The organism is Mycolicibacter kumamotonensis (genome assembly GCF_002086285.1).
In the GTDB taxonomy this organism is placed as follows: Bacteria; Actinomycetota; Actinomycetes; order Mycobacteriales; family Mycobacteriaceae; genus Mycobacterium; species Mycobacterium kumamotonense.
The window spans coordinates 1-57,671 of record NZ_MVHU01000021.1 but is presented as its reverse complement, the minus strand read 5'-3'; the positions used below and the strand labels follow the sequence as shown (position 1 = coordinate 57,671).

The 57,671-nt window shown below is 70.2% G+C and carries 42 protein-coding genes and 1 pseudogene (1 of these 43 running past the window's edge); 31 read left to right on the top strand and 12 right to left on the bottom strand.

The features are described 5' to 3' along the window. On the bottom strand, positions 1-476 hold the beginning of the coding sequence (locus BST28_RS14530) for a hypothetical protein (RefSeq protein WP_065288334.1). The gene continues 493 nt to the left of window position 1, outside the view; 476 of the gene's 969 nt are visible here — the first part of the coding sequence; it begins with the start codon at positions 474-476; its stop codon lies off the left edge, out of view. Positions 477-642: 166 nt separating this feature from the next. Here BST28_RS14530 and BST28_RS14525 point away from each other — a divergent pair. The 3 genes and pseudogenes from BST28_RS14525 to mbtN form a co-directional block, all read left to right on the top strand. Then, positions 643-909: pseudogene (locus tag BST28_RS14525) on the top strand (acyl carrier protein); the annotation flags it as partial. Further along, complete coding sequence (gene mbtM / locus BST28_RS14520; protein WP_083081602.1) at positions 906-2,489, top strand: long-chain-fatty acid--ACP ligase MbtM; 1,584 nt, start codon at positions 906-908, stop codon at positions 2,487-2,489. The pseudogene BST28_RS14525 and the gene mbtM, both read left to right, overlap by 4 nt. Next, complete coding sequence (gene mbtN, locus BST28_RS14515; protein WP_019737687.1) at positions 2,486-3,655, top strand: mycobactin biosynthesis acyl-ACP dehydrogenase MbtN; 1,170 nt, start codon at positions 2,486-2,488, stop codon at positions 3,653-3,655. Before mbtM ends, mbtN begins: the two co-directional genes overlap by 4 nt. On the opposite strand, the gene BST28_RS14510 is transcribed toward mbtN, so the two are convergent. Beyond that, positions 3,616-4,242 carry a GNAT family N-acetyltransferase gene (locus BST28_RS14510; RefSeq protein WP_019737686.1) on the bottom strand — a complete coding sequence of 209 codons (627 nt, stop codon included), beginning with the start codon at positions 4,240-4,242 and terminating at the stop codon, positions 3,616-3,618. The genes mbtN and BST28_RS14510 overlap by 40 nt on opposite strands. A gap of 128 nt (positions 4,243-4,370) precedes the next feature. On the opposite strand from BST28_RS14510, the gene BST28_RS14505 reads away from it, so the two are divergent. The 3 genes from BST28_RS14505 to BST28_RS14495 all read left to right on the top strand — a co-directional run bounded on the left by BST28_RS14505 (position 4,371) and on the right by BST28_RS14495 (position 9,384). After that, positions 4,371-6,959 (top strand): ABC transporter ATP-binding protein/permease, encoded by a 2,589-nt coding sequence (locus BST28_RS14505; protein WP_019737685.1) that lies wholly within the window; start codon positions 4,371-4,373, stop codon positions 6,957-6,959. Continuing rightward, the gene (locus tag BST28_RS14500; protein ID WP_029249310.1) at positions 6,956-8,692 is read left to right on the top strand and encodes an ABC transporter ATP-binding protein; all 1,737 of its coding nucleotides are present in this window, start codon (positions 6,956-6,958) and stop codon (positions 8,690-8,692) included. Before BST28_RS14505 ends, BST28_RS14500 begins: the two co-directional genes overlap by 4 nt. 74 nt (positions 8,693-8,766) lie before the next feature. Then, complete coding sequence (locus tag BST28_RS14495; protein WP_065288332.1) at positions 8,767-9,384, top strand: DUF3060 domain-containing protein; 618 nt, start codon at positions 8,767-8,769, stop codon at positions 9,382-9,384. Here the strand turns inward: BST28_RS14495 and BST28_RS14490 are convergent. After that, positions 9,381-10,925: a (2,3-dihydroxybenzoyl)adenylate synthase gene (locus BST28_RS14490; RefSeq protein ID WP_019735582.1), complete on the bottom strand. Its 1,545-nt coding sequence runs from the start codon at positions 10,923-10,925 to the stop codon at positions 9,381-9,383. The two genes, BST28_RS14495 and BST28_RS14490, sit on opposite strands and share 4 nt — an antisense overlap. A gap of 71 nt (positions 10,926-10,996) precedes the next feature. Here BST28_RS14490 and BST28_RS14485 point away from each other — a divergent pair, with 71 nt between their 5' ends. Continuing rightward, positions 10,997-14,434: a non-ribosomal peptide synthetase gene (locus BST28_RS14485; RefSeq protein ID WP_065288331.1), complete on the top strand. Its 3,438-nt coding sequence runs from the start codon at positions 10,997-10,999 to the stop codon at positions 14,432-14,434. Between the two features lie 111 nt (positions 14,435-14,545). Here the strand turns inward: BST28_RS14485 and BST28_RS14480 are convergent, their stop codons facing one another. Next, entirely contained in the window at positions 14,546-15,787 is a 1,242-nt protein-coding gene (locus BST28_RS14480; RefSeq protein ID WP_083081600.1) for an HNH endonuclease signature motif containing protein, read from the bottom strand. A 156-nt stretch (positions 15,788-15,943) separates the two neighbouring features. Here BST28_RS14480 and BST28_RS14475 point away from each other — a divergent pair, with 156 nt between their 5' ends. Further along, a complete protein-coding gene (locus tag BST28_RS14475) occupies positions 15,944-16,633 on the top strand; it encodes a cutinase family protein (RefSeq protein ID WP_083081598.1) in 690 nt (229 codons plus the stop codon). A gap of 7 nt (positions 16,634-16,640) precedes the next feature. On the opposite strand, the gene BST28_RS14470 is transcribed toward BST28_RS14475, so the two are convergent. After that, a complete protein-coding gene (locus BST28_RS14470) occupies positions 16,641-17,012 on the bottom strand; it encodes a nuclear transport factor 2 family protein (RefSeq protein ID WP_083081596.1) in 372 nt (123 codons plus the stop codon). A 187-nt stretch (positions 17,013-17,199) separates the two neighbouring features. On the opposite strand from BST28_RS14470, the gene BST28_RS14465 reads away from it, so the two are divergent. The 8 genes from BST28_RS14465 to BST28_RS14430 are packed head-to-tail and all read left to right on the top strand — an operon-like array spanning position 17,200 to position 35,169. Next, a complete protein-coding gene (locus BST28_RS14465) occupies positions 17,200-17,946 on the top strand; it encodes a thioesterase II family protein (RefSeq protein WP_083081594.1) in 747 nt (248 codons plus the stop codon). Further along, entirely contained in the window at positions 17,939-19,282 is a 1,344-nt protein-coding gene (locus BST28_RS14460; protein ID WP_083081592.1) for a beta-ketoacyl [acyl carrier protein] synthase domain-containing protein, read from the top strand. The genes BST28_RS14465 and BST28_RS14460 overlap by 8 nt, the downstream gene beginning before the upstream one ends. Beyond that, the gene (locus BST28_RS14455) at positions 19,276-22,203 is read left to right on the top strand and encodes an SDR family NAD(P)-dependent oxidoreductase (protein ID WP_083081589.1); all 2,928 of its coding nucleotides are present in this window, start codon (positions 19,276-19,278) and stop codon (positions 22,201-22,203) included. The genes BST28_RS14460 and BST28_RS14455 overlap by 7 nt, the downstream gene beginning before the upstream one ends. Then, positions 22,196-28,681 carry a non-ribosomal peptide synthetase gene (locus tag BST28_RS14450; RefSeq protein WP_083081587.1) on the top strand — a complete coding sequence of 2,162 codons (6,486 nt, stop codon included), beginning with the start codon at positions 22,196-22,198 and terminating at the stop codon, positions 28,679-28,681. The genes BST28_RS14455 and BST28_RS14450 overlap by 8 nt, the downstream gene beginning before the upstream one ends. Continuing rightward, on the top strand, positions 28,663-33,099 hold the full coding sequence (locus tag BST28_RS14445) for a non-ribosomal peptide synthetase (protein ID WP_083081585.1): 4,437 nt from the start codon (positions 28,663-28,665) through the stop codon (positions 33,097-33,099). Before BST28_RS14450 ends, BST28_RS14445 begins: the two co-directional genes overlap by 19 nt. After that, positions 33,096-34,388 carry an NADPH-dependent L-lysine N(6)-monooxygenase MbtG gene (mbtG, locus tag BST28_RS14440; RefSeq protein ID WP_109560710.1) on the top strand — a complete coding sequence of 431 codons (1,293 nt, stop codon included), beginning with the start codon at positions 33,096-33,098 and terminating at the stop codon, positions 34,386-34,388. Before BST28_RS14445 ends, mbtG begins: the two co-directional genes overlap by 4 nt. Beyond that, positions 34,385-34,615 carry an MbtH family protein gene (locus tag BST28_RS14435; protein WP_019738321.1) on the top strand — a complete coding sequence of 77 codons (231 nt, stop codon included), beginning with the start codon at positions 34,385-34,387 and terminating at the stop codon, positions 34,613-34,615. The genes mbtG and BST28_RS14435 overlap by 4 nt, the downstream gene beginning before the upstream one ends. A gap of 35 nt (positions 34,616-34,650) precedes the next feature. Continuing rightward, positions 34,651-35,169 carry an MTB12 family secreted protein gene (locus tag BST28_RS14430; RefSeq protein ID WP_019738322.1) on the top strand — a complete coding sequence of 173 codons (519 nt, stop codon included), beginning with the start codon at positions 34,651-34,653 and terminating at the stop codon, positions 35,167-35,169. 23 nt (positions 35,170-35,192) lie between these two features. Here the strand turns inward: BST28_RS14430 and BST28_RS14425 are convergent, their stop codons facing one another. Continuing rightward, a complete protein-coding gene (locus BST28_RS14425; RefSeq protein WP_029249455.1) occupies positions 35,193-36,728 on the bottom strand; it encodes a xylulokinase in 1,536 nt (511 codons plus the stop codon). A gap of 52 nt (positions 36,729-36,780) precedes the next feature. Beyond that, positions 36,781-38,190 (bottom strand): pyridoxal phosphate-dependent decarboxylase family protein, encoded by a 1,410-nt coding sequence (locus BST28_RS14420; protein WP_019738324.1) that lies wholly within the window; start codon positions 38,188-38,190, stop codon positions 36,781-36,783. A gap of 112 nt (positions 38,191-38,302) precedes the next feature. Here BST28_RS14420 and hrcA point away from each other — a divergent pair, with 112 nt between their 5' ends. The 4 genes from hrcA to BST28_RS14400 are packed head-to-tail and all read left to right on the top strand — an operon-like array spanning position 38,303 to position 41,980. Beyond that, a complete protein-coding gene (gene hrcA, locus BST28_RS14415) occupies positions 38,303-39,346 on the top strand; it encodes a heat-inducible transcriptional repressor HrcA (RefSeq protein WP_083081583.1) in 1,044 nt (347 codons plus the stop codon). Between the two features lie 33 nt (positions 39,347-39,379). Next, the gene (gene dnaJ, locus BST28_RS14410; RefSeq protein ID WP_019738326.1) at positions 39,380-40,525 is read left to right on the top strand and encodes a molecular chaperone DnaJ; all 1,146 of its coding nucleotides are present in this window, start codon (positions 39,380-39,382) and stop codon (positions 40,523-40,525) included. Positions 40,526-40,528: 3 nt separating this feature from the next. After that, positions 40,529-41,272: a 16S rRNA (uracil(1498)-N(3))-methyltransferase gene (locus BST28_RS14405; protein ID WP_083081581.1), complete on the top strand. Its 744-nt coding sequence runs from the start codon at positions 40,529-40,531 to the stop codon at positions 41,270-41,272. Between the two features lie 6 nt (positions 41,273-41,278). Beyond that, positions 41,279-41,980, top strand: coding sequence for a helix-turn-helix domain-containing protein (locus tag BST28_RS14400; RefSeq protein WP_234808293.1), 702 nt, complete (start codon positions 41,279-41,281; stop codon positions 41,978-41,980). On the opposite strand, the gene BST28_RS14395 is transcribed toward BST28_RS14400, so the two are convergent. Beyond that, the gene (locus tag BST28_RS14395; RefSeq protein ID WP_019738507.1) at positions 41,959-42,606 is read right to left on the bottom strand and encodes a class I SAM-dependent methyltransferase; all 648 of its coding nucleotides are present in this window, start codon (positions 42,604-42,606) and stop codon (positions 41,959-41,961) included. The genes BST28_RS14400 and BST28_RS14395 overlap by 22 nt on opposite strands. A 218-nt stretch (positions 42,607-42,824) precedes the next feature. Here BST28_RS14395 and BST28_RS14390 point away from each other — a divergent pair, with 218 nt between their 5' ends. From BST28_RS14390 to BST28_RS14365, 6 genes are read left to right on the top strand one after another with little or no spacing between them, the layout of a single operon-like run. Beyond that, entirely contained in the window at positions 42,825-43,877 is a 1,053-nt protein-coding gene (locus tag BST28_RS14390; RefSeq protein ID WP_019738506.1) for a PhoH family protein, read from the top strand. After that, positions 43,874-44,410, top strand: a complete 537-nt coding sequence (gene ybeY / locus BST28_RS14385) for an rRNA maturation RNase YbeY (protein WP_019738505.1) — start codon at positions 43,874-43,876, stop codon at positions 44,408-44,410. Before BST28_RS14390 ends, ybeY begins: the two co-directional genes overlap by 4 nt. After that, positions 44,407-45,714 carry a hemolysin family protein gene (locus BST28_RS14380; RefSeq protein WP_019738504.1) on the top strand — a complete coding sequence of 436 codons (1,308 nt, stop codon included), beginning with the start codon at positions 44,407-44,409 and terminating at the stop codon, positions 45,712-45,714. The genes ybeY and BST28_RS14380 overlap by 4 nt, the downstream gene beginning before the upstream one ends. 47 nt (positions 45,715-45,761) lie before the next feature. After that, positions 45,762-46,658, top strand: coding sequence for a GTPase Era (gene era, locus BST28_RS14375; protein WP_065288318.1), 897 nt, complete (start codon positions 45,762-45,764; stop codon positions 46,656-46,658). Positions 46,659-46,706: 48 nt separating this feature from the next. Further along, entirely contained in the window at positions 46,707-47,381 is a 675-nt protein-coding gene (locus BST28_RS14370) for a DUF5642 family protein (protein ID WP_019738663.1), read from the top strand. Between the two features lie 38 nt (positions 47,382-47,419). Beyond that, complete coding sequence (locus BST28_RS14365; protein ID WP_019738662.1) at positions 47,420-48,877, top strand: flavin-containing monooxygenase; 1,458 nt, start codon at positions 47,420-47,422, stop codon at positions 48,875-48,877. 8 nt (positions 48,878-48,885) lie between these two features. On the opposite strand, the gene BST28_RS14360 is transcribed toward BST28_RS14365, so the two are convergent. The 3 genes from BST28_RS14360 to BST28_RS14350 all read right to left on the bottom strand — a co-directional run bounded on the left by BST28_RS14360 (position 48,886) and on the right by BST28_RS14350 (position 51,670). Next, positions 48,886-49,749 carry a sulfurtransferase gene (locus tag BST28_RS14360; protein WP_019738661.1) on the bottom strand — a complete coding sequence of 288 codons (864 nt, stop codon included), beginning with the start codon at positions 49,747-49,749 and terminating at the stop codon, positions 48,886-48,888. Positions 49,750-49,761: 12 nt separating this feature from the next. After that, on the bottom strand, positions 49,762-50,100 hold the full coding sequence (locus tag BST28_RS14355; RefSeq protein ID WP_019738660.1) for a hemophore-related protein: 339 nt from the start codon (positions 50,098-50,100) through the stop codon (positions 49,762-49,764). A 121-nt stretch (positions 50,101-50,221) separates the two neighbouring features. Continuing rightward, on the bottom strand, positions 50,222-51,670 hold the full coding sequence (locus BST28_RS14350; RefSeq protein WP_019738659.1) for an amidase: 1,449 nt from the start codon (positions 51,668-51,670) through the stop codon (positions 50,222-50,224). Positions 51,671-51,746: 76 nt separating this feature from the next. Here BST28_RS14350 and recO point away from each other — a divergent pair, with 76 nt between their 5' ends. Continuing rightward, on the top strand, positions 51,747-52,541 hold the full coding sequence (recO, locus tag BST28_RS14345; RefSeq protein ID WP_019738658.1) for a DNA repair protein RecO: 795 nt from the start codon (positions 51,747-51,749) through the stop codon (positions 52,539-52,541). Between the two features lie 290 nt (positions 52,542-52,831). Here the strand turns inward: recO and BST28_RS25115 are convergent, their stop codons facing one another. Beyond that, entirely contained in the window at positions 52,832-53,143 is a 312-nt protein-coding gene (locus BST28_RS25115; protein ID WP_205634605.1) for a hypothetical protein, read from the bottom strand. Between the two features lie 145 nt (positions 53,144-53,288). Here BST28_RS25115 and BST28_RS14335 point away from each other — a divergent pair, with 145 nt between their 5' ends. From BST28_RS14335 to BST28_RS24105, 4 genes are all read left to right on the top strand, one after another. Further along, entirely contained in the window at positions 53,289-54,512 is a 1,224-nt protein-coding gene (locus BST28_RS14335) for a class I SAM-dependent methyltransferase (RefSeq protein ID WP_083081579.1), read from the top strand. A 91-nt stretch (positions 54,513-54,603) separates the two neighbouring features. Continuing rightward, the gene (locus tag BST28_RS14330) at positions 54,604-55,491 is read left to right on the top strand and encodes a decaprenyl diphosphate synthase (protein WP_019737412.1); all 888 of its coding nucleotides are present in this window, start codon (positions 54,604-54,606) and stop codon (positions 55,489-55,491) included. Then, entirely contained in the window at positions 55,491-55,883 is a 393-nt protein-coding gene (locus BST28_RS14325) for a hypothetical protein (RefSeq protein ID WP_019737413.1), read from the top strand. The genes BST28_RS14330 and BST28_RS14325 overlap by 1 nt, the downstream gene beginning before the upstream one ends. A 95-nt stretch (positions 55,884-55,978) precedes the next feature. After that, a partial coding sequence (locus tag BST28_RS24105; RefSeq protein ID WP_337339091.1) for a PGRS repeat-containing protein occupies positions 55,979-57,671 on the top strand: 1,693 nt, incomplete at its 3' end.

Here is a 57,671-nt window from a genome sequence, read left to right as displayed (position 1 = left end):
AAGATGTTCTGCATGTTGAACAACATGTCCCAGTTGAGCAGGTTGTAAGCGTTCGTGAAGTCGCCCTGCTGGATGTACTCGCTGATCAGCGGGAGGATCGTCTCCAGACCCTTGGCGGCCCCCATACCGGACCAGATGCCCTCGATGCCGGCCATCGACTGCTCGAAGCTGTTGCTGGCGACGCCCCCGTAGTAGGTCGCGAGCTCGCCGACGGCGTGACCGATCGGGTCCGGATTCGCCGCGAACAGCTCCTGCAGGTTCGCCCAGTTGTCAGCCGCGGTGTCCCAGGTGCCGGTGAGTTGCACCGCGGTCTGGTGGGCGTCCAGGGAGAGCACCGGCGCGATCGGGTTCACGGCGATCACACCGGCGCCGGCCAGGGCGATCCCGGCGGCCACTACGATGTTCGCCCGGGGGGTCGAACGAACGGCGGATGCGGGAACGCGATCGAGGGATCCGTCCGCATAGGCGAGCTTCATTGCTTCTCCTTATCGTGACCTCATCTGGTGTGAGGTTCCTGTGTATGTAAAGCGCGGGCCAACCTTAGACAGGTTTATTACGTGGAGGCAAGCCTTACCTAACTATGTGTCCACCATCACAAACTAGGGTAAGGCTAACCTTACTTCCGGGTGTCGTGTAGCGTCCCTCGACATGAGTTCTTCGTCGACCGACGCCATCAGCGCCGCGCTGCGTGAGATCCTCCGCGACGACCTGAATGTCGACCTCGACCGGGTGACACAGCAGGCCCGGCTGGTCGACGACGTGGGCCTGGACTCGGTGGCATTCGCGATCGGCATGGTCGCCATCGAGGATCGGCTCGGCGTGGCGTTGTCCGAGGAAGACCTGCTGAGCTGCGACACCGTCGGCGACCTCGAGGCCGCCATTCGAGCGAAAGTCCCTGCCGAGGCGTGAGCGTGCTGGCTGGCGCCCTTACCCGGGCGATGACCGCGTCGGACCACGACCTGGTCATTCTCGACCAGGCCACCGGAGCCTGGCACCGCCACCCGTGGGCGCAGGTGCACTCCCGCGCGCAGAGTGTGGCGGCCCGCGTCCTCGACGCCGGCGGGACCGGAGCGGTCGGCCTGGTCGGGGAGCCGACGGTGGCATTGGTCGCCGCGATTCAGGGCGCCTGGCTCGCCGGGCGTGCGGTGTCGATCCTGCCCGGTCCGGTGCGCGGCGCCGACCCTCAGCAGTGGGCGCACGCGACGCTGAACCGCTTCGGCGCTATCGGCGTCGACACCGTCTTCAGCCTCGGCGCCTCATTTCAGCTGCTCGCCGGTGCCGATACCGATGCCGGCGTCGCGGTGCACGACGCCACCTCCGCGGCCACCGAGCGTTCGGCCGCGTTCACCCCGGTAGCGGCCGCGCCGGATACGCCGGCCGTGCTGCAGGGGACGGCCGGATCGACCGGAACACCTCGTACCGCGCAACTGTCGCCGGCCGCGGTGCTGAACAATCTGCAAGGGCTGCTGGCCCACGTCGCTATCGACGTGTCCGCCGATGTCGGCTGTTCGTGGCTGCCGCTGTATCACGACATGGGGCTGACGTTCCTGCTCAGCGGCGCGCTGGCCGGGTCGCCGGTGTGGCTGGCACCCACCGCGGCATTCGCGACCTCGCCGTTTCGCTGGCTGACGTGGCTGCACGAGAGCGCCGCGACCCTGACCGCGGCACCGAACTTCGCCTTTCATGTGCTGGGCAAATACGCCCGTCGGATCCCCGACGTCGACCTGGGCCGGGTCCGGGTGGCGATCAACGGCGGTGAACCCGTCGACTGCGCGGCAATGCAGCGCTTCGCCGCCGAGCTGGCCAAGTTCGGTTTCGACCCGGCTGCGGTCACCCCGTCCTACGGTCTGGCGGAGGCCACCTGCGCGGTGACCGCGCCGCGTCCGGGCACCGGCTTGTTGTATGACGAAATCGCCGGTGCCGGAAACGATTCCGCGGTACGTCAGCACGCGATCCTGGGGGTGCCGATTCAGGGCATGCAGGTCCGTATCGCGGCGGCACCCGGCCACGACGCCGACCAGCCTGGTCGCGACGTCGGTGAGATCGAGATTCGCGGCACCTCGATGATGTCGGGTTACATCGGCGAACCGGCCCACGACCCGGACACCTGGTTCGCCACCGGTGACCTCGGCTATCTGACCGATGACGGGCTGGTGGTCTGCGGTCGCGCCAAGGAGATCATCTCGGTGGCCGGCCGCAACGTGTTCCCCACCGAGATCGAACGGGTCGCCGCCGAGATCCGCGGCGTCCGGGAGGGTGCGGTGGTCGCGGTCGGCACCGACGACGTTCGCCCGGCCCTGGTCGTCGTCGCCGAATTCCGGGGGCCCGACGAGGCGGGCGCCCGCAGCGACCTGATCGCCCGGGTCGCATCGCAATGTGGGGTGGTGCCCGCCAAGGTGGTGTTCTTGGCGCCCGGCTCGCTGCCGCGGACGTCGTCGGGCAAGCTCCGGCGGGTCCAGGTCAAACAGGACATGGAGGCGTTGAGGTGACTTCGGACTCCGGGGGGATCGACGCCTACCGGGCACTGCTCGACGAGGCCTTCGACGAGCAGGTCTCCGACTGGACCGCCGAAGCAGAAGCGACCGAACGCTTCCCGCGAGCCTTGATCGAACATCTGGGCCGCACCGGGGTGTTCGCGGGCAAATGGGACAACGGTCAGCATCCCGACGTCGCCAAACTGGTGGCGCTGGCGACGAAGCTGGGACAGCTGCGCTCGGCCGGAATCGGGGTCGGGGTGAGTCTGCACGATTCGGCGATCGCGATCCTGCGCCGCTTCGGGCGATCCGAGTACCTGCAGGGCATCTGCGAGCAGGCCATCGCCGGGCAGGCGGTGGTGTGCATCGGGGCCTCCGAGGAGTCGGGCGGTTCGGACCTACAGATCGTGGAGACCGAAGTTCGTTCCGCGCGCGACGGATTCGAGATCCGCGGTCGAAAGAAGTTCGTCTCGCTGTCGCCGATCGCCGACCACATCATCGTGGTCGCCCGCGGCGTCGACCATGACCCGAACAGCCGGCACGGCAACGTTCTGGTGATCGCGGTGCCGACCGAGCAGGTGCAGGTCGGCCAGCCCTACCGCAAGGTGGGCGCGGGGCCGCTGGACACCGCCGCGGTCGAGATCGACACCTGGGTGCCGGCGGACGCCCTGATCGCACGCCCTGGCACCGGCCTGGCTGCGATCTCCTGGGGGCTGGCCCACGAACGCATGTCGATCGCCGGGCAGGTCGCCTCGTCGTGCCAACTGGTGCTGGGGCTCACCCACGCCCGGATGATGCGCCGGCGGCAGTTCGGGGCCACCTTGTTCGAGCATCAGGCGCTGCGGATGAGGATCGCCGACCTGCAGGCCCGAGTCGATCTCCTGCGCCACGCGCTCAACGGCATCGCCGCCGAGGGGCGCCTGGATCTGCGCACCGCCGCGGCGATCAAGGTCACCGCGGCCCGGCTGGGCGAAGAAGTGTTCTCCGAGTGCATGCACATCTTCGGCGGCTCCGGATACCTGGTCGACGAGACTCCGATCGGGCGCTGGTGGCGCGACATGAAGCTGGCCCGGGTGGGCGGCGGCACCGACGAGGTGCTCTGGGAGCTGGTGGCGGCCGGGATGCGACCGGACTACGAGGGCTACGAGCGGTTGTTCGACAGCGGGTCGTCGTCGGGGTAGCGCAGCACCGCATACAGCGCCATCCGGCGATAACCCATGTCGTGTTCACCGAGGAAGGTGCTGCCCACGTACTCGGCGAGCCGACGCATCGCCGTGTTGCGGTACTCGGGTTCGAACATCATCCGCCGGCACTGCGGTTCGAGGTCGAACACGCTGGCCATGACGCGCGGCAGCAGAATCGCCGCGAACCCCCGATTGACCGCCGCGACGTCAGCGACGGCCCCGTGCATGCCCAGATCGTGCGGGTGGGCGGAGTAGTACTTGGCGATGGAATCCTTTGCGGCCCGGTATAACTCGATATAGCCATTGTCTTGTCCGTGCCGGCTGACGATGAGCGGCCTGGTGTAGGTGCCGGCGACCTGGGCGCTCAGATAGGCGTGCCAGCGCTCGGGTGGCCACGCAGACTCCCACGTCTGGGCCAGGTGCGGCCGGTTCATCCACTCGGAGACCATCTCCGCATCGGTGTCCGGGTCGGCAACCCTGATCGCATAAGGCTCGGCCAGCACCGGGATCGGCGGCGCCGGGACGCGGCGGACCTCGTCGGAAATGTCCTTCAGCTCGCGGTGCAGGATTGCGGCGTCAGTCATAACGAGCAGTGAGCTTACCCCGAGCAGCTACCCCCTTAAGTGAGGGTAGGGTAACCTAGGTCGAGCTTGGCGGCGCGAGCGCCGGGTCCCGCCCCGCGGGGTGGGCGACCGTTGGCGAAAGGACCTAGATGGCGCGCGGTTTGCAGGGCGCGATACTGCGGGGCTTCGGCGCCCGGGACCACATCGCAACGGTGCTCGAGACCAGCTGGATCGCCCCGCACTGCATCAGGGTCTGGATGCATTCACCGACCCTGTTCACCGACGCGACCGTCGAACCCAGTGCGTGGCTGCGGTTCTGGTTCCCGGACCCGGACGGCTCGAGCACCGAGTTCCAGCGTGCGTACACCATCGCCGAGGGGGATGCCGAAACCGGCCGCTTCGCGGTGGACATGGTGCTGCACGAACCGGACGGTCCCGGGAGCCGGTGGGCGCGCACCGTCGAGCCGGGGGCGCGCGTCGCGGCCGTGTCGATGATGGGTTCGTCCCGCTTCGAAGCGCCCGATCCCGACACGCACGTCGCCGGTTACCTGTTGATGGGGGACTCGGCATCGATTCCGGGGATCAACGGGATCATCGGAACCGTCCCGCCCGACATGCCGATCGAGCTCTACCTCGAACAGCACGACGACAGCGACCCGTTGATCCCGCTGCGGGAGCATCCCCGCCTGCGGGTGCACTGGGTGCCTCGCCGTGACGCGAACTCGTTGGCCGCTGCCATCGAATCGCGGGACTGGTCGGACTGGTATGCCTGGGCGACGCCGGAAGCCGCGACACTGAAGGCGTTGCGGGCGCGGCTGCGCGACGAGTTCGGCTTCCCCAAATCCGAGATCCACGCGCAGGCCTACTGGAACGCCGGGCGTGCCATGGGCACCCAGCGCGCCCCGGAAGCCGGCGAAACCGCCGCGTCGACCCCGCGGCCACCGCAGGAAAGTGCGACTACGGCGCCCGGTGAGCGCGTCAACGTCAAGGGGGAGTGGCGCGCCCAGGCCGCGGGCCGGCTGCTGGCCCCCCTGAAGGCGCCGCTGATCGCCTCCGGCGTTCTGCAGGCCGTGATCACGCTGCTGCAGCTGGCCCCGTTCGTACTGCTGGTGGAGCTGGCCCGGCTGCTGGTGTCCGGTGCCGACGAGTCGCGACTGTGGACGCTTGCCATCGCGGCGGTCTCGCTGCTCGGTCTGGGCACGCTGCTGGGGGCCGGGCTGACGCTGTGGCTGCACGTGGTCGACGCCCGTTTCGCCAGCGGGTTGCGCAGCCGGCTGCTGGGCAAGATGGCCCGACTGCCGCTGGGCTGGTTCACCGCCCGCGGATCCGGATCGATCAAGCAGCTCGTCGCCGACGACACCCTGTCCCTGCACTACCTGGTCACCCACGCCATCCCCGATGCCGTGGCCGCGGTGGTCGCACCGGTGGCGGTGCTGGTCTACCTGTTCGTGGTGGACTGGCGGGTGGCGCTGGTGTTGTTCGTGCCGGTGCTGATCTACCTGGTGCTGATGTCGGTGATGATGACCCAGTCCGGGCCCAAGATCAGCCAGGCGCAACGCTGGGCCGAACGGATGAACGGCGAGGCCGGCACCTACCTGGAGGGCCAGCCGGTGATCCGGGTGTTCGGCGGGGCCGCCGCCTCGACCTTCCGCCAGCGGTTGGACGACTACATCAATTTCCTGGTGGACTGGCAGCGCCCGTTCGTCGGCAAGAAGACGCTGATGGATCTGGTCACCCGCCCGTCGACATTCCTGTGGCTGATCGTGCTGACCGGCACCCCGCTGATCGTCGCCGGCCGGATGGACCCGGTGGACCTGTTGCCGTTCCTGTTGCTGGGCACCACCTTCGGCGCCCGGCTGTTGGGTATCGGGTTGGGCGTCGGCGGTATCCGCGGCGGCATGCTGGCGGCCCGGCGGCTGCAGATCGCGCTGGACGAGCCCGAACTCGAGGTGCGGGCGCCGGAATCGGCGTCGGCGCAGACCCAGCCCGGGACGGTGCGCTTCGAGTCCGTCAGTTTCGGCTACCGCCCTGGGGTGCCGGTGATCTCCGATGTGTCGTTGACGCTGCGGCCGGGCACGGTGACCGCGCTGGTCGGTCCGTCGGGATCGGGCAAGTCCACCCTGGCCGCGCTGCTGGCCCGCTTCCATGACGTTCAGCAGGGTTCGATAACCGTTGACGGGCAGGATATTCGCTCGTTGCCCCCCGACGAGCTCTATCGTCGGGTCGGCTTCGTGCTGCAGGAAACCCAGTTGGTGCACGGCAGCGTGCGTGACAACATCGCACTGGCCGTCCCGGACGCGACCGACGAGCAGGTACACAAAGCGGCGCGCGAAGCGCAGATCCACGAGCGCATCCTGCGACTGCCGGACGGTTATGACACCGTGCTGGGTGCGGCCGCGGCCCTCTCCGGCGGCGAGCGCCAACGGCTCACCATCGCCCGCGCCATCCTCGCCGACACGCCGGTGCTCATCCTCGACGAGGCCACCGCCTTCGCCGACCCCGAATCGGAATACCTGGTGCAGCAGGCGCTGAACCGTCTGACCAGGGACCGGACCGTGCTCGTCATCGCCCACCGCCTGCACACGGTCACCGGCGCCGATCAGATCGTGGTGCTCGATCACGGCGCCGTCGCCGAGCGGGGCACCCACGACGAATTGCTCGCCGCGGGGGGACGCTACCTCCAACTGTGGGAAACCGGGCGCCGGGCCGTGGCCGCCGGAGCGGAGGCGGCCCGGTGATCCGCACCCTGATCCAGCTCATCCCGCGCGACCGCCGCGGCCGGCTACTGGGCTACACCGCGCTGACGTTGTTGTCGGTCGCGGTGCGGGCGGCGGGCACCGTGCTGCTGGTCCCGCTGGTGGCCGCGCTGTTCTCCGCGGACCCGAGCCAGGCGCTGACCTGGCTGGGCTGGCTGACCGTGGCGACCGTGGCCGGCTGGTTGATCGACTTCGCCTGCGCGCGCATCGGTTTCGACCTCGGATTCGCCGTGCTCGACCACACCCAGCACGATGTCGCCGACCGGCTGCCGACAATTCGGCTGGACTGGTTCACCCCCGACAACACCGCCATCGCGCGGCAGTCGATCGCCGCCACCGGCCCCGAACTGGTCAGTCTGGTCGTCAACCTGCTGACCCCGCTGATCAGTGCCGTCCTGCTGCCACCGGCGATCGCGGTGGCGCTGCTCGGGGTGTCGTGGCAGCTGGGTCTGGCCGCCCTGGGCGGGGTGCCGCTGCTGATGGGGGCGCTGTGGGCGGCCAACCGGCTCAGCGCCCGCGCCGACGCCGCCGCCGGGGACGCCAACACCGCACTGACCGAGCGCATCATCGAATTCGCCCGCACCCAGCAGGCACTGCGCGCGGCACGGCGGGTCGAACCCGAACGCAGCACCGTCGGCGCGGCCCTGGCCGCCCAGCACGGTGCGGCCATGCGGCTGCTGCTCATGCAGATCCCCGGTCAGCTGTTGTTCAGCCTGGCCAGCCAGGGTGCGCTGATCCTGCTCGCCGGCGCCACGACCGCGCTGACCGTGACCGGCACCTTGAGCGTCCCCGAAGCCATCGCGCTGATCGTCGTGATCGCCCGCTACCTGGAACCCTTCACCACCATCAGCGAGCTGGCGCCGGCGGTGGAATCGACGCGGGCCAGCCTCGAGCGGATCCGGGCCGTGCTCACCGCACCGGCGCTGACGGTCGGGGACGACGCGCTGCCCGACCCTGCCGCGGCGCCCCGCATCGAGTTCGACAACGTCACCTTCGGCTACGCGGCGAGTGCACCGGTGCTCGACCGGGTCAGTTTCACCCTGGAGCCGGGCACCACGACCGCGATCGTCGGGCCGTCCGGCTCGGGCAAGAGCACTGTCTTGGCCCTGATCGCCGGTCTGCACGAACCGACCGGCGGGCGGGTTCTGCTCGACGGTGTCGACGCCACCGGGCTACCCGCCGCGGCGCGCCGCGCGGCGAGCAGCATGGTGTTCCAGCATCCCTACCTCTTGGACGGCACGATCCGCGACAACATCCGGGTCGGAGCCCCGGGCGCGGAGGAGGAGGCGTTCGTTCGGGCCATCGAGCTCGCCCGGGTCGACGAGCTGACCGGCCGGTTGCCCGACGGCGTCGACTCGGCGGTCGGGGAGGCCGGCGCGGCGCTGTCCGGCGGTGAGCGCCAACGGGTCAGCATCGCCCGCGCTCTGCTCAATCCGGCGCCGGTACTGCTGGTCGACGAGGCGACCAGCGCCTTGGACACCGAGAACGAGGCGGCGATCGTCGACGCGCTGACCGCCGAGCTGCGGCCGCGCACCCGGGTCATCGTCGCGCACCGGCTGGCCAGCATCGCACAGGCCGACCGGGTGCTCTTCCTCGACAACGGCCAGATCGTCGAAGACGGCACCATTGAGGAATTACGTTCCGCCGGTGGGCGTTTCGACGAGTTCTGGCGGCAGCAGAACGATGCCGCCGGCTGGCAGATCCACACCGGGTAGCGGCGGTCGCAAACGCAGCGGAGCCGGACGCAACGGCCCATCGCCATCGCGTCGGTTGTGCGATCATCACAGGTGTGAACGCCGACGATGACCCCGAGGCCCGGATTCGGGAATTGGAGCGCCCGCTGTCGGACTTCGCCAGGGCAGCGGAACTGACCGTGCCGTCCGCGGGCACCGAGGGGCACGCGCCACCGGCGCTCGCCATCAGACGAAGAATCGCCGTTGCGGCCGGCGCGCTGGCGGCGGTGTTCGCGGTCGGAACCGCCGCGGCGGTGTTCCTGATCGCCGGCGGCTCGACGAACACCACGCCGGGGCACCCGGCCATGCCCAGCGGCCCCAGCGGCGAGGCGCCGCAGCCGTCGGCCGCGCCGGTCGAGGCCCCGGAGCCGCCCGTCGCGGCGCCGCCGGCCGTCCCGGTGCCTAACAGCGCCGCCACCATCATCATTTCCGGGGCCGGGGAGAACAAGACGCTGGCCTGCGCCGGCCGCAACGTCTCCGTCAGCGGTGTCAGCAACACGGTGGAGCTCACCGGGCCGTGCGGCGACCTGACGGTGTCGGGAATCGGCAACGTCATCACCGTCGATTCGACGCCCAAGGTCGCGGCATCCGGCCTCAACAACCGGGTGACCTACCGCTCCGGGAATCCGGAGGTACAGACCGCCGGGTTCGACAACGTCGTCGAACGAGGTTAAGTCGCGTTTCCCACCTGCCGCACGATCGCCTTCTTGTCGATCTTGCCGACAGCGGTGGTGGGCAGTGCCGGTAGCGGCGCAAGCTGATCGACCCGGACATGGGTGGCCACCCCGCCTTGGGCGAGATGACTGTTCAGCTCTGCCAGCGTCAGCGGCGCACCGTTGAAAACGACGGCAGCGCAGACTTTTTCGCCCAGATATTGATCCGGCAGGCCGACCGCGGCAGCCGATCGGATCGCCGGATGGCTCAGCAGATGCGCCTCCAGCTCGTCGGCCGCGATGTTCTCGCCGCCGCGGACGATCACGTCCTTGATCCGCCCGGTCACCTCCAGGTAGCCGTTGGGCAGGCGGCGCACCCGGTCCCCGCTGCGATAAAAGCCCTCCGGGCTGAAGGATCGCTCGTTCGCCTCTGTCGCGTTGTAGTAGCCGTTGATCGTGTACGGCCCGCGCACCATCAGCTCACCCTCGGACGCCTCGGCGCCGTCCTCGTCCACCACCCGCACCTCGTCGCCGGCGCACAACGGCCGACCCTGGGTGGTGTCCAGCACCTCCGCGGAGTCGCCGGGCCGGGTGTAGCAGAGCAGGCCCTCGGCCATGCCGAACACCTGCTGCAGGCCCGGGGTCAGCACCTCCCGGATCCGGCGGGCGTCGGCTGCAGCCAGCTTGGCGCCGCCCACCTGCAGCAAGCGCAGCGTCGTCGGTTTCTGCGGTTCCCAGTCGCAGGCTTGGGCCCACAGCGTTGCCAACGCCGGAACCAGGGCGGTGACGGTCACCCGGTGGCGGGCGATGGTGGCGAATGCCGCCTCCGGGCTCGGGTCGGTGCCGAACACGGTGGTCGCACCCACCGAGATGGCGCCCAGCAATCCCGGGCAGGCCAGCGGAAAGTTGTGGGCGGCCGGCAACGCCACCAGGTAGACGTCGTCGGCGGTCAGCTCGCACAGCGCGGCGCTGGCGGTGGCGTTGTAGACGTAGTCGTTGTGGGTGCGGGGGATCAGCTTGGGCAGCCCGGTGGTGCCGCCGGAGACCAGCAGCACCGCCGGGGTGGCCGGATCCGGGGTGAATCGCGGTGCGGGGCGGTCGGTGGTCTCATCGATGATGAGCCGCCGCAGCCCCAATTCGGCGACCATCGCCGGATAGTCGAAACCCGCAGTGGCATCAGGGATCACGATTCCCACCGCGTCGCTGACCGCGGCCAGATGCCCGATCTCGGCGGCGCGGTGCCCGGGCAGGCACAGCACCGGGATGGCGCCCAGCCGCAGCAGCCCGAACAGCGTGATCGCGAACGGGCAGCCGTTGGGCAACTGCAGCAGAACTCGGTCACCGGGCGTGACCCCCAGCCGGTGCAGGCCCGCCGCTGCCTTCTCGGCCGCGATGTCCAGTTCGGCATACGACAGCGTCGAAGTGGGATCGATGACGGCGGCACGGTCCGGCCAGCGCGCGGCGGCATCGTCGACCAGCGACACCAGCGGCCGGCCCTGCCAGTAGCCGGCGGCGCGGTAGGCGGCGGCCCGCTCGGCCGGAAACGGTACGAACCCGTGCATGTGACTCCCTGGCTTGCCGACGGTGGACCGTAGCTAGAGTAGCTTCAACGAAATTAGGGCAGCCTTCACTAATGAAAGGTGGCGGGGTGGGGCCAGACGAAATTCGCGCGCAGGTCGCCGAGCTGCTCGGCGTCCCCGCCGGAACCGTCGACACCAACGCTGACCTGGTCGGACAGGGCCTGGACTCGATCCGGATGATGAGCCTGGCCGGCCAATGGCGACGCCGGGGGCTCGACGTCGACTTCGCGGCGCTCGCCGCCGAACCCACCGTCGCCGCCTGGACGGCACTGGTCTCAGGCGCGTCGTCGGCAGCATTGCCCTCGACGGGACCCGAGCCCGAGGACGACACCGCGCCGTTCCCGCTGGCGCCCATGCAGCACGCGATGTGGGTGGGCCGCGACGACGACGTGGCGCTCGGCGGGGTGGCCGGCCACCTGTACGTGGAATTTGATGGCCCCGGACTGGACCCGCAACGCCTGGCCGCCGCCGCCGATGCGCTGGCCGCCCGGCACCCGATGCTGCGGGTGGAATTCCTGCCCGACGGCACCCAGCGCATCCGGCCCGATGCCGGCCTACCCGTGGCGGTGCAGGACCTGCGGGCCCTGTCACCCGCCGAGGCTGCCGCACGCCTCGCTGCGACCCGGGACGCCAAGTCGCATCAACAACTCGACGGGGCGGTCTTCGAGCTCACCGTGTCGCTGCTGCCGGACGGCACCGCGCGGCTGCATGTCGATCTGGACATGCAGGCCGCCGACGCGATGAGCTACCGCACCCTGATGGCCGACCTGGCCGCCGCCTACCGGGGCGCGCACGTGCCGGAACTGGGTTACACCTATCGGCAGTACCGCCGCGCGGTGGCCGACCGGGCGCCCGACGAGAGCCACCGGCAGTGGTGGACGCAGCGCATCCCCGACCTGCCCGACCCGCCCAAGCTGCCGCCGCCGGCCGGTGCTGCCGCCGACCCGCGCCGCAGTACCCGGCGCTGGCACCGGCTGGACCCGGCCGCCCGCGACGCCTTGTTCGAACAGGCCCGCGCCCGCGGTGTCACCCCGGCGATGACGCTGGCCGCCTCGTTCTCGCACACCCTGGCCTGCTGGTCGGACGCACCGCGCTTCCTGCTCAATGTGCCGCTGTTCGGCCGGGAACCGCTGCACGACGACGTCGATCGGCTGGTCGGCGACTTCACCTCGTCGCTGCTGCTGGATGTGGATCTCAGTGGGGCACTGTCGGGCACCGCCCGCGCCCACGCCGTGCAGGACGCCATGCGCACCGCCGCCGCGCACGCCGACTACCCGGGGCTGGCGGTGCTGCGTGACCTGGGCCGCCACCGCGGCACCCAGGTGCTGGCGCCGGTGGTGTTCACCAGCGCCCTCGGGCTGGGGGAGTTGTTCGCCGCCCAGGTCACCGAGACCTTCGGTACCCCGGTCTGGATCATCTCCCAGGGTCCACAGGTGCTGCTCGACGCGCAGGTCACCGAGTTCGACGGTGGCGTGCTGGTGAACTGGGATGTGCGCGAGGAGATGTTCCCGCCCGGCGTCATCGACGCGATGTTCGCCCACCACATCGCCGACGTGACCCGGCTGGCCGGCGGTGAGGGCTGGGACGAGCCGGCCCCGGCCGCGCTGCCCGCCGAGCAAGCCCAGGTGCGCGCCGCGGTGAACGCCGGCAGCGCCGAATCCAGCGGGGAAGCCTTGCAGGACGGGTTCTTTCGGCACGCCGAGCTGGCGCCGGATTCGCCCGCGGTGCTGCACGGATCGGGCGAGCTGAGCTACGGCGCGCTGCGCGAGCAGACGTTGGCGGTGGCGTTTGCGCTGCGCGAGCGCGAGGTGCGCCCCGGTGACACCGTCGCGCTGCTGGGGCCCAAGGGCGTCGAGCAGATCCCGGCACTGCTGGGCATCCTGGCCGCCGGTGCGGTGTACCTGCCGATCGCCGCCGATCAGCCCCGCGAGCGGGTGGAGCGGATCCTGGATCTCGGCGGCGCATCGGTGGCGCTGGTGACCGGGGAATCGGTGCCGGCGTTGCCCATTCCGGCGTTGAGCGTCCGGGAGGCCGTCGCGCGCTGCGATGCCGCGGAACCGGTGGTCACCGATCCGTCCGCCTTGGCCTATGTGGTGTTCACCTCCGGATCCACCGGCGAACCCAAAGGCGTCGAACTCACGCACGACGCGGCGATGAACACCGTCGAAACCCTCAGCGCACGTTACGGATTCGGCCCGGACGATCGAAGTCTGGCGTTGCTCACCCTGGATGCGGACATGTCGGTGCTCGACGTCTTCGCCATGTTGCGCGCCGGGGGAGCGATCGTGATGGTCGACGAGGCGGACCGTCGCAGCCCCGAAGTGTGGGCGCGGCTGGTGGCTCGGTATCGGGTCAGCGTGCTCAACCTGATGCCGGGCGCGTTGGAGATGCTGGTCGCCGTCGGCGGCGAATTGTCCTCGGTGCGTGCGGTATTGACCGGCGGTGACTGGGTGCGCCCCGAGCTGGCGGTGCGCTTTGCCGCCGCCGCTCCCGGGGTTCGGTTCGCCGGATTGGGCGGGGCCACCGAAACCGCCATCCACGCCACCGTCTGCGAGGTCGACGGTGAACCGCCGGACGACTGGGCCTCGGTTCCCTATGGCACCCCGCTGCCCAACATCGCCTGCCGCGTCGTCGGCGCCGACGGGACCGACCGCCCGGACTGGGTGACCGGGGAGCTGTGGGTTTCCGGACGCGGCATCGCCTCGGGGTACCGGGGCCGGCCCGACCTGACCGCCGAGAAGTTCGTCGAGCACGACGGCCGAATCTGGTACCGCACCGGCGATCTGGCCCGCTACCGGCCCGGCGGCGTTCTGGAATTCGTCGGCCGTGCCGATCACCGTGTCAAGATCAGCGGGTACCGCATCGAACTCGGCGAGGTCGAAGCCGCGCTGCGCCGACTGCCCGGGGTGGCCGAGGCCGTGGTGGTGGCGCTGTGTGAATCCCAAGGGCGTGAGGTGCTGGCCGCCGCGGTGCGGGTTGATGATCCGGCGCTGACCGTGGCGGGGCTGCGGTCGGGGCTGGCCGAAGCACTGCCCGAGCACATGATCCCGCGGCGACTGCAGGTCGTTCCGGTGATTCCCTACACCGTGGCCGGAAAGATCGACCGGCGCGCGGTGACGGCCGAGCTGGCCGCGGGTTTCGCAGCCTCCGACGGCTACCGCGAGCCTGCTACGCCGTTACAGCGGGCGTTAGCCGCGATCATCGCCGAGGTGCTCGACGCGGATCGGGTAGGCGCCGACGATGATTTCTTCGCTCTCGGTGGGGATTCGGTGCTGGCCACCGCCGCGATATCGCGCATCCGCACCTGGCTGGACGCGCCCGCCGCGGTGGTCGCCGACATCTTCGCGACCCGCACCGTGGCCCGGCTGGCTTCTCGGCTGGTGGCCGCGGAGTCCGATCCGGGTCGCCTGGACGCCGTCGCCGAGGTCTATCTGGAAGTGGCGCAGCTGGATTCGGCGGAGGTGGCCGAGGCATTGTCCGAGATCGACTGATTCACTGTCTCGGCATCCTTGCGGACACCCTCCAGCAACTCGGGCGGAAGGCGTGGCGATATCGGATCGAACGATTTTGAGCGCAGACCTAGTGCGGGGCCCGTTAGCGGCCTAGTTAGTCGGTGGTGGTTGGGGTTGGAAGGGTTGGTACCACCACCATTGGGCACGTTCTCCGGTGGGTCCGGGGCAGGGTGCGACGGTGGGTGGCGGTTGTGTGGGTGGTCGGGCCAGGGATGCTGAGGTGAGGGGTCGGTTGGTGTGGTCGGTGATGGTGAGGTTGGCGGCATCGCCGGTGATGGTGATGATGCCGCGGTGGTGCAGGCGGTGGTGATACGGGCAGACCAGCACCAGGTTGACCAGTTCGGTAGGGCCGCCGTCTTCCCAGTGTCGGATGTGGTGGGCGTGCAGGCCTCGGGTGGCGCCGCAGCCGGGAACCACGCAGGTCCGGTCACGGTGTTCCAGCGCGCGGCGCAGTCGGCGGCTGATTGTGCGGGTGGTGCGCCCGGCACCGATGGGCTCACCGTTGCGCTCGAACCAGGCCTCAAAGGTGGCGTCGCACAATAGGTACTGACGTTCGGCGTCGGTCAGTAGCGGTCCCAGGTGCAGCTGCGCGGCCTTCTGCTCGATGTCGAGGTGCATCACCACCGTGGTGTGGTGGCCGTGGGGGCGGCGGGTGGCCTCGGTGTCCCAGCCGGTTTCGAGCAGGCGCATGAACGCATCGGCGGTATTGGGTAGTGGTGGCCGCTGCTGCGAGGCGCCATCGTCGTGGTCGCGCTTGTATTCGGCGATCAGTGCGTCGAGGTGGGTTTGGAGGGCGGCGTCGAATTTTGCCGCGTCGAGGGGGTTGAGTGTGATGCGCCAGTAGCTGCCGTGTTCATCGGTGGTTTTGGTGATCGAGCGTTGCGGTTCTGCTCGGGGGTCGGGGTCGGGGCGGGGTTCGAGTTTGATCGCGGTGCGTAGTTGGGTGACGGTGGCAACCCCGGCGAGTTGGGCGTAGTGCTGATCGGAGCCGTCGGCGGCGCGTTGGGCGATGACGCCGACCTGATCGAGGGACAAGCGGCCTTCGCGCAAGCCTTGAGTGCAGCGGGGGAATTCGTCGAGGCGGTGGGCCACAGTCGCGATGGTTGCGGCGTTGCTCGGTGACATACCGGTTTTCCAGGCCACCAGTGCGGGGATGGAGCGTACCCCGGTGGCGCCCCATAGTCGGTCGCGTTCGATCTCGGCGACGATCTCCACGATGCGTCCATCGATGGCATTGCGTTGCCCGGTCAGCTCCGACAATTCCTCGAACAACACGTCAAGGCGCTGGCAAGAGCTCAGCCGGGAGGCTGCAGGCACCGCGCTCAAGGACATGACCTCATCATCGCAGCGGGGTCCGACAACATCGGGTGGAAATTTCCCCGAGCCATTGGCGCGGGGACTCGATGCCCCGAAAGTGTCGGAAAAACGCCGTCCGATGTCGCGATCAGGGGTGGTGGAGCGCGGTCGCGGTGTGTCAGCATCGGTGATATGAAAGCGCGCCGATCGGTCGCATTACTCGGTGTTCCCGTGCTGACGGCCTTGGCGATGCTGCCCGCCGCGCCGGTCGTCGTCCCCGCCGCGTCCGCTGCCCCCTGCCCCGACGTGGAGGTGACCTTCGCCCGCGCCACCGCCGAGCCACCCGGTGTGGGCGGAGTCGGACAGAAGTTCATCGACGCCGTGCGTTCGCAGGCCGGCGGCAAGTCGGTCGGGGTGTATGCGGTCAACTACCCCGCCTCCGACGACTGGCCGTCGTCGGCGTCGGCCGGCGCCGGCGACGCGAACGCACACGTCCAATCCATGGTTGCGAACTGCCCCGACACCAAGCTGGTGCTCGGCGGCTACTCGCAAGGCGCGATGGTCATCGACCTGATCACCATCGCGCGGGCATCGGTGGCGGGCTTCAACGCCGCCACACTTTCGGAAGACGAGGCCGCACACGTGGCCGCGGTCGCTGTCTTCGGGAATCCGACCAGCAGATACCTGGGGGGACCGATCAGCGAGATCAGCCCCTGGTACGGCGCCAAGGCCATCGATCTGTGTGCCGACGGCGACCCGATCTGCACTCCGGGCGCCCTGGCGCTGCCTTCGCAGGAGGAGATGACCTCCGCGGCGCACCTGTCCTACGAGCAGTCGCCGATGCCCGCTCAGGCCGCGGCGTTCGTGGCGAGCCACCTCTGAAGCCGTATCACCCGACCACTTCCGACGCCCAGTACTCGCGCAGGCTCGCGATCCGATTCCCGTCGAACTCCAGGATCGCGACTTCGCGCATCCGCTTGCGCCGGCCCTGCACCCGGTCGTCGAAAGTGGCCTCCCACTCGGCGATCACCGTGGTGCCGTCGGTGGCGATATAGAGGTTGAGCAACCGGGCGTCGATATTGGCTTGTCCCTCAACCACCTTGGTCTGCCAGTAGTCGCGGATTCCGGCCCGGGTGCGAATCGGCTCTTCGAGGACCCGCTCGTGATAGGCCGCGTTCTCGGTGAAGATCGTGACGATGAGTTCGGGGTCCTGCCGCATCCAGGCCCGCAGGTAGGTATCGATCGTGGTGCGGACGTCCATCAGGGGAGTGTGACGCAGGGCGCGGCCTAGCCTTCGCCGAACGTGCAATCGGAGCGACAAACGGCGCTCGACACGGTTCCCGGCCGCCGACCGGCGAAGGACCGCCCGGATTTCCGGCCGGCCCGCGGTGGGGGTAACCTAACCCAGGAAAATTAGGGCAGCCTTTACTAACACCGGAGGGGGTCGGATGGCCGTCGACGACACCTCGGCCGTCGCGCAGTTTCCGTCCTGGATCGGCCGCTTCTCCGGGCCCGGGCCGGCCACCCTGGTGTTCCCGCACGCGGGGGGAGCGGCGGTCAACTACCGCCCGCTAGCCCTGGCCCTGGCCCACGGCGCCGACACCTACGTCATGCAGTACCCGCAGCGCGCCGACCGATTCCGCGAACCGCCCGCCGAGACCCTGCCGGAGCTGGCCCGCGGCCTGTTCGACGCGGCGCCCTGGCACGCCCTGGGCCCGCTGCGGCTGTTCGGGCACAGCATGGGCTCGATCGTCGCGTTCGAATTCGCTCGGCTCGCCGAGGAACGCGGCATCGAGATCCAGCGCCTGTGGGCCTCGGCCGCGCCTGCACCCGGCGTGATCGCGGGCCTGCGCAAGGTGCCCACCGGTGACGCCGACCTGCGCGCCGAACTCGCCCAGCTGGGCGGCACCGACCCCCGCATCCTGGCCGACGAGGAATTCCTCGCCCTCCTGCTGGCCCCGGTGCGTTCGGACTACCTGGCCTTCAACCGCTACCGGTGCGCACCCGAGGTGACCATCCGCGCCGACATCAACGTGCTGGGTGGCCGCTCCGACGACCGGGTCGGCACCGACCTGCTGGAGGGCTGGGCCCAACACACCACCGGCGCCTGCACCGTCTCGCTCTACGACGGCGGGCACTTCTATCACTACGAGCACATCGACACCCTGGCGAACCGGATCATCGCCGATGCCTGACCGGTGCGAGGATCCGGTCGTCATCGTCGGCCTGGGCATCGAGGCGCCCGGGGGGATCGACACCGCCGAGCAGTACTGGTCGCTGCTGGCCGACGGACGAGAGGCATTGAGCGCCATTCCCGAAGACCGGGACTGGGCGGTGCGCGAACTCCTCGACGGATCGCACCGCGACGGCTTCAAACCCATCTGTAACGCCGGCGGATTCCTTTCCGGCGCCGCCGAATTCGATCCCGGATTCTTCGGGATCGCGCCACGCGAAGCCATCGCGATGGACCCGCAGCAGCGGGTCGCGCTGCGGGTGGCCTGGCGCGCGCTCGAGGACGCCGGTATCAACCCCGACGAGCTCACCGGCCACGACGTCGGGGTCTACCTCGGTGCGTCGGTCACCGGCTACGGCCCGGACATGGCGCAGTTCTCCGCACACAGTGGACACCTGCTGCCCGGCACCGCGTTGTCGGTGATCTCCGGCCGGGTCGCCTACACCCTGGGGCTGGCCGGTCCCGCCCTGACCGTCGACACCTCCTGCTCGTCGGCGCTCTCGGCGCTGCACCTGGCGATCCAGGCGATCCGGACCGGGGACGCCGACACGGCGCTCGCCGGCGGTGTGTGCGTGATGGGCTCGCCCGGATTCTTCGTCGAGTTCTCCAAGCAGCACGCGCTGTCCGACGACGGCCACTGCCGGCCCTACAGCGCCGCGGCCACCGGAACGGTGTGGGCCGAAGGCGCCGGAATCTTCGTGCTGCAACGCAAGTCAGCGGCCTTACGCGACGGCCGGCACATCTACGGCGAAGTGCTGGCCAGCCGGCTCAACCAGGACGGTCACACCACCGGCCTGCTCACCCCCAGTGAGCAGGCCCAGCAGCGACTGTTCCGGCACGCGCTGGCCGACGCGGACGTGCAGCCCGGCCAGGTCGGCATGATCGAGGGCCACGGAACCGGCACCCGGGTCGGCGACCCCGTCGAATTGCGGTCGCTGATCAACGTCTACGGCGCCGACACGGTGCCGGGCACCGGCCCGCGGCTCGGCTCGGTGAAGTCCAACATCGGTCACACCCAGGCCGCCGCCGGCGCGCTCGGCCTGGCCAAGGTGCTGCTGGCCGCCGAACACCAGATGATCCCGCCCACCCTGCACGTGCGCGACGGATGGCACGACGGCATCGACTGGGACGGCGGGGACGGCGGGGGAATCACCCTGGCCGAAACCATCACCGCCTGGCCGGCGCCCGACGGCCGCCGGATCGGCTCGGTCTCGGCGTTCGGGATGAGCGGAACCAACGCCCACGTGATCGTCGCGATGGAGCACCCGGAGCGCGAGGAAGCGGCACTGCCGTGCTGAGCACCCACCCGATCGCCCTGCCCGACGGCCGCATCCCCGTATTGATCTCGGCGCACGCCCGCGACCTGGTGCAAGCCGAGGCCGGCGCGCTGGCGCGCTACCTGAACGCCCGGCCGGCCGGCGTGGGGGCGGTGGCACAGACCCTGCGCGCCACCCGCCCGATCCGCCGGTACCGAGCGGTGATCCGGGCCGGCGACACGAGTGAACTCATCAGCGGCCTCGACGCGGTCTACCACGACGCCGACCACCCGCTGGTGGTCCGATCCCATCACCAGGAGCCCGCCCGCACCGCCTTCGTGTTCCCCGGGCAGGGCAACCAGTGGCCCGGTATGGGGGCCGATCTGCTGGGCATTGCGGCCTACCGCGCCGAGGCGGACCGCTGCGAAGCCGCCTTCCGCCGCGCCGGCCACGCCTCGCCGTTGGCCTACCTGCGCGGTAGCGACGACTCGGACCCGGTGGTGGTGCAGGCCGCTCAATTCACCCACTCCGCCGCGCTGGCCGCCACCTGGCGGCATTTCGGCGTCCTGCCCGATATCACCGTCGGCCACAGCCTCGGCGAACTCGCCGCCGCCTACACCGCCGGCGTGGTGGACCTCGACGCCGCGGCGGCGGTGGTGATCGCCCGGGCGGAACTGACCGACGACACCCCGGGACGATTCGGCATGGCGACGATCGCCCTGGGAGCGGCGGCCGCCGCCGAATTCATCGCCGGCACCCCGGGCTGGGTGGAGCTGTCGGTGGTCAACGGCCCCGCATCGGTGGTGGTGTCGGGTGAATGGGCGGCGGTGCAGCAGATTCTGGAGCGCGCCGACCGCCGCGGGATCTTCGCCCGGGAGCTCGCGGTGCGCTACCCGGCGCACACCAGTGTCCTGGAGCCACTGCGCGACCGCATGTTCGCGCTGCTGCCCGATGCGCAATTCCACAGCGCCCCGGTCGAATTCATCGGCTCGGTGTACGGCGGTCCGGTCCCGGCGGGTAAGTCGTTCCGGCAGTACTGGTTCGACAACCTCCGTCAGCAGGTGCGGTTCGATCTGGCCGCCGCCGCCGCGGTGGCGCGCGGTGTCACCACGTTCATCGAGATGTCGGCGCACCCCACCCTGCTGGTGCCGTTGGGCGACATCGCCGACGCCGCGCAGGTGCTGGCCAGCACCGACCGCGATCACCCGGCCGGCGAGGCGCTGTCGGCCAACATCGCCGCCGCCGCGATCACCGATCCCGGCTACCGCTGGCGGGACTTCGCCGCACCCGACGCAGGCGCACCGCTACGCCATTTCCCGCACGCGCCGATGCACACCACCAGACTGTGGGCCGGCGCCGAGCCGTCTGCGCGGCGCAGTCGGCAGCCGGTCGCCATGGTCGAGCAGTGGGCACCGGTCGAAGAACCCGCCGACCGGCCCGGTGCAGTAGCCGTCATCGACCACACCGGGGAATCGCCGGAGCTGGCCGCGCGGCTGCTCGACGGCCTGGACGCCGATGCGGTCGAGCCGGCGGACGCCGAGCTGCTGGTGCTCATCGCCGCGCCCACCGACGACGTCGAGATCCACGAAGCGGCACGCACGTTCGCCGCTCACGCGGCCGGGCAGACACCGCTGGGACCCGGGCCGCACTGCCGACGCGTGTGGCTGATCACCCGCGGCGCCGAACGACTCGACACTGATCCGCCGCCGCGGCCCGGGGCCGCCGCACTGGCAGCGCTGCACCGCAGCACCGGATTCGGCTACCCCGACCAGACGTTCGCACACCTGGATCTGCCGGCCCAACCCACCACCGCCGACGTCCGGGCCGCGACCGCCGGACTGGCGCTGACCGACACCGAGGTCGCGGTGCGCGGCGGGCGGCTGTGGGTGCGCCGGTTGGTGGAAACCCCCGTCGCCCCGGGTGTGCCCGCGATTCCGGAGACCGTCGTGATCAGTGGCGGCACCGGCGCCATCGGGATGGCCTTCGCGGTGTTCTGCGCCGAGCGGGGCGCACGCGACATCGTCCTGCTCAGCCGCAGCGGAGCCGCCGGCGCCACCGCGGCCCAGTTGGATGCGCTGCGGGCACGCACCGGGGCGAACATCAGCACGATCCGGTGCGACATCACCGATGATGCGGCGCTGGCGGCGCTGATCGACGAGCATCAGCCGGCGCCGGCCGGGCTCATCGTGCACACCGCCTCGGCCGAGGCGGTCGCCACCGAACAGATCACCGACACTGCCGTTCGGGATGCCCTCGGCGCCAAAGTGATCGGGCTGGACAATTTGGCGCGGCACTGGCCGCGGCATCCCGATGCGCGAGTACTGGTCTGCTCGTCGGTGCTGGCGCTGTGGGGCGGGTCGGGCCACGGCATCTACGCGGCGGCCAACCGGATGGCCGACGTCCTGGTGCAGCGGTTGCGGGCAGCGGGCCTGAACGCGAGCTCGATCCGCTGGGGGCTGTGGCAGAGCGTCGCCGTGGTCAGCGGCGAGGAGAAGAACCGGATCGCCAGAACCGGCCTGACACCGATGCCGCCCGAGGCCGCGATCACCGCCGGACTGATGGCCGCGCCGAACGACCCGGCGATCCTGGCCGCCGACTTCGACCGGTTGGCGGTGTTCTTCGACAGCCAAGGGGTGGCTTCGCCGTTCGGCGGATCACCGGCCACCGCAACGCCGGAGGCCGGCGCCGACCGACCCGTCAGCGAGGTGGTGGCCGCCGAACTAGCAACGGTGCTCGGTCTGGACAGCACCGACGACATCGACATGCACCAGGCACTGGTTGACCTCGGCCTGGATTCACTGCTCGCCCTCGACCTGCGCAAACGGCTGGGCCGGGCCACCGGCCTGCGGGTGGCACTCGGGCCGCTGCTGGCCGGGATCACCGCGGCCCAACTGACGGCTGTGCTGACTGACGGCACCACACCGGCAGCGGAGACCGAAAGGACTGTCTTCACCCATGACTGACACCGTCGAGCAGGCCACAGAACAGCGGCTGGAGCTGCTGCGCCGCCGGCTGGCCGAACGCGGACTGGCCGCCGACTCCGCCGAACCGGCCGAACCCGCGCACGCCACCATGAGCGACGGACAGCGCCGGATGTGGTTCGTGCAGGCCCTCGACCCGGACGGCACCGTCGCCAACATCTCGGTCTCCTACCGGCTGAGCGGCCTGCTGGACGCCGACCGGCTGCGGGTCGCCCTGGCGGCGGTGGGAGCCCGGCATCCCTTGCTGCGCACCACCTATGCCGTCGACGACGCCGGCGAACCCCACCCGGTCCTGGGTGACGTCACACCGGGCTTCGCCGAACACGACCTCTCCGACCTCGCCGGTCAGGCCCGCGCGCTACGCCTGGAGGTGTTGGCCCAGCGTGAATTCGCCACCCCGTTCCGGCTGGACACCGACGCCCCGCTGCGGCTCACCCTGATCCGGGTCGGCCCAGACGAGCACATCCTGCTGCTGGTGGCCCACCACATCGCCTGGGACGACGCCTCGTGGGCGGTCTTCTTCACCGACCTGACGCAGGCCTACGCCGACCTCGACAGCTACGCGGCTCGCCCGCCCGTGCACGTTCTCACCCCGCCGGCCACCACCGATCACGGTGCCGACCTCGACTATTGGCGTGCGCTGCTGGCCGATCCACCGGACCCGCTGGAGCTGCCGGGCCCCCGCGGTTCGGCGGTACCGCACACCTTGCGGGCGGGATTGTGCACCCGGGAGCTGCCCGCCGACTTGATGGAGGGCATCGCGGAGCTGGCGCGCGACAACGGCGCCACCCCCTACATGGTGGTCGCCGCCGCGCTGTCCGCGCTGATCCAGCGCTACACCGGCACCGACGACTTCCTCATCGCCTCACCGGTGCTCAACCGCACCGCCGGCACCGAGGATGCCATCGGCTACTTCGGCAACACCGTGGTGCTGCGCGCCCGCGTCGCGGCGGCCGACCGTTTCACCGAACTGCTGGCCCGAACTCGCGACACCGCGTTGGGGGCGTTCGCCCATCAGGGCATCAACCTCGATCGTGTGGTCCGCGAACTCAACCCGGATCGTCGGCACGGGGGAGTGGAGCGACTCACCCGGCTCAGCTTCGGCTTCCGCTCCGGTGACGGTGACGGTTTCCACCCGGACGGGATCACGTGCGCCCGAGCCGATTACCGCGGCAAGATCGCCCAGCTGCCACTCGGGATCATGGTGGAGGCCGGTGCCGGCGGTGCCCTGATCGAAGCCGAATACCTGCACGACGTGCTCGACGAGGCATTGGTCTCCCAACTGCTGAGGCACCTGGTGCAACTGCTGGAGGCCGTAGTGGCACAGCCGCAGGCCACCGTCGGCGAACTGGACATGCTCGGCGACGCCGACCGTGCCTGGCTGGACAGCGTTGCGCGTGGGCCGGATTTCAACGCCACCCCGACCACACTGGGTTCGCTGGTGGCCGAGCGAGCCGCACTCACCCCGGCCGCCATCGCCGTCGTCGACGAGCACGGCCGGTACAGCTACGCCGAGATCAACGCCCGTGCCAACCGGATCGCACACCACCTGATCGCGTCCGGTATCGGCACCGAGGACAAGGTCGCCGTGCTGATGGGCCGCTCGGTCGACCTGGTGGTCGCCGCGCTGGGCATCGCCAAGGCCGGCGCCGCCTATGTGCCCGTCGACCCCGAATACCCGCCGGACCGTATCGAATTCATTCTCGGCGATGCCCGGGCAGCCCTGGTGCTGCGTGAGCTGCCGGATCCAGAAGTGTTGGCCGAGCTGCCCGACACCGACCCGACCGACGCCGACCGGGTGCGCCCGCTGCGGCCGGAGAATCTGGCATACCTGATCTACACCTCGGGGTCCACCGGCCTGCCCAAGGGCGTCGAGGTGGCGCACGCGCCGATCGCGGAGTACCTGATCTGGTTCGGCAACGAGTACGGCATCGACGAGACCGACGTGCTGTTGCAGGTGGCCTCGCCGAGTTTCGACGTGTCGATCGGCGAACTGTTCGGCACCCTGGGAAACGGTGCCCGGCTGGTGATTCCACGCCCGGACGGGCTGCGCGACATCGGTTACCTGACCGATCTGCTGCAGGGCGAAGGCGTGACCGCCATGCACTTCGTACCGTCGCTGCTGGGGCTGTTCCTGTCGCTGCCCGGGGTCAACCAGTGGCGCACCCTGCGGCGCATCCCGATCGGCGGCGAACCGCTGCCCGGCGAGCTGGCCGACAAGTTCCACGCCACCTTCGACGCGCTGCTGCACAATTTCTACGGGCCCACCGAAACCGTGGTCAACTCCACCCGGTTCAAGGTCGAAGGCACTCAGGGCAACCGGATCGTCCCGATCGGCAGCCCCAACATCAACACCACCATCCGGCTGCTCGACGACGCCCTGCAACCGGTGCCGATCGGTGTGATCGGCGAGATCTACATCGGCGGAACACATCTGGCGCGCGGCTACTTCGACCGTCCCGGCCTGACCGCGGAACGCTTCGTCGCCGACCCGTGGGCCGCCGGTCAGCGGCTCTACCGCACCGGTGACCTGGCCCGCCGCAACGCCGCCGGCGACCTGGAATTCATCGGGCGCGCCGACGACCAGGTCAAAGTCCGCGGCTTCCGCATCGAACTGGGCGAGGTGGCCGCGGCCATCTCGGTGGACCCCAGCGTCGGGCAGTGCGTGGTCGTGGTCTCCGACCTGCCTGCGCTCGGCCGCAGCCTGGTCGCCTACCTGACTCCCGGCGGAGACGCGGAGGTCGACATCCCGCGGATCCGGGCCCGGGTGGCCGCCGCGCTGCCCGAATACATGGCCCCGGCCGCCTATGTGGTCGTCGACGACATCCCGATCACCGCGCACGGCAAGATCGACCGGGCCGCCCTGCCCGACCCCCAGCCACTGGAGAACGCTCCGTATCGGGAGCCGCAGACCGACACCGAACACGCGGTGGCGCAACTGTTCGCCCAACTGCTCGGGCGGGATCGGGTCGGCGCCGACGACTCGTTCTTCGACCTCGGCGGTCACTCCCTGCTGGCCACCAAACTGGTGGCGGCGATCCGCGCCCGCTGCGGGGTGGAGATCGGCATCCGGGACATCTTCGAGTCGAGCACGGTGGCCCGGCTGGCGACCGCGATCGAGCGGGCCCAGGTCGGCGAGAACGGGCCGGGCCGCCCGCCTTTGGTCGCGGTGTCGCGAACCGGCCCACTTCCGGTGTCGGCGTCGCAGCTGCGCACCTGGTTCTCCTACCGGCTGGACCCCAACGCCGCCGGCGACAACATCCCGCTGTCGGCCCGGCTCAGCGGCCCCTGCGACACCGCCGCCCTGACGCTGGCGCTCAACGACGTGGTGGCCCGCCACGACAGCCTGCGTACCACCTTCCGGGAGATCGACGGACTGCCTCACCAGATCATCAACCCGCCGGCGCCGGTTCAGGTGACCGAGTTGAACTGCCCGGCAACCGATCCCGACGAGGTAGCGCAGTGGACCCGGGCGCAGCTGGACGAGCAGCGCGGCGCCGGCTTCGACCTGGAGCACGATTGGCCGATCCGGGCTGCGCTGCTGCACCTGCCGGGTGATGAGCGGGTGCTGTCACTGGTGGTGCACCACATCGCCGCCGACCACTGGTCGGTTGAGGTGCTTTTCGCCGACCTGCTCATCGCCTACCGCAGCCGGGCCGCCGGTGGCGAACCATCGTGGGCGCCACCGGCGTTGCAGTATGCGGACTTCGCGCACTGGCAGGGCGAGCTGCTGCGCGACGAGTCCGGGCTGATCGACGCCCAGCGCCGCTATTGGATGGAGCAACTGGCCGGCCTGGCCGACGACACCGGACCCCGACCCGACTTCCCGCGTCCGGCCACCGCGAACGGCTCCGGTGACTCCGTCGCGTTCACCGTCACGCGAGAGGTGCGGGCCGGGCTGGCGGCGCTGGCCCGCGACACCGGTGCCACCGAATTCATGGTGGTGCAGGCCGCGGTGGCGGTGCTGCTGCACCTTGCCGGCAGCGGCGACGACATCCCGCTCGGCGTGCCGGTCGCCGGCCGCAACGACAACGCACTGGACAACCTGGTCGGGTTCTTCGTCAACATCGTGGTGCTGCGAAACAGGTTGGGGGGCAACCCGACACTGCGTGAGGTGGTGCTGCGGGCGCGGGAGGCGGCACTGGGCGCCTACGCGCACGCCGACCTGCCGTTCGACCGGCTGGTGGAGGCGCTCAACCCGGTGCGGACGCTGTCACGCAACCCGCTGTTCCAAGTGGTGGTCCACGTGCGCGACGCCGCGGAGGTCACCCACGTCATCGACAGCAACGCAGACGGCGACCTGGTCTTCCGCACGGTGATGCCGACGTTCGACATCGCGCACGCCGACTTGTCGGTGAACCTGTTCGCCACCGCCGGGTCCGACGGCCTCGACGGTGCGGGTTACGACGGCCACCTGATCTACCGCACCGACCTCTACGAGCGCGCCACCGTGCAGCGCCTGGCCGACTGGCTGGGCCGGGTGTTGGCGGCCATGGCCGGCGCACCGCACCAGACCCTGCGCGACATCACCCTGGTCGACGACGACCAGCGCGACCGGATCCTCACCCAGTGGAGCCGCGGCGCCGACGTCCCCGCGGATGATCCGCGCACCATCGCCGAGGTGCTGGCCCCGAGCCGCAGCTTCGACGGCGTCGCGGTGCGCTGCGGCGGCGCCGAGTTGAGCTACCCGCAGCTGCACCGCCGCTCCGACCGGCTCGCCGAACTGCTGATCGAGGCCGGTGTGCAGCCCGGAACATGGGTGGGCCTGTCGGCGCGACGCGACCTGGATCTGGCGGTGGCGCTGGTCGGCATCATGAAGGCCGGCGCCGGCTACTTCCCGCTGGACCCCAGCTACCCACGTCAGCGCCTGGAGTTCATGGTCGACGACGTCGCGCCGAAGGTGATCGTCGTCAGCGCGGCGACCCGGGACGCGATGCCGACACCGGAGGGCGTGCGGCTGCTGTGCCTCGACGACACCGACGTACAGGCGGAACTGGCCGGCGGCCCCGTGGGCGCCGAACTTCCGGTCCCGCACCCCGATGACCCGATGTATCTGGTGTTCACCTCCGGTTCCACCGGGATGCCCAAGGGCGTCGTTGGCACCCACCGCTCGATGAGCACCCGGCTGAACTGGCAGATCGCCCACTACCCGGTGGCCGGAGAAGACATCCGGCTGGCGCAGTCCTCGATGACGTTCCTGGAGGGCGGCATGGAGATGCTGGCCGGGCTGGCAGCCGGGGCGACGATGATCCTGGCCGACGACAACGAGTTCCGCGACCCCGAGGCGCTGGCCCGACTGATCGCCGACGAGCAGGTGGCCCAGGTGACCGCGGTCGCCAGCCTGATCTCGGTACTGGTGGACTCCGCACCGGCCGCGGTGGGCCGCCTGCGTCGCCTGGTGTGCAGCGGGGAGCCGGTCTCGGCGGACCTACTGGGCCGGCTGAGCCGGGTGCTGGACTCGAAGACCCAGCTGCTCAACAACTTCGGCGCCACCGAGACCTCCGGGGCGGTGGTGCGCGGCGAACTGGCGCCGCCTACCCCCAAGCTGGGCCGGCCCACGCCCGGCTCGCAGGCCTACCTGCTCGACGACGCGCTGCAGCCGGTGCCGCCCGGAGTGGTGGGCGAGGTCTACTACGCGGGCCCGCAGGTCGTCCTGGGCTACTGGAAGCGTCCCGCGCTGACCGCGACCCGGTTCGTCGCCAACCCGTTCAGTCCCGGTGATCGGCTCTACCGCAGCGGGGACCGCGCCCGCTGGAACAGCGATGGCGTGCTGGAATTCGTCGGCCGCACCGACCATCAGGTCAAGGTGCGCGGGTTCCGGGTGGAACTGGCCGAGGTGGAGTCGGCGTTGCGGTCCGCTCCCGGAGTAGCGGCGGCGGCCGCCCGCACCTGGGAACAGCGGGGCGCCACCACATTGGCCGGCTACGTGGTCCCGGCGGCCGCGGTCACCGACACCGCGGAGTTCATCGCGTCGGTGCGCGCTGCGGTGGCCGCGACGCTGCCCGGCTACATGGTCCCGTCGTCGCTGACGGTGCTGGAGATGATGCCGCTGACCGACTCCGGGAAGCTGAACCGGCCCGCGCTGCCGCAGCCGGCGGTGGCCACCCGCGGGGAAGCCGACCCGCCGGTCACCGCCACCGAACACACCCTGGTGGGCATCTGCGCCGAATTGCTCGGCGTCGAGCGGATCGGGCGCAGCGACGGATTCTTCGAACTCGGCGGCGACAGCATCCTTTCGGTGCAACTGGCCGCCCGGGCGCGGGCGGCCGGACTGGACCTCGACCCGCGGATGATCTTCGAGAACCCGACGTTCGCCGAGCTCGCCGCGGCCGCTGACACGCGGGCCGCGGCTGGCAGCGGCCCCGAGACCGCCGACAAGGCGTTCGCCCCGATGAGCGTTTCGGGTCTCAGCGGCGAGGCACTGGCCGACCTCACCGCGGCATGGGGCGATTCGCCGTGACCGAGACATCCACACCGCGCACCACCGCGTCCTCGATCGAGGACGTGCTGGCACTGTCCCCGCTGCAGCAGGGACTGTTCTCGCTCGCCAAGCTCGCCACCGATGGGTCGGCAGCCGACGACGGGGTGGACGTCTACACCGTGCAGTTCGTCATCGACATCGCCGGTGCCGTCGACGCCGGGCTGCTGCGCCGCAGCGCCGAAGCGATGCTGGCCCGTCACGCCAACCTGCGGGCATCGTTCTGGGATGTCGACCTGCCGCACCCGGTGCAGATCATCCCGGCCCGAGCAGAACTGCGGTGGCGGGAGATCGATGCCGCACCAGGTGAATTCGAGCAGATCGCGCTCACCGAACGCACCACCAACTTCGACCTGGCCCGCGGACCGCTGCTGCGTTTTGTGCTGATCCGCTCCGCCGCCGACCGGCACCGGCTGATCCTCACCGTGCACCACCTGCTGCTCGACGGCTGGTCGATGGCGGTGTTCTTCGACGAACTGGTGGCGATCTACCGGGCCGGCGGCGTCGACCCGCTGCCCGCGCCGCGCCCCTACCGGGACTACATCGGCTGGCTGGCCGCCCAAGACACCGATGAAGTCATCGCGGCCTGGCGCGACTATCTGGCCCCGCTGAGCGCCCCCACCATCCTGGCCGATGGGGAGCGAGCCGAATTGGGCAGCGTCGTGCCGCAGACCCACGAGGTGGCACTGGGACCTGACGACACCGCGCGGCTGACCGAATGGGCCCGGCGGCACGGCCTGACGCTCAACACCGTGCTGCAGTTCGCCTGGGCGGTGCTACTTGCTCGCCTCACCGATCGCACCGAGGTGGCGTTCGGGGCGGTGGTCTCCGGCCGGCCCCAGCAGCTTACCGGCGTCGAATCCATGGTCGGGCTCTTCATCAACACCGTTCCGGTGGTCGCCTCGACACCGCCGCGGGCCGAAGTGGTCGCGACCTGCCAAGCGCTGCAACGTGATACCGCAGCCATGCGCGACCTGGGCTATGTGAGCCTGTCCAGGGTGCAGCGGGCCGGCGGCCGTGCTGGTTCCGGGGCGCTGTTCGACACGCTGCTGGTGTTCGAGAACGCGCCGATCGGCTCGGCGGCCGCCGGGGTGACCACTCCCGACGGCGTGCGTTTCATCCCGGTCACGGTGGAAAGCCTCACCCACTACCCGCTGACCCTGGTCAGCTCCCCGCCCCGCGACGGCCGGCTCACGGTGCTGCTGGAGGCGATTCCGGACGCGCTGGGGGAACTCTCGGTCCCGGACCTGGGCCGGCGTCTGCTGCAGGTGCTGCGCCAGTTGACCGACCCGGCCCGGCCCCGCATCGTCGACCTGGATGTCCTGCTGCCCGCCGAACGGGCCCGCCGGGCCGAGCCGCCGGCGCCGGTAAACCCGCCCGCCGCATCGGTTCCCGACCTGTTCGCCGCCGCGGCCGCCGCGCACCCGGACAGCCCGGCACTCACCGGCGAGAACCGCACGCTGACCTATACCGAGCTGTCCTGCGAAGTAGCCCGGCTTGCGGGGGCGCTGGCCGCACGGGGGATCGGCCCCGAAGACCGGGTCGCGATCGCGCTGCCGCGCTCGCTGGACTCGGTCATCGCGATTCTGGCGGTATTGCAGGCCGGCGCGGCCTACGTCCCGATCGAAGTCACCTTGCCCCGGCCGCGTATCGAATCCATTCTGCGCCAAGCCGATCCGAAACTGACGCTTACCGCCGAGGTGCTGGGTGAACTGCGTGCGGGCCACGCCCCGCAGAGCCCGGCGCCGACGGTGATCCATCCCGACTCCGCTGCCTATGTCATCTTCACCTCCGGCTCCACCGGGGAACCCAAGGGCGTCGTGGGGACCCACCGAGCGCTGGCGTCCTACTTCGCCGACCACGAGCAGCGCATGTACGCACCGGCGGTGGCCCGGCTGGGCCGGACATTGCGGGTGGCGCACGCCTGGTCGTTGAGCTTCGACGCGAGCTGGCAGCCGCTGGTCGGCCTGCTGGGCGGGCAGAGCGTGCACCTGTTCTCGGCCGAGGAGATGCGCGACGCCGAGGCAATCATCGACGGCATCCGCCGGCACCGGCTGGACATGATCGACACCTCACCGTCGATGTTCACCCAACTGTTCGACGCCGGCCTGCTCGACGCGCAGGCCGCCCACCGGCTCAGCGTGCTGGCGCTGGGCGGAGAGGCCATCGCACCACCCACCTGGTTGAAGCTGCGGTCGGTATCGGCGGCGTCGTCGGTCGCCGTGCACAACTGCTACGGGCCCACCGAGACCACCGTGGAGGCGGTCGTCGCCGACGTCGCCGACACCAATGTCCCGGTGATCGGAGAAGCGGTGCGGGGCATGACCGCTCACGTCCTCGACTCCGGGCTGCGCGAAGTGCCCGACGGAGTGGCCGGTGAGCTCTACCTGGCCGGCGCCCAGGTCACCCGCGGGTACCTGGGTCGGGCCGGCGCGACCGCGGGCCGCTATGTCGCCGACCCGTTCTCCGTCGGGGGCCGGATGTATCGCACCGGCGACCTGGTCCGCCGCCGGGCCGACGGCCGGCTGATCTACCTGGGCCGCGCTGACGACCAGATCAAGGTGCGTGGCTACCGGGTCGAGATCGCCGAGGTCGAGACCGCACTGGCCGCGGTCACCGGTGTGACCGCCACCGCGGTGCTGCCCGTGCAGGGACCGACCGGAACCCAGCTGGCCGCATTCGTCACCGGTCCCGAGGTGGACGTCGCCCGGGTGCGAGCCGAGATCGGCGCCCGGTTGCCGGCATATCTGGTGCCGGCCCGCATCACCGTGGTGGAGTCGATGCCGTTGACCCCCAACGGAAAACTGGATGCCGAGGCATTGGTCGCGCTGGCCGGCCCCATCGCCGGCGGCGGGGAGGAGCCGGCCACGGACACCGAGCGCGCCCTGGTGGAGATCCTGGCCGAGGTCTTCGACGGCGTGGCGGGTGTGACCCCGGGAGTCGAGACCGATCTACGCGATGTGGGCCTGGACAGCATCGTCGCGCTGTCGATGGTGCGCGCGGCGCGCCGGCGCGGACTGCCTATGCGTCCGCGGACCGCGCTGACCTGCACCACAATTCGGGATCTGGCTGCCGCCCTGGACGCCGAAGCCGCCGAAGCCGCCGAAGCTGCTGAGGCCGATCAGGCCGTCGAATCCTCCGCGACCGACGGGCCGATCCCGCTGTTGCCGGCGGGCCGCTGGCTCTATGAGTACGGCAGCCCCCGTCGGCTCGGACAGGTCGAAGCGGTTCGGCTTCCGGCCGGCACGGATCCGCAGCGGCTGCGCTCTGCGCTGGCCGCGATCGTCGCCGCGCATCCGGTGCTGCACACCCGCCTCGACCCGGCCACGCTGCTGCTGCACCCGGTCGAACCCGTCGACGTCCTGACCGAGATCGCCGTGGACGCCGACGATCTGGAGACGGTCACCGAGCACGGCACCCGGCTTCTGGCGGCCCTGGACCCGCAGGCCGGAGTCCTGCTGCGTGCGCTGTGGCTTCGTCCGCCCACCGGAACCGGGGTGCTGCTGCTGTGCGGGCATGTGCTGGCGCTGGACCCGGTCTCCTGGCAGGTGATCCTGGGTGAGCTGCACGCCGCGCTGGCGGGCGCCGACCCGCTGCCGGAACGCAGCGGCTACCGGCGCTGGGCCGGCGCCCTGACCGAACGCGCACACGCGCTGGACACCGTGGAGTATTGGGCCGCGCAACTGGCCGGCGATGACCCGCAGCTGGGCGCCCGTCGGGTCCGGCCCGACCGGGACCGCGCCGGTGACCTGACGGTCTCGGTGGCCGTGGCCGATGCGAGGATCACCGCGGGCCTGCTGGCCTCGGAGGTACCGATGCATGACCTGCTGGTGGCGGCAACCGCGCGCATGGTCACCACGTGGCGGGCCCGGCACGGGCAGCACGGTGCGCCACCGTTGCTGGCCTTGGAGACCCACGGACGCGCTGAAGACGTCGTCCCCGGCATCGACACCGCCGACATCGCCGGGCTGCTGAGCGCGATCTATCCGCTGCGGGTGCCTCATCCCGACCCGGCGGGCGTGGCGCGGGCCCTGGCGCAGATCCCCGGCGGCGGCGTCGATTACGGGCTGTTGGCCTACCTGCGTCCCGACACCGCCGCCCGACTGGGCGCCGTTGCCGGGCCACAGGTGCTGCTGAACTACCTCGGGCGCGTCGACCGGGCCGGGGGCGGGCCGGCGGTGGCACCCGATCTGATCGCCGGTCTGCCGTCGGTGCCCGAACCCGAGCAGGCGGTGCGCCACGAGCTGAGCATCTTCGCCGCGGTGGCCGACCTCGGGTCGGGCCCGGCGCTGATGACGCAGTGGCGCACATTGCCCGACATCCTCGGCGCCGGGCAGATCACCGAATTGCAGGAACTATTCGTCGAAAGCCTGGGCGATCTGGTGGAGGAACTGCGATGAGCACTCTGGCGGTGGTGGGCGCGGGCGCCAAGGCGGTGGCGGTGGCCGCCAAGGCCGCGGTGCTGCGTGAGATGGGTGTCGAAGCACCCGATGTGGTCGCCGTCGAACGCACGGAGGTGGCCGCCAACTGGCGGGCGACCGGAGGCTGGACCGACGGCGCGCACCGCCTGGGCACCAGCCCGGAAAAGGACGTCGGCTTCCCGTACCGCTCGGCGGTGGTGGCCGGCCGCAACGCCGAACTCGACGAACGGATGACGCGCTACAGCTGGCAGGCCTACCTGATCGCCACCGGCCAGTTCGCCGAGTGGGTAGACCGGGGCCGGCCGGCCCCCACCCATCTGCGGTGGAGTCAGTACCTGCGGTGGGTGGCCGATGCGGTGCAGCTGAGCGTGGTCCCCGGCGAAGTGGACCGGCTGTCGGTCGACGGCGCCGGCTGGTCGTTGCACACCCGGGAGACCGTGGTGGCGGCAGACGCGGTGATGATCACCGGTCCCGGCCAGGCCGAGAAGTCGATCCTGCCCGGCAACCCGCTGGTGCTCTCGATCGCCCAGTTCTGGCACCGGGCCGCGGCCGACCGGATCAGCGCCGAGCGTGTCGCCGTCATCGGCGGCGGCGAGACCGCCGCATCGATGCTCAACGAGCTGTTCCGGCACCGGGTTTCGACGATCACGGTGATATCCCCACAGGTGACGCTGTTCACCCGCGGGGAAGGGTTCTTCGAGAACACGCTATTCTCCGACCCGACCGACTGGACCGCGCTGACCCTGTCCGAGCGGCGGGACGCGCTGGCCCGCACCGATCGCGGGGTGTTCTCGGCGCGGGTGCAGGACGCGCTGCTGGCCGATGACCGAATCCGCCACCTGCGGGGCCGGGTTGCGCACGCGGTGGCCCGAGACGGCCGAATCCGCTTGACGTTGAGCACGAACCGGGGTGGTGAGAACTTCGAGACCGTGCACGGCTTCGACCTGGTTATCGACGGTTCCGGTGCCGACCCGCTGTGGTTCACCTCGCTGTTCGGCCAGGACACCCTGGATCTGCTGGAGCTGGGCCTGGGCGGCCCGCTGTCCGGCGACCGGTTGGCCGAGGCGATCGGCCACGACCTGGCCGTCGCCGGCGTCACGCCGAAGTTGTTCCTGCCCAACCTGGCCGGACTGACTCAAGGGCCGGGTTTTCCCAACCTGAGCTGCCTGGGGCTGCTGTCCGACCGGATCCTGGGCACCCGACCGCCTACCACCCCCGCGGGCGACCTGATCGCTGCCCGGCGGGCCGAAATCGAGGAGAGCCGATGAGCACCAACCCCTTTGACGACGACAACGGCAGTTTCTACGTGCTGGTCAACGACGAGGACCAGCACAGTCTCTGGCCGACCTTCGCCGATGTTCCCGCGGGGTGGCGAGTGGTCTACGGAGGTGAACAGGGCGCCGCTCGAGCGGCCTGTCTGGAGTACGTCGAACAGCATTGGATCGACCTGCGTCCCAAGAGTCTTCGTGATGCCATGGCGGCCGAACAGGGGTAACCTGTGCGCGGTAACCGCCGTCGGAGGGGTGAATCGTGACTGGAAGACTTCTGCTGACCGGCGCCGCGGCGCTGGCCGTGATCGGGATGGCATCCGCCGGCCTTGCCTCGGCTGAGCCCGCCGCACCGGGGGACGTCGTCGCCGGCGTGCCGATTCCGCTGGACCCACCCTCGCCGGTGCCGGGCCCCCAGCCGGCGGCCGGTGCGCCGCTGCCCACCACCGGTGAGGTGTCGGGCATGCTCACCCGGCTCAGCGACGCCGGGATCGGTTACAAGGAGAAGGGCGACCTGGTCGAGAACGGCATCACGCAGGAGGAGGGCCACGGGCTCGACCACGAGCTGCGCAAGGCCTACCGGGACGGGGAACTGCCCTACACCTTCGACGTGATCAACGTGGTGCCGGTGGGCGAGGGCCGGGCGCTGTCCAACGTGACGATCACCGGGCCCAAGATGCCTGCTCCGGTGACCGTTCCGCTGCAGCTGGTGGACCAGGGCAGCTGGGTGCTCTCGCGCGACTCGGCGATGCAGCTTATGCAGGTCCTCGCCGGGCACTGAGGCGTGCCCGCGCAGCGGCGGAACTAGCGCGCCAGCCGGGCGAACATGGCCTTCTGCGCCGTGTAGAGCCCCGGGAACTCGGCGAACAACCGGTCATAGACCGCGCGGTTCGCCGCGATCGGTTCGAAGACGCCGTCGAGCGGGATCAGATCACGCAACTCGTCGCGATCCACATCCCCCATACCGATACCGGCGAACAACGCCGCGCCGCGCAACTGCGCGTTGAGCGGATCGGCCACCCGTTCGCAGGTGCGGCCGCACACGTCGGCGATGATCTGGCACCACAGGTCCGAGCGGGCGCCGCCGCCGACGATCCGGATCGGTCCGTCATTGCCGGTGAACCGGTTCACACACTCGAGCAGCCAACGGCTGTTGAACGCCACCCCTTCGAGCACGGCGCGCACCAGGTCGGCCCGGGTGGTGTCCAGGGACAGGTTGTGGAAACCACCGCGGGCGTTGCGGTCGTCGATGGGGGAGTGTTCGCCTTTGAGCCACGGGGTGAAGATGACCCCGTTCGAACCGGCCGGCGCACCGGCGGCCAAGGCGGTCAGCGCGTCGTAATCCAGCTCGCCGAAAACGTTGTCGCGCAACCATTGCAACGCCCGGCCCGCGGTGTCTTGGTTGTTGACCAGCAGGTAGCTCGATGGGTCGAGACCCGGCACCGTGGCGAGCTGGTGGAACGCGTCGGTCTTCTTGACCGCCACCGGGCAGCTGATCCACGACGTGGTGCTGATGGTCAGGTGCAGCTCGCCCTGTCGCACCGCGCCGGAGCCCACCGCCGCGCTGTGCAGGTCCGGTGTGCCGGTGACCACTTGGGCCGCAGGAGAAATCCCGAGTTCGGCGGCGACCGCCGGTGCCACCGTGGCGATGATCGAACCGGTCGGCACCAGCGGCGGCAGTTTCGTCCTGTCGATGCCGGCTAGCCGCACCAGCACGTCGTCGTAGTCGGGCAGGGCCAGGTTGCGGTTGTCGGTGAGCCAGGCGCCCATCATCGAGGCCCGCGATGCCGCGGCACGCCCGGTGAAACACATGCTCAGGTAGTCCACCGGCTCCAGGTACCACCGTGCCGCGCCGGACACCGCCGGGTCATTGTGTTGCAGGTGCAGCATGTGCCCGACCGGATCGTCGCCGCTCGGAGACGGGATGCCGCCGTTTCGCCGCAGCCAGCTGAGCAGCGCCCGCGGCCGGTAGCCCTGCAGGCGTCCCCCGAATGCCTTGCGGCTGAAGGGCGCCCCGCGGGTGTCCATCCACATCACGCACGGGCCCACCGGGCGGCCGTCGGCGTCGACCGGAACCGTGCTGGCCCACTGGCCGGTGATCGAGACCCCGGCCACCTGATCGCCGCGCACGCGGCTTTCGGCGAGACCACGCCGGGTGGCGTCGCGGATTATCGCCCACCACAGACCGGCGTCCTGGACCGCCGCCCCGCCCGGACCGTAACTGGTCGGCACCGCGACGAGGTCCGACCACAGCACGGTGCCGTCCAACGCCACGAAGCCCACTTTGGGACCGCCGGTACCCAGGTCGACGGCGAGGACGACCCGATCCGCGCGGTTCATCCGGCACCGCTCGTCAGCATCGCTGGCGCGCTGCATCGTCGTCGGGGCGGCGTCACGAACCGGGGGGCAGCGACTGGTGGGTGTCGAGTATCTGCTCCATGAACCCCTCGATGAAGCGGGCCGCCTCATCGGTCATTCCGCCCGGCACGCCGCCATAGACCGCGGCGCTGATCGGGGTCTCTCCGGCGGCGTTCTTCTTCTTGGCGTACTCCACGGCGTCGTCGAGGTCGGCGGCGAACGCCTCGACCACGCCGGGCTGAGTCTGCGGCCGGGTGACGGCCATGTGGATGGCGTTGGGGTACTGCTGGCCGTTGAACCGCCAGCCTTTGGTCTTCATGGCGTCGGCGACGTGGTAGATGTCGAATTCGTCGGAGCGGAAGCTGAAGCAGAACGTCGGTGAACCCAGGATCGTCAGCTCCGGGTGGCTGCGCACCGCGTCCTGCATCGCCGACGCGGTCTCCAGGATCTGCTTGGCGTAGTTGCGGTATCCCTCGCGTCCCAGCTGGACCATCGACGCCCACGCGGCGGCGATCAGGCCACCCGAGCGGGACCCCTCGATCCCCGGCGACATGTACTTGCCGCCGCTCCAGTCCGGCAGGAAGAAGTACTGCGCGTTGCGGTAGGACTTGTCCCGGAACAGCAGCGTGGAGGCGCCCTTCAAGGCGTAGCCGTACTTGTGGTTGTCCGCGGAGATGCTGGTGACGCCGGGGACCCGGAAATCGAACAACGGGACGTCGAAGCCCAGCTCCTGGGCGAAGGGCAGCACGAACCCGCCCAGGCAGCCGTCGACGTGCAGACCCACCCCGCGCTCGGAGGCCAGCTCGCCCAGCCGGGGGATCGGGTCGACGGTGCCGTAGCCGTAGTTACAGGCCGACCCCATGATCGCGATGGTGTTCTCGTCGATGTTGTCGGCCACCCAGTCGACGTCGACCTCGGTGGTCTGCGGGTCGATCGGCGCCCGGCGGATTTCGATGCCGAACAGGTGGCAGCCCTTGTCGAACGCGGGGTGACCGGTCTCGGGTTTGATGAAGTTCGGGCGCGCACCGCCGCGGGGGACCCCGCGATGCTTGGCGGCGTGCTCGCGGTAGGCCAGCAGGGCGTGGATGATGCTGCCGGTGCCGCCGGTGGTGACCATCCCGGCCGGCTCACCGTCGGTGACGGCGTCGGCGTGCATCAGGTCCAGGGCCATCGCGATGACCTCGCCCTCGAACTTGGTCGCCGACGGGCAGATGTCGCGCTGCAACACATTGACGTGGGCGAACAGCCCGAACGCCTCGTCCAGGAAGCGGTAGTGCTCGTGGTCGCCGCAGTACATGGTCCCGGAGACCTTGCCGGTCTCCCAGGTGGGATCTTCGGCCCGCGCCATCTCCTGCAGCTCGGCGAGCACCTCCGCGCGCGGCCGGCCCCGTTCGGGCAGCACGCGGTTGACGGTGAAGCGGTCGGTATAGGGGAAGTCGGACATCCCGGTCCTCTCTTCCGCGTCAGCGTGCGGAGATGTACAGAAATCACGGCGTGTCGGCGTGCAAACACGCACGTTCGCGCCAGGAGATAACCCAGAACGTAATCTAGTTCCTATGAGTGTGGCTGATGATCGTCGCTTCGAGGTGCTGCGCGCCATCGTCGCCGACTTCGTCGCGACCAAAGAACCGATCGGATCCAAAGCCCTGGTCGAACGACACAACCTCGGGGTGTCCTCGGCCACCGTGCGCAACGACATGGCCGTGCTGGAGGCCGAGGGCTACATCGCCCAACCGCACACCAGTTCGGGGCGGGTGCCCACCGAGAAGGGCTACCGGGAATTCGTCGACCGTATCGAGGAGGTCAAACCGCTGTCGGCCGCGGAGCGCCGGGCGATCCTGTCGTTTTTGGACTCCGGTGTCGACCTCGACGACGTGCTGCGCCGCGCGGTGCGCACCCTGGCGCAGCTGACCCGTCAGGTGGCCGTCGTGCAGTATCCGACCCTGTCGGTGTCCACGGTGCGCCACCTGGAGGTGATCGCGCTCACCCCGGCGCGGCTGCTGCTGGTCGTCATCACCGACTCCGGCCGGGTCGACCAGCGCATCGTCGAACTCGGGGACACCATCGACGACCACCAGCTTTCCCAGCTGCGTGAGCTGCTCGGCGCCGCATTGGAGGGCAAGCGGATCTCGGCGGCCTCCACCGCCGTCGCCGAGCTCGCCGGGCACCTGGACGGACACAGCGGGCTGTCGCCCGGCCTGGCGAACGCGGTCGGGCGGTCGGCGACGGTGCTGCTGGAATCGCTGGTCGAGCACCGCGAGGAGCGCCTGCTGCTGGGCGGCACCGCCAACCTGACCCGCAACGCCGCCGACTTCGGCGATTCGCTGCGCTCGGTGCTGGAAGTCCTCGAAGAGCAGGTCGTGGTGCTGCGGCTGCTGGCCGTGCAACAGGAAGCCGGTAAAGTCACGGTGCGCATCGGTCACGAGACCGAGGCGCAGGAGATGGCCGGCGCCTCGGTGGTGTCCACCGCTTACGGTTCGCAGGGCACCGTCTACGGGGGGATGGGGGTGCTGGGTCCCACCCGGATGGACTATCCGGGAACTATCGCCAGTGTCGCTGCGGTTGCTATGTACATCGGCGAAGTGCTCGGGGCCCGATAACCCCCGGCCGGCAGAAGTTGGGAAAGGTCAAGCGTGGCACGCGACTATTACGGACTGCTCGGCGTCGATAAGGGCGTCAGCGACACGGAGCTCAAGCGCGCATACCGCAAGCTGGCTCGCAAATACCATCCCGATGTCAACCCCGACGAGGCGGCACAGGCCAAGTTCAAGGAGATCAGCGTCGCCTACGAGGTGCTCTCCGACCCGGAGAAGCGCCGCATCGTCGACCTCGGCGGCGACCCGCTGGAGAACGGCGGCGGTGCCGCCGGCAACGGGTTCGGCGGTTTCGGCGGCCTCGGGGACGTCTTCGAAGCCTTCTTCGGCGGCGGCGCGACCTCCCGCGGACCGATCGGGCGGGTCCGGCCCGGGTCGGACTCGCTGCTGCGTATGCGTCTTGACCTCACCGAATGCGCGACCGGTGTGACCAAGCAGGTCACCGTCGACACCGCGGTGCTCTGTGACCGCTGCCAGGGCCGCGGCACCCACGGGGATTCCCGGCCGATGGCCTGCGACACCTGCCACGGCCGCGGCGAAGTGCAGACCGTACAGCGGTCCCTGCTCGGCCAGGTGATGACGTCGCGGCCGTGTCCGACCTGCCGCGGGGTCGGGGAGGTCATCCCGGATCCATGTCACCAGTGCGGCGGCGACGGCCGGGTGCGGGCCCGCCGCGACATCAGCGTGAAGATCCCCGCCGGTGTCGGTGACGGCATGCGCGTCCGGCTGGCCGCTCAGGGCGAAGTCGGGCCCGGCGGCGGACCGGCCGGTGACCTCTACGTCGAAGTCCACGAGCAGCCCCACGAGATCTTCGCCCGCGACGGCGACGATCTGCACTGCCACATCTCGGTGCCGATGGTCGACGCGGCGCTGGGCACCACGGTGGCCGTGGACGCGATCCTCGACGGCCCCATCGACATCACCATCCCGCCCGGCACCCAGCCCGGGGCGACCATCGCGCTGCGCGGCCACGGCATGCCGCAGCTGCGGTCCGGTGCCCGCGGCGACCTGCACGCCCACATCGAGGTGGTGGTGCCCGAGCGGCTGGACAACCACGACATCGACCTGCTGCGCAAGTTCAAGGAGCACCGGGAACGCGAGACCGCCGAGGTCCGCTCGGCGAACGCCCCGCACGGCGGCGGCGGGCTGTTCAGCCGCCTCCGCGAAACCTTCAGCAGCCGCTGAGTCTTGGGCGGCCTGTTCTACGTCGAGGCGCTGCCCGAAGTGGGTGCGCTGGCCGACGTCGGCGGCGACGCCGGCTTCCACGCCGCGACGGTGCGCCGAATCCGGCCCGGGGAGGAACTGACCCTGGGTGACGGCGCCGGGGTAGTGGCCGAATGCCGGGTCGAGGAAACTGACCGGGGCGGGCTGCGGGCCAGGGTGCTGCGGTGCCGCACGGTCGAGCCGCCCGTGCCACCGGTGACGGTGGTGCAGGCCCTGCCCAAATCCGAACGGTCCGAGCTGGCGGTCGAGCTGGCCACCGAGGCCGGCGCCGACGCGTTCCTGGCCTGGCAGGCCGACCGCTGCGTGGCCCGCTGGGACGGCCCGCGGGCCGACAAGGGGCTGCGGCGGTGGCGGGCGGTGGCGCGGGCGGCCGCCGCCCAGTCCCGTCGCGCCCACATTCCGCCGGTGGACGGGGTGCTCGGGACCGCCGCGCTGGTGGCGTGGGTGGGCGAGCAGGTCGCCGACGGTACGACGGTGCTGGTGCTGCACGACGCGGCCTCCGCCGGGCTGGCGGACGCGGCGGTGGCCGCCGCGCCGGCACTGGCTGTGGTGGTCGGCCCGGAGGGCGGCATCACCGACGCGGAGCTGGGGGCGCTCACCGGCGCCGGGGCCGTCGCGGCGCGGCTGGGCCCGACCGTGCTGCGCACCTCCACCGCGGCCGCGGTCGCACTGGGTGCGCTGGGGGTGCTGACCGGGCGCTGGGGTTGAGCGGTGGTGGACGGCCGATCCGATCCGGTGCCCTCGCTGGTCATCGGCGACGGCTACGCGGTGTACCGCGGCCCGGTGGGCAGCGGCGGCCCGATCCATCGCCACGGCGCATTCCAGATCGTGGTCGCAGGGCGCGGCGAAGTCGCCATGGTGGACGCCGCCGGGAACCGGCACCGGGCCTGCGCACTGGTCGTGTCACCGATGGCGCCGCACCGCATCCTGGCCGCCCGCGACCTGGTCACCTACTTCATCGAGCCGCACTGCCTGTTCGCCGACCGATTGCGCCGCCGCTACGACACCGGGATCGCGGCCGCGCCCGAGCTGGGTGAGCTGAGCGAGCAGAACGTCGCGGACGCGTGTCGAGGGCCGTCACGAGAAATCGATCCGCGGCTGGTGGCGGCCCTGACCATGCTTGCCGAGGGCAACCTCTCGATGCCGGATCTAGCTGTCGCGGTAGGTGTTTCACCTCAGCGCCTGCGGGGGCTGGCTCGCCGGCAACTGGGGATGCCGCTGAGTCGCTGGCGGGTCTGGTCACGGCTGCGCCGAGCCGTCGAGGTGTTGCAGTCCGGGGTGTCGCCGGCGCAGGCTGCGGTCACCGCCGGTTTCTCCGACCAGGCTCACTTCACCCGGCAGATGCGGGAGATGATGGGCCTGACGCCGGCGGTGGTGCTGCACGCCCTGGGCGTTCAGCGTTTGCCGGCGACATAGATCGAGATCGACCCGGTGATGGTGGGCACCACCTGGACTTCTCGCACGTCGACGAACCCGGCGCCCGAAATCAGTTCCGGCAGAACGCCGTCGGCATTGGGTTGGGTGTCGGTCTTGCCGTCCGCGAGCTGCACGATCCGAAACGCCGTACGCATCAGCCGCGTCCGCTGCCACCCGTAATCGGCGATCACCAGCCGGCCGCCCGGCCGCAGCACCGCGAACATCGACGCCAGCACGGCACGCTTCACCGCAATCGGACACTGGTGCAACACCAGGCTGGACATCACCGCGTCCATCGACTCCGCGCCCACCGCGTCCAGCAGGGCGTCGCCCATCCCGGTCAGCCAGCGAACTTGGCTCTGGGTGTCCTTGCCGCGCGCCACCGCCAACACCTCGGGATCGGGATCCAGACCCACGACCGTGGCCTGCGGCTGCGCCCGGGCGGTCAGCAGTGCCAGCGATCCGGTCCCGCAGCCCACGTCGAGGATCGCATCGCCCGGCCGCGGGGCCAGGTGTTCGACGGTCAGTCCCCGCCACAGCCGCTCGCGGGTCAGCGCCGCCACGTAATCGAAGAAACGAGCCGGCGCCAGCCGGCCCAGGGCAGGGGTGAAAGCTTCCTCGCTCATGGCTGTCAGTTTCGGCGGTTCAGTGCCGCCCCGTCTTGAACGAACCGCTCACGTAACGGCGAACGATGCCAGCTCGGCGGCGACGTCCCCGACCGAGTGCTCTGCGCGTTGGGCCACGTCGTTGAGGAAGCGGGGCGCACGGCAGGGAACCGACGGTAGACTGAGGCGTCCGACTTATCGCTGTGTGAACCCCCAGGAAAGCAGGTTTCGGAAACCCCGTGACGCCCCGCGATACCCCCACTGCCGAATCAGCCCCTCAGGTTCGCAGCAGCGTCGACATTCCACCCGATCTGGTCGTGGGTCTGCTGGGCTCCGCCGATGAGAACCTGCGTGCGCTGGAACGCATGGTGGCCGCCGATCTGCATGTGCGCGGCAACGCGGTCACCATCTCCGGGTCACCGACCGACGTCGCCCTGGCCGAGCGGGTGATCTCCGAGCTGGTGGCCATCGCCGCGGGCGGTCAGTCCCTGACTCCGGAAACGGTGCGGCACAGTGTCGGCATGCTGGTGGGCACCGGCAGTGCTTCGCCGGCCGAGGTGCTGACCCTGGACATCCTGGCCCGGCGCGGCAAGACGATCCGGCCCAAGACGCTCAACCAGAAACGCTACGTCGACGCCATCGACGCCAACACCATCGTGTTCGGTATCGGCCCGGCCGGTACCGGAAAGACCTACCTGGCGATGGCCAAGGCGGTCAGCGCGCTGCAGAACAAGCAGGTGACGCGCATCATTTTGACCCGTCCGGCGGTGGAAGCCGGTGAGAGCCTTGGCTTTCTGCCCGGAACGCTGAGCGAGAAGATCGACCCGTATCTGCGCCCGCTCTACGACGCGCTCTACGACATGATGGATCCGGAGCTGATTCCCAAGCTGATGAACTCCGGGGTGATCGAGGTGGCGCCGCTGGCCTACATGCGGGGCCGCAGCCTCAATAGCGCGTTCATCATCCTCGACGAGGCGCAGAACACCACCGCCGAACAGATGAAGATGTTCCTGACCCGGTTGGGATTCGGCTCCAAAATGGTCGTCACCGGCGACGTCACCCAGATCGACCTGCCCGGCGGCGCGAAGTCGGGTCTGCGGGCGGCCGTGGACATCCTCGACGACATCGAGGACATCTGTGTTGCCGAGATGAGCAGCGTCGACGTCGTTCGGCACCGGCTGGTCTCCGACATCGTCGACGCCTATTCCCGCCACGAAGCCGAACGCAGCGGGCCGGGCCTGGCGATGAACCGGGCGGCCAGGCGCGCGTCGGGGGGCAGGTCGCGCCGGTGAGCATCGAGGTCTCCAACGAATCCGGCCTGGATGTCTCCGAGGTCGAGCTGGTCAGCGTCGCCAAGTTCGTGCTGGCCAGGATGGACGTCAACCCCGGCGCCGAGTTGTCGATGGTGCTGCTGGACACCGCGGCGATGGCCGATCTGCACATGCGCTGGATGGACCTGCCCGGCCCCACCGACGTGATGAGCTTTCCGATGGACGAGCTGGAGCCCGGCGGCCGCCCGGACGCTCCCGAGCCCGGGCCCTCGATGCTCGGCGACATCGCCTTGTGCCCGGAGTTCGCCGCCGAACAGGCCGCAGCGGCCGGGCATTCGCTCGGCCAGGAACTGGCACTGCTGACCGTGCACGGCGTGCTGCACCTGCTGGGCTACGACCACGCCGAGCCCGATGAGGAAAAAGAGATGTTCGCGCTGCAGCGCCGACTGCTCGAGGAATGGGTCGCCGACCAGGTGGAGAGCTACCGCGCCGAGACCCAGCAAGAAAGAGACCGCCGGCTGCTCGACAAGTCCAGGTACTTCGACGAACCGTGACCGGAACACCGCTGTTAGTCAGCGTGATCGCGCTGATCGGTCTGGGCGGACTGTTCGCGGCGATCGACGCCGCGGTGAGCACGGTATCACCCGCGCGGGTCGACGAACTGGTCCGCGCGAAACGTCCCGGCGCGGTCTGGCTGGCCAAGCTGATGGTCGAACGGCCCCGCTACATCAACCTGGTGGTGCTGCTGCGCATCACCTGCGAGATCACCGCCACCGCGCTGTTGGTGTACCTGTTGCACACCGTCCTCGGCCTGGACTGGGGATTGTTCGCCGCCGCGGCGGCCATGGTGGTGGTGAGCTTCGTGGTGATCGGCGTGGGTCCGCGCACGCTGGGCCGGCAGAACGCCTATTCGATCGCACTGGCCTCAGCCCTTCCGCTGCACGTGGTTTCGGTGCTGCTCACCCCGATCAGCAGCCTGCTGGTGGTGCTGGGTAACGCACTGACGCCGGGGCGGGGGTTTCGCAACGGCCCGTTCGCCTCGGAGGTCGAGTTGCGCGAGGTGGTCGACCTCGCACAGCAGCGCGGGGTGGTTGCCGCCGATGAACGCCGGATGATCCAGTCTGTCTTCGAACTCGCCGACACCCCGGCTCGCGAGGTGATGGTGCCGCGCACCGAGATGGTGTGGATCGAAAGCGACAAGTCCGCGGGTCAGGCGACATCGCTGGCGGTGCGCAGCGGCCACTCCCGTATCCCGGTGATCGGCGAGAACGTCGACGACATCCTCGGCGTCGTGTACCTCAAAGACCTTGTCCAACAAACCTATTACTCCACAAACGGCGGGCGGGACACCACCGTGGCGCAGGTGATGCGCCCGGCGGTGTTCATGCCCGATTCCAAGGCGCTCAACGCACTGCTGCACGATATGCAGCGCGGCCGGTACCACATGGCGTTGCTGGTCGACGAATACGGCGCGATCGCGGGACTGGTCACCATCGAGGACGTGCTGGAGGAGATCGTCGGCGAGATCGCCGACGAGTACGACCAGGGCGAAGTGGCACCGGTGGAAGAGTTGGGCAGCAACATGTTTCGGGTGTCGGCGCGGCTGCCTATCGAAGACGTCGGTGAACTCTACGGCGTGCAGTTCGACTCGGACCTCGACGTCGATACCGTCGGCGGCCTGCTGGCGCTGGAGCTGGGCCGGGTCCCGCTGCCCGGCGCCGAGGTAACCTCTCACGGACTGCGACTGCAGGCCGAGGGCAGCCGCGACAGCCGGGGGAGGGTGCGGATCAGCACCGTTCTGGTCAGTCCGGCGGGCCCGGCGCAGTCCGACGGCGAGGAGAGCACAGATGAGCGGTGAGGCACTGGCCGGTCCCGAGGGTGTCGCACGTGGGGCGAAGGGGAATCATGGCTGAGTTCCGGTCCGGCTTCGTGTGTTTCGTCGGCCGGCCCAACACCGGCAAATCCACCCTGACCAACGCACTGGTCGGCCAGAAGGTGGCGATCACCTCCAACCGGCCGCAGACCACCCGGCACACCATCCGCGGCATCGTGCACCGGAAGGACTTCCAGATCATCCTGGTCGACACCCCCGGCCTGCACCGCCCCCGCACCCTGCTGGGCAAGCGGCTCAACGACCTGGTCCGCGACACCTACGCCCAGGTCGACGTCATCGGCTTGTGCATCCCCGCCGACGAGGCGATCGGCCCCGGGGACCGCTGGATCGTCGAGCAGATCCGGGCGGTCGCACCCAAGACCACGCTGGTCGTCGTCGTCACCAAGATCGACAAGACCACCCGCGACAAGGTGGCCGCGCAGCTGCTCGCCGTCAGCGAGCTGGCCCCGGAGGCCGAGATCATCCCGGTTTCGGCCGTCACCGGGGAACAGGTCGACGTGCTGATCGACGTGCTGGCCGCGGCGTTGCCGGTCGGACCGGCCTTCTACCCCGACGGCGAGTTGACCGACGAGCCCGAAGAGACCCTGATGGCCGAGTTCATCCGGGAGGCCGCCCTGGAAGGGGTGCGCGACGAGCTGCCGCATTCGCTGGCGGTGGTGATCGAGGAGGTGGAGCGCCGCGACGGCCGCGAGGATCTCATCGACGTGCACGCCGTGCTCTACGTCGAACGCGACAGCCAGAAGGGGATCGTGATCGGCCGCGGCGGCTCCCGGCTGCGCGAGGTCGGCACCGCCGCGCGCACCCAGATCGAAAAACTCTTGGGTACCAAGGTTTTTCTCGACCTGCGGGTGAAGGTGGCCAAGAACTGGCAGCGCGACCCCAAGCAGCTGGGTCGGCTGGGCTTCTAAAAGGGGTCTGCACCTGCGCGGCAAAGCGGGATTGGGTACATTCCAGGGGTGCCGGAACCCAAGTCGTTGGTCGTCGCCTCTGTTGCCCTGATCATGTGCGCGCAAGCACTGACCGGCTGCGGCGGATCCCATAAGCCGCTCGATACCACCAAGCTGTTCAACGTCGAGTCGACGTTCGGCTCGGAGTTCAAGACCCAGACCAAGGGTCCCAACGATATCGACCCCAAGATTCTCGGGCCGCAGAAGATGCCGCCCGGCGTGACCTTCGACCCCTCGGACTGCGCCGACTACGCCGCCAGCAGCGGCCGCCCGCCCAAGGGCATCCGGGGCAAGATGTCGATGGTCTCGGTCGTCGGCAACGGCAACCAGTACGTCGCGATCGCCATGCAGGCCGACCAGGATCTGCCGTACGACGCCGCGACCGCCGAGAAGTGCAAGCACGTCTCGTTCCAGGCCGGCAAGCTCACCGGCTACCTCGACGAGACGGATGCCCCGCAGATCGACCACGCCCAGACAGCGGGTTCGCATTCGGAGATCGAGATCACCGGCAAGGACGGCCAGCAGCAGTCCCGGGAGTCCTACACCTTCACCGCCTACCTCGGTACCGCCCTGGTGCAGGTCACCGCCAGCCCGCAGCCGGTGCGCGGGCAGCCGCTGGCGATGGTCGACGCCGACCGGGCCCGTCAGATGCTGGTCGACGCGGTGTCGGCGCTGCGCAGTTAGCCGATGCCCACGGCGCCGGCGCGAGGTCTGCGGGCATCATGACCGCACGCGAACCGCGTGTGATCGTGATCGGCGCGGGCGTCGCCGGTATCACCACCGCCCACGTCCTGCGTGAGCGCGGTTTCACCGACGTCACCGTGCTGGAGAAGGGCTCCGACGTCGGCGGCGTCTGGTACTGGAATCACTACCCGGGGCTGCGCTGCGATGTGCCGTCGCAGATCTACCAGTTCGGGTTCGCACCGAAGCCCGACTGGCGAGACACCTGGGCGACCGGGGCGATGATCCAGCGCTACCACCGCGACGTCGTCGACCGGCTCGGGCTGGCGCCGCTGATCCGGCTCGACACCGAGGTGATCGCCGCGGAGTGGGACGAGCACCGGCATTGGACCCTCACCACCGCGGCCGGCCAGCGGTTGGTCGCCGATTTCGTGGTCTGCGCGACCGGCGTGCTGCACCACCCGTTCATCCCCGACATTCCCGGGCTGGCGGACTTCACCGGTCCGGTGGTGCACACCGCCCGGTGGGACGACGAGCTCGACACCGACGGAAAGCGGATCGCGGTGATCGGCACCGGGTCCACCGGCGTGCAGGTGGTGTCCGCGCTGCAACCGCGTGCCGCGTCGATCGGGCACTACGTGCGGTCGGCGCAGTGGATCCTGTGGGCGCCCATGTCGCTGCGGCAGCTCCCGGGCGCGGCGGCGGTGTTGACGCGGTTCCCCAAGCTGCACCGGGCGCTATACCGGTTGATGGCGCTCGGCGGCTCGGCCCTGCTGACCGACGTCACCACCCGCGAATCGTGGCGGCGCCGGGCGGTGCAGGGCTATGCTCGAGCCTGCCTGCGGATCCAAGTGCGGGACAAGGCATTACGGGCCAAACTTCAACCCGGCTACCAGCCGCTGTGTAAGCGTCAGGTGGTGTCGGGAAGCTACTACCGGGCGATCCGCGCCGGCAACGCCGAGCTGATAACCGACGGGATCGCCGAAGTCACCGCGCGCGGCATCCGGACCGCCGACGGCACCCACCGCGACACCGATGTCATCGTGCTGGCGACCGGTTTCCACGCCCACAACTACATGCGGCCCATGCGGGTGATCGGCCGGGACCGGATCAGCATCGACGACGCCTGGGCCAAGGGGCCGCGCGCCTACCGGATGACCGCGATCCCCGGATTCCCCAACCTGTTCACCGTGCTGGGACCGAATTCGCCCACCGGGTCGATCTCCTTGCAGTACACCTCGGAGGTGACCGCGCGTTACATCGCGCAGTGGCTGGAGAAGTTCCGGAACAACGAGCTGACCACCGTGGAAGTCACCGAACAGGCGACCACCCGGTTCAACGACGACGTGGCCACCGCGATGGGCCCGACGGTCTGGAACACCGGCTGTAACTCGTGGTATCTGACCGAGGGCGGCGCGGTTGATCTGTGGCCGTTCGACCGGGCGACGATGGACGCCATGCTGGGCAGTCCGGACCCGGCGGATTTCCACCTGAGCTGATTCGGTCCTCAGTCGCCGTGGGCCACCGGGCGCGACGGGTCCGAACTCCACTCCGACCACGACCCCGGGAACAGTGCGGCCGGGCGGCCGACGGCCGCCAGCGCCGCCACGATCACCGTGGCGCTGATCCCCGAACCGCAGTACGCGCCCACCGGCTCGTCGGCGCCGACACCGCGTTCCGAGAGCAGCCGGTCCAGGTCGTCGTCGGGCAGAAAGGTCCCGTCGGGCCTCAGCAAGGCGGTGAACGGCAGGTTCTTGGCGCCGGGGATGTGACCGGCGGCCGCGTCGATGGGCTCCTCGTCGGCGCGGAACCGCTCGGGGGCACGCGCGTCGAGCAGGGCCACCGCGCCGGAGCGGGCGCCGTGGCCGGCCTCGTCGGCGGTCAAGGTGGGCCGGATACCGTCGTAGAGGTCTTCGGGCAGCACGGTGAAGTTGCCCGGTTCAGGATCGACGTCGCCGGTCTGCAACTCCCCACCGGCCGCCGTCCAGGCCGACAGGCCGCCGTCGAGAATGCGGACATCCCGCAGGCCGGAGGTGGTCAGCAGCCACCACAAACGCCCGGACGCAGCCCGATTCCAGTCGTCATAGACCACCACCGGCTTGGTGCGCCGCACCCCCCAGCGGCGGGCGGCGGCCTCCAGATTGCGGCCGGTCGGCAGCGGGTGCCGGCCCCGGCCGGTGACGGAGTGGTCGGACAGCTCGTCTTCGAGCGAGACATACACCGCGCCCGGGATGTGGCCCTGCAGGTAGGCAGAATGCCCGTCGGGAACCTCCAGGCTCCACCGGACGTCGAGGACGGTCACCGGATCACCCGCGCGCAGCAGCTCAGTGAGCTCGTTGGCGCTGATCAGGACCTTATCGCGCAGGTCCACCGCGACGATCCGTCAGTAGTTGTTGCAGGAACCGGCGACCGAGGTGATGGTGCCGATGTACGGCTGTGCCTCGGGCATGTTCTGGATCATGGTGGCGTACTGCTGCCGCTTGGCAGGAGGCGAGTTCAAAAACATCTGCAACATGCCACTGGCGTTGCCGGACGCGTTGAACTCCGCGGCCGCTGCGGGGTTCTCCGCATTGAGGGCGGCCACCACCTGCGAGTAGCTGCAGGTGGTGTTGATGATCGGGCCGAGGTCCGGGCTCGCGGAAGCCAATCCGGCTCCGGCGGACAGCGACAAAGCCAGACTGCCGGCTGCGACAGTGATCCTGGTCAACGACAGAGAGGCCATTTCGAAGACGCCTTTCACCTGTTGGACTGTTACGTGATTTACGAAGTCCAAAACGACCGTGTCAGCTTAGCGGAGAGTCGAAAGCGTCGCAGAAGGCAAAGGTGACAGGCTTTTCGGTGCGTTACCGGCCGGTAGGGGCCTCGGTGCGCCACCACGGTGTGGGTTGCCGTGCCGCCCAGCCGCTGACCCCTTCCAGCTCCGCGGCCAGCGACACCAGCAGACCGTCGCTGTTGGCCGGCCCCATCAGTTGCACCCCGATCGGCAGTCCTTCGGAGGTGAACCCGGCCGGCACGTTGATCGACGGCCACCCCAGCAGGTTCCACGGCCAAGTCACCGGGCAGGCCGCGATCATGGCGCGGTCGGTCTCAAGAGCGTTCAGGTCGTCGAATGCGTGCACCAGCGGCGGGGGCTGGGCGGTGGTCGGCGCCAACACCACATCGACGATGTGGAAGATCGACCCCACCCGGCGCCGGTCTTTCGCCTCGTGGGCGCGGGCCTTGCGCAATATTGCCTGGGACAGCAGCCGCCCGGTGCGCATGTTGGCCAGTGTGCGGGGGTCGAGCGTGACGCCGCCGCCCAGGCTGTTCGCGGCGGCCAGCACACCCGCGGTGGAGCGGGACAGGAAGTTCCACGACAGCCGAACCCCGTAGTCGGGGTTGCCCGCGATCACGGTGTGCCCGAGTAACCGCAGCTGCTCGGCGACGTGCTCCACCGCGGCTCTGATCTCCGGGTGCAGCCGAGCACCGAACCCGGTGTAGGGGAAGCGGGTGGACATCGCGATCCGCAGGGGCCCGGGCGCGCTCCGCACATAGTCGGACACCGTGATCGGCGGCGGTTTGTGCAGATCGCCCTCGGCGTTGCCCGAGGCCGCGTCGAGCACCAGTGCCGCGTCCTCCACCGTGCGGGCCAGCACCCCGTTGACCGTGATGCCGTTGAACGCTTCGGGCAACGGCCAGGTGGAGATGCGGCCGCGCTGCGGTTTGATACCCACCAGGTGCGTCCATGCGGCGGGGATGCGCACGCTGCCGGCGCCGTCGGATCCGATCGCCGCGGCGACCAGGCCCGCAGCGACCGCGGCGGCGCTGCCCCCCGACGACCCGCCCGGAGTGTGCCGGCGAGACCAGGGATTGCGGGTGTGGCCGAACCCGGGACCGCTGGTGAACGGCCACTGGCCCAGCTCGCAGGTGTTGGTCTTGCCGACGATCACCGCACCGGCGGCTTTGAGCCGCCGCACCACCTCTGCGTCGCGGGCGGCGGGTTCGACGTAGCCGGACGTGCCGAACGAGGTCGGCACGCCCTCGACATCGGTGTCGTCCTTGACCGCGATCGGGACACCCAGCAGCGGGGCGCGGTGACCGGCCGCGCGGCGGCGGTCGGCTTCGGCGGCACTGCGCAGCGCCGAGTCGGTGAACACCACCCGGAAGGCGTTGAGCGTGGACTGGCTGGCGTCGATGGCGTGCAGGCAGCGGCGGACCAGGTCGACGGAGGTCACCTCGCCGCTGGCCAGCTGGTAGAGCTGTTCGGTGAGGGTGGGGAAGCGGGTGCCGGGAGCCGCGGGCGGGTGGGTCATCGGTGATGAGACTATCCGGCGTGCCACGCCGGTGACCGTCCTCGAAACGTCCTTGCGGTGATGCGAAACTGGTGCGATGCGGCTGTACCGGGACCGGGCGGTGGTGCTGCGCCAGCACAAGCTCGGCGAAGCCGACCGGATCGTCACTTTGCTCACCCGCGACCACGGGCTGGTCCGCGCGGTGGCCAAGGGAGTGCGCCGTACCCGCAGTAAGTTCGGCGCCCGGCTGGAGCCGTTCGCCCACATCGACGTACAGCTGCATCCCGGCCGCAACCTCGACATCGTCACCCAGGTGGTGTCGGTGGACGCGTTTGCCACCGACATCGTCAGCGACTATGGCCGCTACACCTGTGCCTGCGTGATGCTGGAGACCGCCGAGCGTCTCGCCGGCGCCGAGCGTGCCCCGGCGACGGCGTTGCACCGGCTCACAGTCGGGGCGTTGCGGGCGGTGGCCGACGGCAGTCGCCCCCGCGAATTGGTCTTGGATGCTTACCTGTTGCGCGCGATGTCGGTGGCCGGGTGGGCGCCGGCGCTGACCGAGTGCGCCCGATGCGCCACCCCCGGCCCGCATCGGGCGTTTCACATCGCCGCCGGCGGCAGCGTCTGCGCGCACTGCCGCCCGGCCGGCGCGACCACCCCGCCGTTGGGTGTGCTGGACCTGATGTCGGCGCTGCACGACGGGGACTGGGAGGCCGCACAGCTTTCGACACCGGCGCACCGCAGCCACGCCAGCGGATTGGTGGCAGCCCATCTGCAGTGGCACCTCGAACGCCGGCTGCGAACATTGCCGCTGGTGGAACGCGTTCAGCGGGCAGCGGGATATGGCGCTGAGGTGGATGACGAAACGGCGGCCACCGGCAGCGACGGCTGAGCCCTCACACCGAACCCACACCAAACTGGCAAATGTGTCCGTTTCCGCGGACTACCCGTCCGTCGGCGGTAGGCTGATGCGACTTCACGATCCACGGCTCAATCTGGAAGGCAGGCCGAATGATTCACGACACCGGGTGGGGGCGCTGGGCGCACAACACTGCGCCGCGATACGCCGTCGGCCTCGGAGCAGCGGCGGGAGCCCTGCTGGTCGCGGGAATGGTCCCGGCGGTCGGCCCGGTCGCGCGGGCGGACATCCAACCTGTCCCCGGTGTCGGGATCATGGCGCCGCTACCGGCTCATGCCCCGGGCGCCGACGGAGCCGACGGGGCCGACGGTGCTGACGGCGCCGGTGGCAAGGGCGGTCAAGGCGGCAAGGGCGGCAAGGGCGGTCAAGGTGGCAAGGGCGGCCAGGGTGGCAAGGGCGGCGACGGCGGCAGGGGTGGTGCCGGTGGTGCTGGCGGTGCCGGTGGAGCCGGCGGTGCCGGCGGTGCCGGTGGGCAACCCGGTGCCGGTGGTGCCGGCGGTGCCGGCGGTGCGCCAGGGGCGGGCGGGACGCCCGGGCAGCCTGGCCAGCCGGGGCAGCCCGGTCAGCCCGGGCACGCCCACTGACTTCGCACAACACAATCAACCGACGCGTCCGGCCCGCGGCTCCGAGGTGAGTCGCACCCGTCGGACCGGCCCGAACAATCCCCGCTAGAGTCTGACTCGATCGCGGGGGGTCAACGCAGCAAGGAGCCACAACGAAGTGACTGACAACCCACGCGCAGATGTCGTCTCCCGGCAGTACGAGCGGTGGACCTACCCGCCGCCCATCCATGACCTCCAGGCGTGGTCGGCAGGGAACTGGGAATGGTTCGACCCCAGCCATGCGCACCGGGTGCTGTGGCCGGACCGGGATTACCGACCCGACCTGGACATCTTGATCGCCGGTTGCGGGACCAACCAGGCGGCGGTCTTCGCCTACAACAACCCCAAGGCCCGGGTGGTGGCCGTCGACATCAGCCAGTCGTCGCTGGGGCATCAGCAGTACCTCAAGGACAAGCACGGGTTGTGGAACCTGGAGCTGCACCAGCTCCCGATCGAAGAGTTGTCCACGCTGGGCCAGGACTTCGACCTGGCAGTCTCCACCGGGGTGCTGCACCACATGGCCGACCCGAAGGCGGGCATGAAGGCGGTGGCGGACTGCCTGCGGCCCGACGGCGTCGCCGGCATCATGCTCTACGCGCGCTACGGCCGGATCGGCATCGAGATCCTCGAATCGGTCTTCCGGGACCTGGGCTTGGAGCAGAGCGACGATTCGATCCAGACGGTTCGTCAGGCGATCCGGATGCTGTCCCAGGACCACCCGGTCCAGCCGTACCTGAAGATCGCAGGTGACCTGGCGTCGGATTCGGGTCTGGTGGACACGTTCCTGCACGGCCGGGCCAAGAGCTACGACGTCGACGGCTGCATCGACCTGGCCACCTCGGCCGGACTGGACTTCCAGGGCTGGCTGCTCAAGGCGCCCTATTACGCCCATGATGTGGCCGCACCGGCGGGCGGTGGTTTCTACGAGAAGGTGAACGCGCTGCCGGAGGCCAAGATCTGGTCGGTGATGGAGCGCATCCACACCCTCAACGCGCGGCACTTCTTCATGGCGTGTCGCCCCGATCGGCCCAAGAGCAGTTATGTGGTCGACTTCTCGACGCCCGACAGCCTCGACTACGTGCCGCTGTTCCGCTTCAAGTGCGGCCTCAACGGCAAGGAGATCTTCCGGCCGGGCTGGCGCATGCCGCTCAACCCGGCTCAGCTGCCGTTCGTCCAGAGCATCGACGGCCGACGAAGCATCCGCGAGATCGCCGCGAACCTGGCGCAGGCCGGCGGTCCCACCCGGGCGAGCGCGGCGGACCTGGAGAAATTCGGGCGGAGGCTGTTCCAGTCGCTGTGGCGTCTGGACTTCGTCGCGATGGACCTCAGTGCCGATTCCTGATCGTCGCGCCAACGGGTAAGCGAATACGGCGAATACGGCGAATGCGCAGTCGCCGCCGGCGGCGCGGTGCCGGTCGGGCAGGATAGGGCTCATGGTGTTGAATCGCGCCACTCGGAGGGCCGGCTTCCCGCAACTGCCCGCGGCGCCCGACGACTATCCGGTCTTCCCGGACAAGTCCACCTGGCCAGTGGTCTTCCCCCAGCTGCCGGTTCCCCCGGGAGGGGGGCCGTGCCGTCCGCCGCAGCACACCTCCAAGGCGGTGGCCCCGCGGATCCCGGCCGAGGCGCTGCCCAACCACGTCGCGGTGGTGATGGACGGCAACGGCCGCTGGGCTACTCAGCGCGGTTTGGGCCGCACCGAGGGCCACAAGATGGGCGAGGCAGTGTTGATCGACATCACCTGCGGTGCAATCGAACTCGGTATCAAATGGCTGACCGTGTACGCCTTCTCCACGGAGAACTGGAAGCGCTCCGCCGAGGAGGTCCGGTTCCTGATGGGGTTCAACCGCGAGGTGGTGCGCCGCCGTCGGGAGAACCTCAACGCGATGGGGGTGCGGATGCGCTGGGTGGGTTCGCGGCCGAAGATGTGGCGCAGCGTCATCAAGGAATTCGAGATCGCCGAGGAGATGACCGTCGGCAATGACGTCATCACCATCAACTACTGCGTCAACTACGGGGGGCGCACCGAAATCGCCGAAGCCGCACAGGCTATCGCCGCCGAAGCGGTGGCGGGCAAGCTGAACCCCAACCGGATCACCGAGGCCACCGTCGCACGGCATCTGCACCGGCCCGACATGCCCGACGTCGACCTGTTGATCCGTACCTCCGGAGAACAGCGGTCCAGCAATTTCATGCTGTGGCAGGCGGCGTACGCGGAGTACATCTTTCAAGAGAAGCTATGGCCGGACTACGACCGCCGCGACCTGTGGGAGGCGTGCGAACAGTACGCCTCGCGTCAGCGCCGGTTCGGGACGGCGTGATGGCGGGGCTGGCCGACCGGCTCGCCACGGTGCTCGCCACGGTGTTGACCACCGACGTCGAGCCCGACGGTGCGTTGACCGTCCACCACGAGGACACGTTGGCCTCCCTACGGGTGGTGCCGATCACCGATGAGCTGGAACTGGTGTCGCTGACCCAGATCCTGGGCTGGGATCTGGCGCTGACCAAGAAACTTCGCGACCGGGCGGCCGAGCAGGCGCGGCTCAGCCAGCTGGGCACGGTCACCGTGGTCGAGAAGGGCGTCACCAAGACCGCAGATGTGTTGCTGCGCTACAACTTTCCAGGCTCGGGTCTGAGCGATGACGCGCTATGCACGCTGGTGCTGCTGGTGCTGGCCAAAGGGGTGGACATCCGCCAGGCCCTCACCTCCTGACCTGGGCCTCGTTGACGGCCCCCCTCGAGGGCATTAGCTTAACGTGAACTGAGTGTTCGCTGATGTGTCCCCAAAAGCGGGAGATTGGGGGAGACGTGATCGCCAAGCACCGCCGCGGCCCGGCTGTGGTCACCGCCGTCGGCACCCTGCTGGCATTCGGCGCGGCCCCGGCAGCCGCCCCGCCGGCCCGGGCGGACCTCGCCGATACCGACTGGCTACTCGACGTGCTGGCCCCCGAGCCCGCCGCGGCGGCCGCCTTTGACCCCGTCGATCTGAGTCTGCTGTTCGACCAGTGGATCTACACCCCGCTCCACGCCGGGGTGGCGGAGTGGCTCGACAGCGGCGCCGGCCAGAACATCGCCGACGCCGTCAACCTGATGCTCGGCAGCTTTGCCATCGGCAACGGTGCGGATGGCAGCGCCGATCACCTCGACGGGTTCGCCGGTGGCTGGCTGCTCGGTGACGGCGGTGCCGGATTCGACGGCGGCAACGGCGGCGACGCGGGGATGTTCGGCAACGGCGGGGCGGGGGGCGCCGGAAGCTACGGCGTGACCGGTGGAGACGGCGGCGACGGCGGCTGGTTGCTGGGCCGGGGCGGCGACGGCGGCGACGGCGGCGCCGGGATCGCCGGTGCGGACGGCGCTGGGGGGATCGATTCCGCTGGCGGCGACGGTACCGACGGCGGTGACGGCGGGGCCGGCGGCAACGGTGGCGCGGGCGGGCTGCTGTTCGGGATCGGCGGCCGGGGCGGTTCCGGCGGCGCAGCCGGGGCCGGGGGCAACGGTGGCGACGGCGCCGACGGCGTCGAGGGCCACATCGACGGATGGGCGGGCGGCGCCGGTGGCGATGCCGGTGTCGCCGGCGCCGGGGGACGTGGCGGTAGCGCCGGTTGGTGGGGGGCAACCGGATCGGCCGGGGCGACCGGGGACGCCGTCACCGCTACCAGCGGCAACGGCGGCGCCGGAGGCAACGGCATGGACGCCCTCCGCGACGGTGCGGCCGGGGGTGACGGGGGGGCCGGCGGCGCCGGTGGCGACCACGGCGACGGCGGCGCCGGCGGTAACGGCGGCAGCGGTGCCGACGGCGCGCGCGGATCCGATGCCGAACCCACCGTGACTGACGGCGCAGACGGTGCCGCGGGACAGGCCGGCCAGACCGGTGGCATCGGCGGGAACGGTGGTGCCGGCGGGGCCGGGGGCGCGATCGCCGGCAACGGTGGCGCCGGAGGACACGGCGGTGATGGCGGCCGTGGTGGCGCCGGTGGTGTCGGCGCGGACGGCGGTGACGGTGTGTTCGGCGGCAATGGCGGCCACGCCGGGCTGGGCGGTGCCGGCGGTGACGGCGGTGCCGGCGGCCGGGGCGGTGACGGCGGTGCGGCCGCACACGGGCTGGCCGGTACCAACGGCGATGGCGGAAACGGCGGCGCCGGTGGGGATTCCGGCGCCGGAGGCAGCGGCGGTGACGGTGCCGCCGGTACCGCCGCACACATCGCCGGAGGCAACGGCGGAAACGGCGCCGATCCCGGCGCGACCGGAGCGGGCGGTGCCGCGGGCGCGGCGGGGACCGGCGGTCTCGCCGGAAGCGGTCGGGCCGGCGCGGTCGGAGCCGACGGGCTGATGGCCACCGGCGGCGGAAACGGCGGCGTGGGCGGACACGGCTACGACTACTCGGCAGCGGACTCGGGGGCCCGGTTCGCCGCGCTGGCGGCGACCACCGGCGGTGCCGCGACCGGGGGCGCCGGTGGCCTCGGCGGCAACGCCGCCGCGCTCAACGGGTCGGGTGGGGCCG

Coding starts and splice junctions, on each gene's coding strand:
- BST28_RS14510 (WP_019737686.1), bottom strand. CDS start 4,242: ATGACTGACGCCGCAATCCTGCACCGCGAGCTGAAGGACATTTCCGAC.
- BST28_RS14505 (WP_019737685.1), top strand. CDS start 4,371: ATGGCGCGCGGTTTGCAGGGCGCGATACTGCGGGGCTTCGGCGCCCGG.
- BST28_RS14490 (WP_019735582.1), bottom strand. CDS start 10,925: ATGCACGGGTTCGTACCGTTTCCGGCCGAGCGGGCCGCCGCCTACCGC.
- BST28_RS14485 (WP_065288331.1), top strand. CDS start 10,997: ATGAAAGGTGGCGGGGTGGGGCCAGACGAAATTCGCGCGCAGGTCGCC.
- BST28_RS14480 (WP_083081600.1), bottom strand. CDS start 15,787: ATGTCCTTGAGCGCGGTGCCTGCAGCCTCCCGGCTGAGCTCTTGCCAG.
- BST28_RS14475 (WP_083081598.1), top strand. CDS start 15,944: ATGAAAGCGCGCCGATCGGTCGCATTACTCGGTGTTCCCGTGCTGACG.
- BST28_RS14470 (WP_083081596.1), bottom strand. CDS start 17,012: ATGGACGTCCGCACCACGATCGATACCTACCTGCGGGCCTGGATGCGG.
- BST28_RS14465 (WP_083081594.1), top strand. CDS start 17,200: ATGGCCGTCGACGACACCTCGGCCGTCGCGCAGTTTCCGTCCTGGATC.
- BST28_RS14460 (WP_083081592.1), top strand. CDS start 17,939: ATGCCTGACCGGTGCGAGGATCCGGTCGTCATCGTCGGCCTGGGCATC.
- BST28_RS14450 (WP_083081587.1), top strand. CDS start 22,196: ATGACTGACACCGTCGAGCAGGCCACAGAACAGCGGCTGGAGCTGCTG.
- BST28_RS14445 (WP_083081585.1), top strand. CDS start 28,663: ATGGGGCGATTCGCCGTGACCGAGACATCCACACCGCGCACCACCGCG.
- mbtG (WP_109560710.1), top strand. CDS start 33,096: ATGAGCACTCTGGCGGTGGTGGGCGCGGGCGCCAAGGCGGTGGCGGTG.
- BST28_RS14435 (WP_019738321.1), top strand. CDS start 34,385: ATGAGCACCAACCCCTTTGACGACGACAACGGCAGTTTCTACGTGCTG.
- BST28_RS14425 (WP_029249455.1), bottom strand. CDS start 36,728: ATGAACCGCGCGGATCGGGTCGTCCTCGCCGTCGACCTGGGTACCGGC.
- BST28_RS14420 (WP_019738324.1), bottom strand. CDS start 38,190: ATGTCCGACTTCCCCTATACCGACCGCTTCACCGTCAACCGCGTGCTG.
- hrcA (WP_083081583.1), top strand. CDS start 38,303: ATGAGTGTGGCTGATGATCGTCGCTTCGAGGTGCTGCGCGCCATCGTC.
- BST28_RS14395 (WP_019738507.1), bottom strand. CDS start 42,606: ATGAGCGAGGAAGCTTTCACCCCTGCCCTGGGCCGGCTGGCGCCGGCT.
- era (WP_065288318.1), top strand. CDS start 45,762: ATGGCTGAGTTCCGGTCCGGCTTCGTGTGTTTCGTCGGCCGGCCCAAC.
- BST28_RS14365 (WP_019738662.1), top strand. CDS start 47,420: ATGACCGCACGCGAACCGCGTGTGATCGTGATCGGCGCGGGCGTCGCC.
- BST28_RS14355 (WP_019738660.1), bottom strand. CDS start 50,100: ATGGCCTCTCTGTCGTTGACCAGGATCACTGTCGCAGCCGGCAGTCTG.
- BST28_RS14350 (WP_019738659.1), bottom strand. CDS start 51,670: ATGACCCACCCGCCCGCGGCTCCCGGCACCCGCTTCCCCACCCTCACC.
- recO (WP_019738658.1), top strand. CDS start 51,747: ATGCGGCTGTACCGGGACCGGGCGGTGGTGCTGCGCCAGCACAAGCTC.
- BST28_RS14330 (WP_019737412.1), top strand. CDS start 54,604: ATGGTGTTGAATCGCGCCACTCGGAGGGCCGGCTTCCCGCAACTGCCC.
- BST28_RS14325 (WP_019737413.1), top strand. CDS start 55,491: ATGGCGGGGCTGGCCGACCGGCTCGCCACGGTGCTCGCCACGGTGTTG.